Raw genomic sequence first — 57,671 nt, forward strand, 5'->3', positions numbered from 1 at the left:
GTTTAAAAGCTTTCACTTCTGGTCAAACTGGAATTAGTAGGATAAGGAGTGGAGAGGTGGGAAAGATGAAGAAGTTTATATTAGGTATGATGGTTGCTTTGCTGTTTATATCAAAGGCTGGGTTATTCAGGCTGTCTCTGGCAGTACCCCGGGAACCGGCGCCGGTGAATAATCAATTGATTCGCCTGCATGTGATTGCCAATAGCGATAGTCCGGCGGATCAAGCTTTGAAATATCGGGTCCGAGATGCGGTAATTGCCGAAATGGAACCAGTTTTTGCCCGGGCGTCGGGTATTGATGAGGTACGTCAATTGCTGGGCGAGAATCTACCGCGGATTGAGTCCCTTGCTGCCAGTACGGTGGCCAGGGCAGGGGAGAAATATCCCGTTTATACTTACTTCGGGTATTTTGACTTTCCAACAAAGTCATACGGACAGTTTACTTTACCAGCCGGCCGCTATGAAGCGGTCCGGATTGTGATTGGACAGGGCCAGGGGGCTAACTGGTGGTGTGTCCTGTTTCCCCCTTTATGTTTTGTTAATATTTCTAACGGGATTGCAGAAAATAGAGAGCGGGGAGTTAATCCGGAGCCAGGGGTGGCTAAATTGCCACCACAGATTCGGTTTAAATCTCTGGAGTGGCTGCAGGTTCAGCGCGGACAACTGGCCAAGTTGATTAATTGGTAGAAAGCATTTTATTCAGGGAGGCTGTTGACAAAAAAGGATTTTAGCAGAAAATATTTAATATACTTATAAAATATCTTATATTATTTAAGAAAAGGGCTAAACATGTATGATTTAGTAATCTCTGCCCCAGCGAAAATCAATCTCACATTGGATGTTTTAGGCAAACGGCCTGATGGCTACCACGAAGTCGAGATGATCATGCAGAGCATTGACCTGCGGGATTACCTGATGTTTCGCCAGCTACCGGGCGGTTTTGAACTGAGTTGTAATCAGCCGGCATTACCAGTGGATGAGAGCAATCTGGTAACCAGGGCGGTTAAGCTCTTGCACCAGCGTCATCCGTGGACCGGTGGGGTGGCTATCCACCTGGAGAAGAACATTCCCCTGGCTGCCGGTCTGGGTGGGGGAAGCGCTGATGCGGCGGCTGCCCTTAAGGGAATAAATGAGCTTTTTGAATTAGGGCTGAGTTTAGAGGAATTAATCAGTATTGCGGCTGAGTTAGGGGCGGATATCCCGTTTTGCCTCCTTGAAGGGACGGCAGTTGCCCGCGGGAAAGGAGAGATACTCATGTCCTTAACCACGCCGAAACCAATATGGCTGGTTTTAGTCAAGCCTTCAGTTGCCGTATCGACGGCAAAAGTATACCAGGGATTTCGACCTGAACGGGTTAAACGGAGACCGCAGACCGCGGAAATGATCCAAGCCCTGCAAGCAGGTGATCTGGACCGGATTTGTGCTAATCTGGTCAATGTTTTGGAAACAGTAACCCTTGATTGGTACCCTGAAATAGGCCAGATCAAAGACGACCTGCTGGTAAGGGGAGCCCTGGGTGCCCTAATGTCTGGAAGTGGCCCAACCGTATTCGGGGTGGTAGCAGATCGGGCGCAGGCCGAGCACCTCGCCCGACAGTTTCAGTCTCGCTATGCGGAAGTGTTTGCTGTTGCTACCATTTAGCGATGGCATGACCATAATTTCTCGCCATTAATCACCATATTTAGCAGGGGGGGGACACCGGATGTCAGAGAGACGTTTAATCCCAGTCAAACTTGATAATTACAAACCATTGCGTGAGATTGTATTCGAGTCGTTGCGAGAGGCGATTATCAGCGGGATACTGAAGCCTGGGGAGCGACTGATGGAAGTGCAACTGGCAGAAGAGATGGGCGTCAGCCGGACCCCAGTTCGCGAAGCGATTCGTAAGTTGGAATTGGAAGGATTTGTTGTGATGATCCCCCGTAAAGGTGCTTACGTGGCGGGGATTTCCATGAAGGACGTGGTCGATGTTTTTGAGATTCGTGCTGCTCTGGAGGCCCTGGCGGCTGGTCTGGCAGCCGAGCGGATTACAGAAGAAGAAATGGAACAGATGGAGCGCAACCTGGTGCGCAAAGCTGAGGCTATTGAAGCCAATGATTTGGATACCCTGGTGGAGACTGATGTGGAATTTCATGATTTGATCTATAGGGCCAGCCGGAACGAGCGGTTGATGACAATTATCAACAACCTGCGCGAACAGATTCACCGGTTTCGAACAGTCTCACTCTCTAATCCCGGCCGGATGCGGGAGTCCTTGGAGGAACACAAGAAGCTAGCCGAGGCGATCTCGGATCGTAATATTTCCCAGGCACAGGCACTAGCCCAGGAGCATATCGAGAACGCGGAAAACAGTATGATTGAAGCAATTCGCCGAGGTGGGTTGATTTTGAAGTAGATGTTCCCGGTGAAGGGGGAATAAACCTATGAAAATTGATGCAGTAGTTTTAGCAGGTAGTTTAAATACTGGGCCACTGCGGGAATGCAGCCCGGCCAGAAATGAAGCGCTGATTCCCATTGGTGGCCACCCCATGGTGGAATATGTGGTAAAAGCCCTCCAGGACTTATCGCAAATCGACCGGGTGGTGATTGCTGGACCAGTGGCTGAGTTGCGTTTTCTCTATGGGAATAATCCAAGTGTTGGTTTAGCCGAGTCAGGAGCGACGGCCATCGAATCACTGCAAAATGCCTTGAAGACGTTAACCCAAATGAGTCACGGCCAGGTCAATGGTGATCCAGGAGTAAAGCAGGTTTTGGTGGCCACCTCGGACATTCCGCTGATTACCCCGGAGGCCATTGAGAATTTTCTTCAATTATGCGCACGACGGCCGGGAGATCTGCACTATCCGGTGGTGCCGCGGGAAGCCAATGAACGCAAATACCCGGGCGTCAAGCGAACTTATGTTAAGCTTAAAGACGGTACCTTTACGGGTGGTAATCTTTTTCTTGTTAATCCAGCAATTGTCGAGCGGTGTGCGGCCATAGCCCAAGAAATAGTGCGCCGGCGCAAGAACCCGGTAGCATTAAGCCGATTATTTGGCCTGGGATTTGTGTTGAAATTTTTATTCCGTCAGCTAACTTTAAAAGAAGCAGAAGAAAAAGTCTCTGAACTCCTGGGTATTCGCGGTATAGCCGTAATATCAACTTATCCAGAAGTCGGTGTGGATGTGGATAAGCCGAGTGACCTGCGCCTGGCCGAAAAAGTGCTCCTGACAAATTAGGTTTAAAATTAGAAAATTGACTTTCAATTGATGGTCAATTTTCTTTTTTGTCTATCAATAAGGCAGGGATTTACTACTTCCTGTAGAAAGTGGAATAATACAGGATTGTACCGGCAAAAATATTCGGATACAGGCTAACTTGGCCGGTGAAATGGAGGTATTGCCCCTGGATAAGCTCCGGAGAAGTGAACGCATCGTGATCATGACTAAGATCCTGCTCAACCAGCCCAGGACAATCTTTTCATTAAATTATTTTGCCCAGCAGTTTCAGGCAGCCAAATCGACTATCAGTGAAGACCTAGCGATCATCAGACAGACCTTTGACGAAAACCAGCTCGGACAGATTGAAACCATCCCAGGAGCAGCCGGAGGAGTACGGTATGTTCCGCGGCAGGATTCTGCCCGGACCGAGGAATGGTTACTGGAGTTAGTCCAAAAACTCAGCAAACCGGACCGGATCTTACCGGGAGGTTTTCTCTATATGACGGATATTATTTTTGATCCCCAGATTGCCGGCCAGTTGGGTGAGATTTTTGCCACCAGGTTTGCTGATCTTGACCCTGATTTTATTGTGACCATTGAAACCAAAGGGATACCTTTGGCTTTGATGACCGCCCGGGCCTTCAATGTTCCCTTGATCATTGTGCGGGCCGACAGCCGAGTGACAGAGGGCCCATCAGTCAGCATTAATTATGTTTCAGGTTCTTCCCGGCGAATTCAAAGTATGTCCTTACCCCGGCGGGCCATGCCGGCGGGAGCACGGGTTATTATCATCGATGATTTCATGAAGGCAGGGGGAACAGCCAGAGGGATGCAGGAACTGATGGATGAGTTTCGAGCGGAAGTTCTGGGGATGGGGTTTTTTATGGAAACCGCCTCACCGCCTGACAAACTGGTGGCCAACTACCTGGCCTTACTCCGTCTTGAAAAATTAGACGAGGTGAAACGAGAAATTTTAATTCGACCCGTCAAATAATTTTTTGTAAAAGCAGGGATATTTTAGGAAATGGAGAATATTAGTAATTGCCTAATTTCCTTTTTCAGCTAGAGCAGTTGTAGTGGGAGAAGGGTGGTGAACAGGATGAATATTACCGATGTCAGGATCAGGCGGATTAACCTCGAAGGCAAGATGAAGGCCATTGTGTCGGTGACTTTTGATGATGAATTTGTTGTCCATGATGTAAAGGTCGTTGAGGGACCAAACGGATTGTTTGTAGCGATGCCCAGCCGAAAAACCCCGGAGGGGGAATTTCGCGATATAGCGCATCCTATTTCGTCAGCGGCCCGGGAGGTACTTCAACGGGCGGTGTTGAAAGCTTACCAGGAAGCCATTTAACTTTGAATACCACAGACAATTTTTGCTAGCTTAATAGGTCGGATGATGGCAAGGAGCGGATTCGCTCCTTTGTTTTTTCCAATACTTACAGGAAAAATAGTGTTTGTGTAGAAAAAAATAAGCGTATGCTATGGATTCTGCATATCTTTCGTTAAGGCATGAAATGATTAGAATAGCGGTCATAAAAGGGGGAACAGCCATGCAGGGAGTCGTAGCAGTCATCCTGGCAGCTGGTAAGGGAACGAGAATGAAATCACGCCTGCCTAAAGTATTACACCAAGTAGCAGGGAAACCGATGGTTAGACACGTGCTGGAGGCTGTGCAGTCTTTAGGGATAAATCAGCAAATTCTGGTGATCGGGCACGAGGCAGAGCTGGTCAAGGCTGCTTTGGGTGAACAAGTCAGGTATGCTATTCAGGCTGAGCAATTAGGTACCGGCCATGCGGTCATGCAGGCGCAGCCGCTGATCGGGGAGGAAATTAAAACAGTGTTGGTTTTGTGCGGCGATACTCCACTCCTGCGAGCAGAGACATTGGCTATACTATTGGCTGAGCACCAGCAGACAGGGGCGGCGGCGACGGTATTAACGGCGAACCTGACCGACCCATCTGGTTATGGGCGGATTATCCGAGATGCGCAGGGCCTGGTGGAGCGAATTGTAGAGGAAAAAGATGCTTCGGCCGAAGAAAAGCGGGTGCAGGAGATCAATACCGGCACATACTGTTTCGATAAAGTGGCCTTGTTTAAGGCGCTTGGGGAGATTAGTCCCGCCAATGCCCAGGGTGAGTACTACCTGACGGATGTGCTGAGCGTGCTACGGGGAGCTGGCCAGAAGGTGGGAGCCGTAGTGGCGGCAGATCCCCGGGAGACCTACGGGATCAACAGTCGTGTTCAACTGGCAGAGGCCGAAAAGATCTTGCGTTACCGTAAACTGGTTAGGTTGATGGAGGCTGGCGTAACGATTATTGATCCGGCGACAACTTTTATTGATGATGAGGTGGAAATTGAGCCAGATACGATTATTTATCCCAACACCATTATTGAGAGGGGCACCCGGATTGGGTGCGAGTGCGTGATTGGGCCAGGGACCAGGATTGTTGAGTCGCGGATCGGTAACCGGGTGGAGATTCAAAATTCGGTTTTGTTGAAAAGCCTGGTGGGGGATGAGTGCACTATTGGTCCGTTTGCCTATTTGCGGCCAGGGACCGAACTGGCCGGCAAGAACCGGGTGGGGGATTTTGTGGAGATCAAGAATTCAAAGGTTGGCGAAGGAAGCAAGATTCCGCACCTGGCCTATGTAGGTGACGCAACCGTTGGTCGAAACGTGAACATCGGGTGCGGGACGATTACCTGTAATTACGATGGTGTACGTAAGTGGCCGACCAGAATCGGTGACGGAGCCTTCATAGGCAGTAACACCAATCTGGTTGCCCCGGTGGAGATTGGGGCTAACGCTGTTACCGGTGCTGGTTCAACCATCACTAAAGATGTTCCCGCGGATTCTCTGGCTGTCGAGCGCAGCCGACAGACGGTTATACGTGATTGGGTGAAAAAGAAAAGAACGGATCGCTCCGCGCAGCATGATTGATTCAGAAATGTTCTTGTCGAAAAAGAGGGAATTGGCCCTCGAGAGAGAATCATTCTGAGGTTAAGTTTTTATCCAGTAGGAGGGTGCACATGTCCGGGGCGAATATGAGATTGAAGTTATTTACCGGAAACGCCAATGTAGCCTTAGCCGAAGAAATTGCCGAATACCTTGGAGTGTACGTGGGAGCGGCCAAAGTTAGCCGTTTTTCTGATGGGGAAATCTGTGTCGCGATCGATGAAAGCGTCCGCGGGGTTGATGTCTTTGTGGTGCAACCGACTTGCCCCCCAACCAATGAACATCTCATGGAACTCTTGATTATGATTGACGCCATTCGGCGCGCATCGGCAGCCAGAATCAACGCGGTTATTCCTTACTACGGTTACGGCCGACAGGATCGAAAAACTAGAGCACGCGACCCGATCACGGCCAAGCTGGTGGCTAATTTGATCACCGGAGCGGGAGCCAACCGGGTGATCACGATGGACCTGCACGCGGGGCAGATTCAGGGGTTTTACGATATTCCTGTTGACCACCTACCCGGCGTACCAATTTTGGCCGAATACTTCCGCAATAAGAACTTGGAAGATGTGGTGGTTTTGTCGCCTGACGTGGGGGGAGTGACCAGAGCCCGCGACCTGGCGGAGCGGATCGAGGCCCCGATCGCGATCATTGACAAACGCCGTCCCGAGCCAAATGTCTCCGAAGTCATGAACGTAATCGGGACGGTCAAAGACAAGACGGTCATCATTATTGACGATATTATCGATACCGCGGGGACGATTACCCAGGGGGCGCAGGAAATGATGGAACGGGGAGCCAGGGAGGTCTATGCCTGCTGCACCCACGCTGTTCTCTCGGGTAAAGCGGTGGAAAGACTGGAGAAATCGGTCTTAAAAGAGGTTGTCATCACCAACACCATTCCCTTACCGCCAGAAAAACGGATTGATAAGATCAAGGTCCTCTCAATAGCGCCACTGTTGGGGGAAGCGATTATTCGCATCCATGAGGACCTGTCGGTGAGTAAGCTGTTTGATTGATAATAAAAACCCCTCGCCGCGGTAAATGGTTGACGAGGGGTTTTGTACTATTTCGGCAGTTCTTCTGTTTTAGATGACGTTGCTTCCTCCGCAGGAGTTTCATTTTCATTTGCGGGTGATTTACTATCGACGGTGGGTGGAGTAACTTGAATTACTTCCTGGGCCGGTGGCGGCCCAGGCGTGGTCAATTCCTCTGCCGGCAACTGTCCGGCTTGGTCACAAGCGGTTTTCCCTGCACGTTTCGGTAGCCATCCTTTGCTGATGGCCTCCCCCAGGTTTTTGCTCTTGCGCCGGGTTGCCTCCAGCAGATGTGAAGACCCTTCTTTCAGGCTTTTCCAAGTTTCGGGCAGGCCGGCTTCGACTCGAACCAACTTCGCTCCAGCTTCGGCTTTGGCAATGAGCACATCTTTACCGACAGTCTTTATTTCTTCGGCCGGTAAGTAGGCTTTCCCTTTGACCAGGCTATCCAGGAATTTACCCCCGATTTCGAAGGAAATGATCTTGCCATTGGTCGGTTCAACCAGATATTCTTCAACTACTCCCAGGGCAAGGCCAGTTTCATCGATGACTTTGGTCCCGACCAGTTCGATCTTGTCTTTGATCAACTGCATAATCTGTGGCAAATTAGCGGGCTTTTCTGCACTGCCGCTTTTTTCAATGATAATGGCGTCTTCGCCAATGCTTTTAACTCGTGTGTACGGGATTACCTTCTGCTCTTTAAACAAGCCTTTTGGTTCAACTAAAAGGGCTACCACTTCCAGGGTGGCTGCGTTGACGACCAGATTCTTAACATAGCCGATTTGCTGACCTTCTTCGACACTTACGATCGGCATGGAGAAAAATCTACGGCTTCGTTTGACGCTGCTCACTTCCTTTCCCTCCCTTTCCCAATTGTCCCAGTTTTCATACTCAATAATATTCACTTTTCAGGTTTGATATGCCAAATATTGCGGCTAGATAATTTCGGTCGCGTGCCACCAAGGATAAATGCTTGTGTAAATCAAAGGTACAGCGCTGGCTGTACTTTATTCATGCGCAAATCAATTTGAGCTTGTCACCTGGGGTTGATCAGACCTACAATATCATTGGGTATTGTTGAGATTATCAAGCGCTTGGGGGGAGCCAGCCGTGGATTTTGGATGGGCTAGGAGGTTGTTTGGAACAAATAAGAGCGGGCGGGAGCACAAATTAATCATTGGGCTGGGTAACCCCGGTGAAGAGTATAGCCGGACACGGCATAATTTAGGTTTTATGGCCATTGACCATCTGTCGTCCCAGTGGGGAATCCCAGTCCGGAAAAGTAAGTATCAGGCGTTATGGGGCGAGGGAAGAGTTGGGGTAGCCAAGGTTGTCTTGATCAAGCCCCAAACGTTTATGAACCTGAGCGGGCAGGCGGTCAAGGGGTTTGTTCAAGCCTATCAGTTGACCCCGCAGGACATCTTGGTGATCTACGATGATCTGGATTTGCCGGTTGGCCGAATTCGGCTCAGAGCCCGGGGCGGAGCCGGCGGACACCGGGGGCTCCAGTCAATTATTCAACTGCTTGGTACAGATCAATTCAGCCGGATCAGAATCGGTATCGGTCGACCACCGAGCAAAACAGAGACAGTTGACTACGTCCTGCACCCCTTTTTACCAGCGGAGCAGGAAGTCATTGATAATATTCTCAGCAATATACACGAGGTGGTTGAAACCTGGCTGGAGCAGGGGATTGAGGTAGCCATGAATCAATACAATGCTGAAGAGTAGTTATCGAAAACCTCGGTCATCCGAGGTTTTTGTTTGTATATCAGGCAGACCTTCAGTCGATACTATAGAGGCATCAGAAATTTGATGCGGGATCGGGATCTAAATTGGCTTTTCTGGAAGCCTCAACCCCTGAATACAGACAGGTTTTTGGTGGCGGCGGTTAATGAAGGGTTTACTGGCGGGGCTTTTGGCCGCGGGGATGGCCTGGGTCGTGAATAGTTGGGTTGCTAACCAAGGTAACCCGCGCCTGCTAATCATACTTCCTTTTGTGGAAGAACTGCTGAAGACGTATGTGGCTGTCTTGTTTGGCGGTTCAGTCTGGCTGAGCCACTTTACCTTTGGCAGCGTGGAAGCTGTTTATGATCTTGCCAAGCACGCTCGGGAAAATGTTTCTGCCTCGGTGATCAGCTTCCTCGGGCATGCCGGGTTTGGCTTCCTGACAGTTCTGGTTTATGTAGTAACCGGTGAGTGGCTTGTTGCCGTGCTTAGCTCGGCGATGGTGCATACGGCCTGGAATTACCTGGTTCTGCACGAGTTTGCTAGGCGTTAAACTAAGCCTGTGAAGGAGGACGCTTAGTTTGAAAATCTGCTACGTTTGCGAATGCTGCGAAGACGTTATGGGAGAGTTCGACGGTTCAACCTTTGACGAAGAAGGGCTTGGACTGACTGACTTGACGGAGGAAGAGCGACAAGATATAATTGAACTTGATTATGAACAGGGGCGAATGTTAGTCAAGACCCTTTGCGATGAGTGTATTTCCTCTTTGGGACTTGACTTTGATGAACGGTGGACCATTCACCATCCGTATTTCAGGCATTAGACATCGGCTTTAGCATTTCGCTAAAGCCGTTTCTTTAGCTTTAATGTTTTGTTTTATTGATTGAGGGGGTCCTTTTAGGGCGTCCGACTTTTGGCGTTGAGCCGAAAAGGGGGACAACAATGCAGGAAATACTCAATCGGCTGGGTGAGGTACCCGAATTTCAGCAACTCCTGGCCGGATGGCAGCAAGGGAAGTCTCCTCAACTGATTTGTGGAGCCAGTGGTTCGCAAAGAAATTTGCTCGTGGCCGGTTTGCAACGGAAGGCCAAAAACCTCCTGGTGGTGACTGCCCACATTGATGGGGCTCAGAAGGTGGTGACTGACCTCAGCACCTTCCTGCCTGATGAACAGGTGTTACTGTTCCCACCGGCAAACCCGCTGCCTTTTGGGGTGGTGGCCCAGAGTCCGGAAGTAGTTGGCCAGCGCTTGGCCGTACTGGAACATCTTTATTTGGGTAAACCGGGGATTGTGGTCACCCCGATTGAAAGCCTGGCCCAAAAGTTGGTTCCGCTCGATGTTTGGCAGCGGTCGTACCTCGCGCTGCGGCCAGGGATGCAGCTGGCTTTGCCTGAAGTCTCTTTACGGCTGGTTAGCCTGGGATACGAGCGAACCGATCTGGTTGAAGGGCCGGGGCAATTCAGCATCCGTGGCGGGATCCTTGATGTTTATACCCTCACCCACCGGCACCCCTTTCGCATCGAGATGTTTGACGATGAGATTGAGTCGATTCGTCAATTTGAGGTAACGACCCAGCGTTCAATAAGTCCTGTTGATCAGGTTATCATCGGTCCGGCTCGAGAACTTGTTGTGGATCGTGGGGCGATTCAACGGGCAATCGACCAACTAAGCGCTGAATTGCCAGTGGCCGTTAAGCACCTAAAAAAACGGGGGACAGCCGCCGCTGTTCGCCGTCTGACCGACAAGGGGCAGGTTTACCTGGAAAAACTGGGCAACTCGATCGTGGGCGAAGAATTTAGTGCTTTAAAGCATTTGTTTTTCCCTAAATTGGATACTTTGTTTGACTACCTGTCACCTCAGACGATCGTCTGTTTGGACGAACCGCTCCGGCTTGCCGAGACGATGGAGCACATAGAAAAAGAGATTTCCGATACCTGGCTGCACCTGGTTGAGGACGGGGCGACCCTTCCCAACCAGCAAGCTGTCTGGGCCAACTTTTCGGAGTTGATGGTCGGGACCAGCAGCTATTCGCTCGTCGCCTTCACGCTATTGCCGAAAAATATACCATTCTTAAAACCGCAAAATCTGATCAACGTGACGGGTAAACCGGTTCCCCGCTTCATAGGGCAGATACGGATGCTGGCCGATGAGATCCGTGGCTGGCAGCAGCACCAGCGAGCGGTTGTTTTGCTTGTTTCTAATGCCAGTCGGGCTGATTATCTGCAGCAAACCCTTTGGGAGTATGGGATTATCGCTACAGTAGGACAACTACGGGAGAATAAGCTTGAGCCCGGTCAGGTCTTAATTCGCGAAGGGTTATTGGAGAGCGGGTTTGCCTGGGACACCGCGAAGCTGGTGGTCCTCACTGAAAAAGAAATCTTTGGTGAGATCAAAAAGCCCCGCCGCCGGCAATCAGCGACGACAGCAGGGGCGAGGATTGAGACTTTTACGGATCTAAAGGTAGGGGATTACGTGGTTCACGTTCACCACGGGATCGGCCGCTACCAGGGTGTTGAGAAGGTTAACGTTGGCGGGGTTCAGAAGGATTATCTGCTGATCCAGTACCAGGGGGAGGATCGACTGTATGTGCCAACTGACCAGGTTGATCTAATCCAGAAATACATCGGCTCAGAAGGGGTGGCGCCGCGAATCAACCGGTTGGGTGGGACGGAATGGGCCCGGGCCAAGGCGAAGGTTAAAGAGTCCGTGCGCGAGATGGCCAAAGAACTGCTGGAGCTGTACGCGGCCCGAGAGGCTTTGCCCGGTTTTCAGTTTTCGCCGGACACTGTCTGGCAGCAAGAGTTTGAGGCTGCTTTTCCTTACGAGGAAACCCCCGACCAGCTGCAGTCGATTGAAGAAGTTAAACAGGATATGATGAAACCGCGGCCAATGGACCGCCTGCTGTGTGGAGACGTGGGTTACGGTAAGACCGAGGTAGCAATTCGGGCCGCCTTCAAGGCGGTGATGGACAGCAAGCAGGTGGCTGTCCTGGTGCCAACAACGGTACTGGCGCAGCAGCACCACCGGACTTTTTGTGACCGCTTTGCCGGCTACCCGGTAAATATTGAGGTGATTAGCCGCTTCAAGACGCCCAAAGAACAAAAGCAGATCGTCGAAAGGATTGCCGATGGTTCCGTGGACATCGTGATTGGCACGCATCGGCTGCTTTCGGATGACATCAAGTTTCACGACCTGGGCCTGCTGATCGTGGATGAGGAACAGCGGTTTGGGGTAGCTCACAAAGAAAAACTTAAGCGTTTAAAACAGAATGTCGATGTCTTAACCCTAACGGCGACCCCCATTCCCCGGACCCTGCACATGTCTCTGGTCGGGGTGCGTGACATGAGTATTATCGAGACGCCGCCGGAAGACCGTTTTCCCGTGCAGACGTTTGTGGTTGAATACAGTCCCGAATTGGTCCGTGAGGTGATCCGTCGGGAGTTGAGGCGGGGCGGACAAGTCTTTTTTGTGCATAATCGAATTACTGACCTTGACCGGTTCTACCGGGAACTGCGAATGCTGGTTCCAGAAGCCCGATTAGGTATGGCTCACGGCCAGATGCGGGAAGACCATTTGGAACGCGTCATGCTTGACTTTATCAACGGGGAGTACGATGTGCTGATCTGTACCTCGATCATTGAATCAGGTTTAGACATTCCCAATGTGAATACCCTGATCGTTAGTGAGGCCGACCACCTGGGCTTGTCTCAGCTTTATCAATTACGAGGGCGGGTGGGGCGCTCTAACCGGTTGGCTTATGCTTACTTTACTTACCGCAAAGATCGCGTGTTATCAGAGAGCGCAGAAAAACGGTTACAAGCTATCCGCGAGTTTACGGAGTTTGGTTCGGGCTTCAAGATTGCCCTCCGTGATCTGGAAATCCGGGGTGCCGGCAATATTCTGGGGGCGGAGCAGCACGGTCATATGGCAGCGGTTGGTTTTGACTTATACAACCGGCTTTTAGAAGAGGCGGTTCTGGAGCTAAAAGGGCAAAAGCCAGCCATGGAAAGGACAGCCCCGACGGTTGAACTGCCGGTGGATACTTATATTCCAGATGATTACATCCCCGACGCCCGGTTGAAGATGGAACTGTACAAGCGGATCATCTTGGTTAAGACACCAGCGGAGACAGACGAATTGTCCGCGGAACTACGGGATCGCTACGGACCGCTACCGCCTTCCCTGGAGAATCTGATCTGTGTTACCCGCATTAAAGCCCTGGCTCAGGAAGTAGCGGTAGCCAGCATCCAACAGGAAAAGGATGCTTTGCGGATCAGATTTACGCATACGCCAACAATTAATCCAGAGAAAATAGCTCGTTTAACCCAGAAATACCGCTGGCGTTTGGAGATCAGCCAGCGGACCCCGGAATTTATTGTCAGGACTCGAGGTTTAGAGCAACAAGAACTCCTGGGGCTGTTAGAAGGGATATTTTGGGAGGTTAAATCGCTTGCGGGCTAAATTCAGTTTCTGGTATAATGGGCCTGTTCTAAAAATAGGGAGGTTAATGTCTCATGTTTAAACGGATTTTCCCGCAAGTAGCCATTCTCGCTCTGATTTTATTGGTTGGGTTAGCCGGGTGCAGTACTACCAAGGAGACGGTTGGGCAAGTCAACGGTGAAGCGATTACAAAGAAAGAGTTCGAACAGCGTGTCAGTGATCTGCAGCGGATGTATGAACAGCAGTATGGCATTAAATTCGAGGACGAAAGTGGGCAGAAGCTCATGGACAGCCTGAAAGAAATGGTTCTGGACCAATTAGTGGCCGAGAAGCTTCTGCTTCAGGAAGCGAAAAAACAGGGGTTAAAGGTTAAGGATCAAGAAGTCAAAGACCGTCTCAACCAGGATAAGCAGATGGTTGGCGGAGAACAGGAGTTTCAAAAAATTCTCAAGGAAGAACTGAAAATCAGTGAACGTGAATACAAAAAGTATTTGGCCGACCAGCTCCTGATAGAGAAACTTTATGATCAGGTGATTGCTGACGTCAAGGTGGACGAATCCGAGGTCAAAAACTACTACGACCAAAACAAAGGTCTATTTGTAACTCCTGAGCAGTGGCATGTTCGTCACATCCTGCTACCTACCAAGGAGGAAGCTGAACAGGTAATCAAAGACCTCAAAGGCGGCGCGGATTTTGCCAAACTCGCCAGCGAGAAATCTACCGACCCGACAGCGAAGGAGAACCAGGGTGATTTGGGGTATATTGATGAAGACACTAACTTTGTGCCCGAATTTAAGCAAGCGGCCTTTGCTTTAAAGGCAGGAGAATTTACCATCCAGCCAGTAAAGACTGATTATGGTTTTCATGTAATCAAGGTGGAGGATCGTCGGCCAGCCAGACAGCAGACATATGAAGAAGCCAAGAATCAGATCGAGAGTGAATTAACCAGGCAAAAACAAACCGAGAAATTTCATCGTTTTGTCGAAGAACTTAAACAAAAGGCAAATATTGTCAAGTCAGGTGACTCCCAGCCAGCTCAGCCGGCTTCAGCTCCATCTGAAGGTCCCGGGGCGGAGGGACAAAAAAATTAAGGGTGAGAAAGCGTGCCGCAGGGCACGCTTTTTTGTGGAAAAAAATGAATAATTCATGTAACGGGGTTATATACTATCAGTGAAAGGTTACAGAGGATAGAACTGTATGAAAAGGAGGGATAGTTTGCGTTATGAAAGCCACCGGCATTGTGAGGCGGATCGATGACCTGGGACGGGTCGTTATCCCGAAGGAGATACGCCGGACCCTAAGAATTAGAGAAGGTGACCCGCTCGAAATATTTGTCGATCGTGAAGGAGAAGTTATTCTTAAAAAATATTCCCCTATCGGTGAACTGGGTGACTTTGCTAAGGAATATGCGGACTCCCTGCATGAAGCGATTGGTCATATTGCTTGCATTGCTGACCGCGACCACATTATCGCAGTAGCTGGTGCACCCAAGAAAGAATTTATGAATAAGCCACTTGATCCAGCGGTCGAGAGAGTTATGGAAGACCGTAAGCCGGTATTAATCAATCAAGCGGGAGAACATGCTTATTGTAAAGGTTGTCCGGCGATTGAGGATGACGAGGAGTGCAAGCTTTCGGCGAAAGTGGTTGCTCCGATCATTGCCGAGGGCGATCCCATCGGTGCCGTCATTTTGATGTCCAAGGATCCGAATGTCAAGATGGGTGACATGGAGCTGAAATTAGCGGAAACTGCTGCTGGTTTCCTGGCCAAACAGATGGAGCAATAGGCTGATAACCCCTTTCAGGTCTCATTATTCAAAAACCCCATAAGATTCGACTCGATTACAGAGGTGGCGAGGGTTACGCCGCCTTAAAATTTTTGGTTAACAGGGTGGTAGTGGACTGATGACCAGACAAAATTCATTTCTCTTTGGGGCGATGATCTTGACTGTAGCAGGTTTGCTCAGCCGGTTTTTCGGGGTCCTGTACCGAATTCCCTTTGCTCGTCTGGTGGGAGCAGAAGGAATTGGTCTCTACCAAATGGCTTATCCAATTTATACCACAGTGCTGGCCTTATCCACTGCCGGCTTACCAATCGCGATTTCCATTTTGGTGGCAGAAAAAAATGCGCGTGGTGATCGTTGGGGAGGTCGCCAGGTACTTTATCTGGCTTTAGTGCTTCTGGCCACTCTGGGTGCGGTGATGTCGTATGGACTGTATCATTGGGCGGATTGGCTGGCTTTTCAAGTGCTCCACGACCGACGGGCGATGTATTCGATCCTGGCGGTCTCACCGGCGGTTTTCTTTGGGGCAGTCATGTCGGCTTTCCGAGGATATTTTCAGGGATTGCAGTGGATGATGCCGACTGGCGTTTCCCAGGTCGTAGAGCAATTAGTGCGGGTTGGCACAGTTCTGACGGCTGCCTTGCTCTTGATGTCTTATGGTGTCGAGTTTGCGGCTGCCGGGGCTGCTTTTGGCGCAGTAGCCGGTGGTGCGGCCGGATTAATCACTCTCCTGCTATTTTATACCTGGTTTTGCATGCGCGACCATGCCGGGAATAAGGTCAAGTCAACGCCCCGTGAGGGGATGGTTGAGCTAACATATCGCTTACTGGTTCTGGCTGTGCCAGCTTCACTGGGAGCCTTGGTTATGCCGGTGGTGCAAACCCTAGATGCAGTGCTTGTGCCGCTACGTCTGCAGGTCGCTGGCTTCACCGTGGAAGAGGCGACCGGCCTTTATGGTGAATTATCAGGGATGGCGGGGACCCTGATCAATCTGCCGACGATTATCACGACAGCGATTACGACCAGTCTGGTGCCGGCTATTTCGGAGGCGGCAGCTCGAGGAAGAGTCAAGCAGGTTGGCGAACAGCTGTCCCTGGCGTTACGGGCCAGTCTCCTTTTATGTTTGCCTGCAGCGGTTGGCATGTGGCTCCTGGCGGAGGAAATTATGCATCTCCTTTACAATGTCCCAACGGCGGGTGTTCCACTCAAGGTCTTGGCCCCTTCAATTGTTTTTCTCGGAATGTATCAAGTCTCAGCCGGGGCCTTACAGGGTTTGGGCAGGACGATGCTACCCGTACGCAGTCTGATCATCGGTGCTGCTTTTAAAATTTTTCTTAATTATTATTTGACCGTCCTGCCGGGCTTGGGTATTAGAGGACCGGCCATTGGAACAAACGTAACTTTTCTCGTGGCGGCCACCCTTAATTTTTACAGTTTGTTTGGCTTGATTGGTTACACCCCCAATTGGGTGTCACTCTTGCTAAAACCTGGATTGGCTGTTACAATTATGGGGGCGTGCGTGATCTGGGCTAATCAGACTCTAACCTTGGCTTGGGCACTGCCAGAGCTGACTACCCTGGCGGTCATCGCGGTAGGGATGATTAGCTACGGTGTCAGTCTGCTACTTGTTGGTGGACTGACTACCAGGGAGTTGGGACTGATTCCCTGGATCGGGCCGCGGCTGGCGAATGTTTTTCAGGACTTAAGATGGATAAGGGGTTAGATATAATGGGTGAAATAGCGATTGTTGGCCTGGGTCCGGGGGCAATTGACAGTTTGTCGATTGGTTCCCTGGAGTTGCTACTAAGTGGACAACCCGTATTTTTACGGACGGAGCGCCATCCGGTTGTTGCAGAACTGGTGCGCCGGGGGATGACGTACCAATCTTTTGATCGTTTCTATGAGCAGTATGAAACTTTTGACCAGGTTTATCAGGCCATGGTGGATGCTCTCCTTGCAGAACTGGCAAAGAATACCGGGAGAGAAATTATTTTTGCTGTACCAGGGCACCCTCTGGTCGCGGAACAGGCTGTTCGTCAGTTGCTGGCGGTCGCGCCAGCGCAAGGGCACAGGGTACGGGTCCTGCCGGCAATGAGTTGTGTGGAAGCCATGTACAGCACGCTAAATATTGATCCTACTAACGGGGTTGCTATTCTGGATGCCTTGTCCCTTGACAAAACCGGGTTCAATCCGGCGATTGGCTTGATCATAACCCAGGTTTATGACCGTCTGGTGGCTGGTGAGGTCAAATTAACGCTGATGGACCATTACCCGGACGACTGGAGGATTACATTGGTTCGGGCGGCTGGGATCCCGGGAGAGGAAAAGGTGGCCGAAATTCCCCTTTATGAACTGGACCGGCTGGAATGGATTGATCACCTGACCAGTATTTATGTGCCGGCGCATCCGAAATTTGGTTGGGATGGGGTAAGCAGTTATCCCCTTGATCCCCTGGTTAAGGTGATGCAGACTCTACTGTCCCCAGGGGGCTGTCCCTGGGACCGGGAGCAAACTCACCAAACGTTAAAACCATATCTGCTCGAAGAAACTTACGAGGTGGTTGAAGCCCTAGAAGAGGAAGATATGCATAAATTATGTGAGGAATTGGGAGACTTATTATTACAAATTGTATTTCACGCTGAATTGGCTAGGCGAGCCGAAAGCTTTGACCTGAATGATGTAATTCGGCGGGTCACGGAGAAAATGATCCATCGGCACCCCCATGTGTTTGGCGCAGTCCGTGTGGCGGGAACCAAGGATGTCTTGATTAACTGGGAGCGCCTGAAAGAGGAGGAAAAAGCGGGAGAGAGGCCTCGCTTTTTCCTCGAGGATGTACCTAAGACCTTACCAGCTCTGTTACGGGCGGATAAGGTCCAAAGCAAGGCGGCCCGGGTTGGGTTTGATTGGCCAGATGTCGCCGGGGCCTGGAGTAAAGTTGAAGAAGAGCTGCGGGAACTACGGGCGGCCTGTGCTGGTCAGCGCCAGGAGAAAATCGAGGAAGAGCTGGGTGATCTCCTTTTCGCTGTGGTGAATGTCGCTCGGTTTTTAAAAATAAACCCGGAAACGGCCTTAAATAAAACTACGGCAAAGTTCGTCAAACGTTTTGCATATGTCGAACGAAAAGGGGCGAGAGAAGGCAAGGCCCTCCACGATTTGGATCTGCGGCAGATGGATATCTGGTGGGAAGAGGCTAAAGCTCAGGAATTTAAGGGGAAAATTTGATAAAAATTTTCCAGGCAGCAGGAAACTTAAGGGTTTTGGCGAATATGCTACAACAAACCTAATAAAAATACAGGAGGGGACGAAGTGTGAATAAGACGGAACTGGTGAGCAGCGTGGCCGAAAAAACCGATATTACCAAGAAAGAAGCCGAAAAAGTGGTGACTGCAGTATTTGAAAGTATCGAAGAAGCGCTTGGGCGCGGTGATAAAGTTCAATTGGTTGGTTTTGGAACATTTGAGGTTCGGACACGGGAAGCACGGAAAGGCCGTAATCCGCAAACCGGTGAAGAGATCGAAATTCCAGCGACCAAAGTTCCAGCTTTCAAGGCCGGTAAAGCGTTAAAAGACGCTGTTAACTAAGGTGCCTCTTAATTATTCAAACTCTCCTAAAAATCAGGTTCGATTTGAGCCTGATTTTTATTCATATTCTGGGCCCGGGATGGTGGTTATGCGACTGGATAAGTTCCTGAAAGTTTCCCGACTGATTAAGCGGCGGACCCTGGCCAAAGAGGTGTGTGATGCGGGTAAGGTGCAGATTAATACGCGACCGGCTAAGGCGGGGAGTGAGGTTAAGCCGGGGGATCTGTTGTTACTGGATTTTGGCCACAAAAAGGTTAAGATTGAGGTCCTTATGCTGCTGGAAAACCCGCGGGTGGAACAGGCCAAAGAACTCTATCGTATCCTTGAAGAAGAAAAAGTATAAGTGTGGATTACGGGTCGCCTTCAGTACAGGGAGGCGACCTTTTCGTACTAATTTTACATAGGAAAACATAAAAATGTAAGTAGTGGTGTTCCGGGCAGAAGTGGGTTGGTAAGAGGGAGGGATAGGCCGTGAGTGAAGGGCACGAGATCGTCTTGAGTAATCGGCAGAGACTGGTGCTGACCGGTGTGCTGCACGTGGAAAGCTTTGATGAAGATGAGATTATTCTGGAAACCAACATGGGCATGTTGGCCCTGAAGGGGCAGGGGCTTCACGTGTTGCAGCTTAATCTAGAAGACGGTAAATTAGCTGTGGAAGGGGCTATTAAAACCCTGGACTACCTTGACGAGCGAGCCGGTAAACATGGCAAGGGCAGGGGGAGAGGATTTTGGCAGCGTTTGCTTAAGTAGCCAAGTTAATGACCAGGTTTCTATTGATGGGAGTGAAAGCGATGGTGCCCTTATCGCAGCAGTTTTTATATATGGTGGTTACGGTGGGAACTGGTTTGGTGATGGGCATAGTCTTTGACTGCTACCGGGTCTGGCGTGGCTTGGTAAAACCGCACCGCTTGTTGACGCCTATAACCGATTTTTTGCTCTGGGTGTTTCTGACCGGGATCGCGTTCGGCCTGTTACTTTTTAGTAACTGGGGTGAGGTTAGGGCTTATGTCTTTATTGGTTTGGCCCTGGGATTCTTCTTGTATTGGCGATTTTGCAGCCATTTATTTATAAAAATGTGCCGGCGTTTATTTCAATGGCTGGCTAAACTGGTAAATATTCTGATACAGGTCGTAATTTTCCCTTTTTCTCTGGTGGCTCGTCTGGTGGTTATCCCGCTTGGTTTGATTAACATGGTTATACGCCAAGTGGCCAGCGCGACAAGAGCCGCATGGCGTGGCTTGAGCCGACCGCTCGTGAATTGGTGGGGAAAAAGGCACCCTCATAAATAAAAATAAATAGAGATTATTTAAATATTTTCCAGGGGAAGGATAATTTAGGTGGATGTAGAATAATTGTAATGATTATGTCCAAGATTTGTCCACAATATGTGGACAAATTGTGAATAAGTTGTGTTTGTCTAGATCGAGAATTAAGGACTGAGATTGTCATGAAAATTGAGATTAGAGGGGTAGAGAAGCTAAGTTTCCGGGAGCGCCAGGTGGTGGTGCTGAAAGAAATGGGCCGAACTACAGAACAAATTGCCAAGACCTTGCAGTTGAGTGCCAGCACGGTCGCTACTTTATATAATCGCGCTCGGACCAAAGGCTATGAGGTCGTGATTGTGATCCCCGGCCAGTCTTTGGGAATTTTCGAGGGGCTGGAGGAGGATAATAATGCGGATTAAGTTACCTGTTTTAAATCAAAGTGGAGGTAATTTGATCGATTTTCCTGACCCAACAACGCGAAGGAAGAAGGACGTGACGCGGCGCAGGAAAAGTAGCCGGATAAAACTGAAGCTTGGTTTTTGTTTGTCGATGGGGTTGTTGGTTCTGGCGGTTATTTTATGGGGACCGCAGTTCAAGCATATTCAGCAGATGAACGCCGAGCTAGCCGAGTTGCAAAAACAGAAACAACAGCTGCTGCAGATCAATGCCAAACTGCAGGAGGACATCCGACAACTCAACAGCGACACGACGGTGGAAAGAATTGCCAGGGAGAAGCTTGGGCTGGTTAAACCAGGAGAGAAGATATTGATTGAGGTTCAACCTCCCAGGAACAAATAGAGACGCCGTTTAATTTTTCGGTACAACCGCTTCATCTGTGGCTTGACATCTTGACAAATTTAATGGCTGTTGAGTAGAATTTAACTGTGAGTTAAGGATTAAGGAGGCTATTCTAGTTTATGACCATTGCCATGGGCAGCATTGTGGAGGGAGTTGTCACTGGAATTACGAGTTTTGGGGCGTTTGTTGAACTCCCAGGAGGTCTCGTTGGACTGGTCCACATTTCTGAGGTAGCTGATACCTATGTTCGGGATGTCAAAGACTACCTAAAACAGAATGATCGAGTAAAGGTAAAAGTCATCAACATTGATTCTAAGGGGAAAATTGGTTTATCGATAAAACAGGTTAATGCCAGACCAGAAGGTGCTGCCCGCGAACGGTATGCCCGACAGGAATCGAGAATTTCGTTTGAGGACAAGTTGGCCAAGTTCCTTAAGGAAAGTGATGAAAGGCAGCAGGCCATCAAAAGAAGCATGGATTCAAAACGTGGTGGACGGGGTTCTTCACGGTTTTAATGATGAAGGAATAATTCAAGCATTCCTATTTTGGGAATGCTTAATTTAATTTTTTCGTCACGAATGAGGTATCGGATAAATGGCACGGTATGCCGCGGTTGATATTGGGACAAACTCTGCCCGTTTGCTAATCGGGACAATTGAGCTGGACCAACTAAAGGTTGAACATTTTTCTCTGAACACCACCCGCCTTGGCGAAGGAATAGGAACTCAATCGGTTCTGCGGAGAGAAGCGATCCAACGAACAGTGACGGCGCTGCGCGGTTACCGGGAACTGCTGAAACAGTACCCGGTAGCCGGTATCCGTGTTGTTGCTACCAGTGCGGCTCGCGGGGCGGCCAATGCCGCCGAATTTGTCCAGACGGTGTGGAAGCAGACTGGTTGGCGAGTTGAAATTATTAGCGGAAAAGAAGAGGCTGAACTGTCTTATCTCGGAGCCTGCCGGGGGCTGAAGAACCTCGGCCAGCCAGTGGTATTGGATATTGGTGGGGGGAGTACCGAGTTCACCTGGGTGGTTCCCGGAACTGGAATAGTGAGCCGGAGTATTGAAATCGGCGCGGTGCGCCTTATGGAAAGAAGTCTTACGGCTGATGAGCTAAGAGAAGTCCTGGCCCCGGTTCTGGCCGAGATAAAGGCCGGTCGACCCCAGTGCTTGGTTGGCGTTGGCGGCACCGTGACCACCCTAGCGGCGATCGAGCAAAAGCTGGAATGCTACGATCCAGAACGTGTCCACGGGTATTACTTGACCAGGGTGGTTGTAGACAAATTGCTGACTACCTTGTCGGCGATGAAGTTAGAAGAACGGCGGCAGGTAGTCGGGCTGCAGCCGGCACGGGCCGATATTATTGTGGCTGGGGTTACTATTTTATCGACAATCCTGGCTGAGTTAGGTCTGGATGGCCTGGTTGTCAGTGAGAGTGACATTTTGCAGGGGATAATCTGGCGGCTGCATGAAAAGATGACCAGAGGATAATAAACCGTACTGTGGAAGTGCGGAGATTGAGATTATCAGCGGGCGTGAGCTGTATGTGGATTCATGTATGTGGATTCATATGAGGGCAAATAGAGGAGGTGGTAACCCACTACCTCTACTTGCTGCTCGCGGCTGCCCAGAGTCGCTTGGCCTCGGGGAAGGGGGCCAGAGCGCGTTCCAGGATGCCGTGTAAGTAAGCGATCAATACGCCGTAGTTGACGATAGGGACACCTGCAGCCTGAACCTGGCGAATGCGGTGTAACATCTCTCGGCGATTGATCATACATGCGCCACAGTGGATTACTAGTGAATACCGGTTTAAGTCTGCTGGGAAGTGGCTTCCCGTGGCCCAGGCAAATTCGAGCTCACTGACCCGTTGGCTTAACCAACGGGGTATTTTTATCCGTCCGATGTCTTCGCCGATTGGGTGGTGGGTGCAGGCTTCTGCAACTAAGATGCGGTCCCCTGGCTTTAAAGCAGCTACTTGCCGGGCCCCTTTGACTAAAGATAACAGGTCCCCTTTATAGCGGGCGAAGAGAATCGAGAATGAGGTGAGAGAGATCTCAGGTGGAACGATGGCGTTAACCTGATGGAAAGCCTGGGAGTCGGTTACTACCAGTTTTGGGGGCTGCCGCAGATTGTCCAGCACTGCGCTCAAGCCATCTTCTTTGACTACGACTGCCTGGGCGTTGTGGTCTAAAATATCCCGCAGAGTCTGCACCTGGGGCAAGATCAGGCGGCCTTTAGGGGCCTCAAGATCGATGGGGACAACCATGACCACGGTATCACCCGGCTGAATGAGATCACCGAGGATAGTTGGCGCCTGCCAGTCAGTTGGGGCCGTGTGAATGATGAGTTCTCTGAGTTCGTTAATCCCTTCTTTAGTTTGGGTGCTGATGCGGTGCAGTTTTAAATTAAGCCGTGTTTCCCAGTCTGGTTGGGCCTCCAGGGACTGAACAGTATCAACCTTATTTACTGCCCCGATTAAAGGAATTCCTTGAGCGCGAATTTGTTGGACCAGTTCCAGTTCAAAATCGTCTATGCCAACCTGGGGGTCGATCAGGAGAATGGCGAGATCCGTTTTGTGTAAGACCTCCATGGTTCGCTGAACGCGAAGTTCCCCCAGACTTCCGACGTCATCAATCCCAGCGGTATCGATCAACACCACCGGCCCCAAGGGCAGCATTTCCATGGATTTGTAAACCGGGTCGGTCGTTGTCCCAGGGATATCTGAGACTAGAGCGATGGGTTGGTTGGTCAAGGCATTAATCAGACTGGATTTGCCCGCATTGCGCCGGCCAAAAATGGCGATGTGCATGCGGTCGCTCCGTGGCGTTTCTTGCATGTGTTTTTACCTCCTAGAAGTACAAATCACGTTTCCCCGCTTCTATCTCGGCGAGCCGCTCGATCGTCTTCTGCCGAATGGCTGGATGTGGTATCTCGTTCAGGTGGGCCTGAATTAGCTTCTCGCCTATTTCGCGAGTGGTTGGTGAGGCGTAGTCCAGTAAGTATTCCTTAAAAGTCAAGATGGCGTTGGGCTGACAGACGTTCTGGATTTGTCCCGATTTGGCGAGAGCCATAAAACGATCCCCAGTCCGACCCTGGCGGTAGCAGGCAGTGCAGTAGCTGGGAATATAACCATCCTGGCACAGGCTGCGGATCACCTCGTCAGGACTGCGGTTGTCGTCAACCTTGAATTGGGCCGTTTGGTCCAGGTCGTCTGCCTCGGGGTGATCCAGTTCACGCCGGTATCCCCCGACCCCGGTGCAGGAACCCGCGCTGAGCTGAGAGATCCCTACCTTAAGGAGCTCGTGCCGAAAAGCTGCCCTTTCTCTGGTGGACAGAATCATACCAGTGTACGGGACAGCCAGGCGGATAATCGCCACAATTTTCTTGAAATCATCGTCTGAGACTAGGTAGGGGAAGGTTTCCAGGTTAACCCCTGGTGCCGGCCGTAAACGGGGAACGGAAATCGTATGTGGCCCGACGCCAATTTCCTGGTCCAGGTGCTGGGCATGCATCAGAAGGCCCATTACCTCAAACTTGTAGTCGTATAACCCGAAGAGAACACCCAGACCGACGTCGTCAATTCCCCCCTCCATGGCTCGATCCATGGCAGTGGTGTGCCAATCGTAGTCGGCTTTTGGCCCGGATGGGTGCATTTTTTTATAAGTCTCCCGGTGATAAGTTTCCTGGAATAAAACGTAGGTCCCGATTTTGGCTTCGTGCAGCAGGCGGAATTCTTCAACAGTGGTGGCGGCGATATTGACATTTATCCGCCGAATATTGCCGTTTTTCCGTTTAACCTGGTAAATGGTCTGGATAGCCTCCAACACGTAGTCGATCGGACATTCAGTTGGGTGTTCACCGCACTCGAGGGCAAGCCGTTTGTGCCCCATATCCTCGAGGATTTGGACTTCGTCGGCGATCTCGGCCATAGTTAACTTGCGCCGTTCCATCTGGTTGTGCCGCCGATAACCACAGTAGACGCAGTTGTTGATGCAGTAATTGCTGATGTAGAGGGGAGCGAACAGAACCAAACGTTTGCCATAGATTTTTTCTTTCACCATTCTAGCTGCAGTGTACATCCGTTCTAATAATTCCGGATCGTCAACGTGGAGAAGGATAGCCGCTTCTTTTAACGCTAGACCGGTAGCGGTGGCGGCCTTGTCAATAATCTCGTTAACTTCTTCTCGACGGGCCTGCTTCCCCTGGTCGAGAAGCTCCCAAATCATGTCTTCCTTGATAAAATCAGCCTTGGCGATGGCCAATTTCGTTCACCTCCATATATTCTATTCTATATTATTATATTATTATATTCTCAGGGGGAATAACCTTGGCCTTCTGAAGTGTATGTCTGGACACAGTTACTTCTGTTTTTGATTACTATGAGTTACTTAACGCAAAGCAGATCTACTTAACCTGGTTAACAGGTCCTTTGGTGGCCAGCGCGGACTTAACCTGGACGCCTTTCAGGTTTCCCAGTTTTCCAGTTAGGGCGCCGATTTCGTCGGTAGTTCCGTCGACAATCAGCGAAATGACCGAAACATTCCGTTCCCGGTAGGGAATGCCCATCCGGCCGACGATAATTTCGGCGTGCTGTGCCAGAATTTCATTGATTCTGGGTGCGACCTCACGATTAGTGACCACAATGCCGACTACCCCAATTCTTTCTTCCACGGATTTATCACCTCGTTGCGCGCGGGTTAATTGGACATAAATAAAGGCCTACCCCTTCGGTTTATATAATACCAACAGAGTAAGCCCAAACAGCAACACAATATTCCACCTCCCCTTGTGACCGGCAACCCTTTCTCTCAGGGACAGTTAATGATGAACCCTCCAGGCAAGAATTTTTCCCACCCGTCAGGTTGCTGATCAATTATATATACTAATTTGTATTTATTGTACTTCTAGAAGAGGGCCGAGTCAATGGGCCGTTAACCTACCAATGACTTAATCTTGTCGAAATTTAAACTATCGATAGTGACAATTATAATCAAGGGTGTTAGAATCGTACCAGATAGAGAAAAGTTTTACGGAGGATTGTAACAGCTTCAAGAAACCGTACTATAATTGACTGTACCTAACTATTTTGCTATCATAAAATTATGGAACTTTTATCCATAGGTGAAGCAGCAAAGAAGTTAGGTGTACACCCGAACAGGCTCCGAGCGTGGGAAAAGCAGGGATTGATCAAGCCCGTGCGCTTGCCCAGCGGCCAGCGGAGATACCCGGTGGAGGAGATAAATCGCATTTTGGGAACGGGAGGGATGAAGACAGAATCGGAAGCGGTTGTCCTCTATGCTCGGGTATCAACGAAGAAGCAGGCCGATGCGGGAAATCTGGAGCGTCAGATGGAAAGGTTGCGGGCATACGCACGGGAGAAAGGCTATCGCATAGTGGCGGAGTATTTGGATGTGGCTTCAGGTTTAAACCAGAACCGCCGTGGCCTGGAGCGGGTGCTCAAGAGCGCTGAACGAGGTGAGTTCAAGAAGCTCATTATCGAGTACCCGGATCGGCTAGCACGTTTCGGGTATGGTTATCTTGAACGCCATTTGAGATACTGCGGGGCAGAAATAGAGATCACTTCACAAAAAGAGTCTGAAGACGCATACACGGAGCTGTTGCAGGATTTGTTGTCCATAGTGACATCTTTTTCGGCCCGGCTGTACGGCGCTCGCGGTGGCAAAAAAGTTCGGCAAGGGTTTCGGGAACTGATACGGAAGTGGTGCGGGATGAAGAAGCGGAAAAAGGAATTGATTAATCCTAAAAGCGGCATGAAATACACCGTCTGCGGCGAGTTTTTCCCAGAAGTTTACCCGGCTTTCCGCGCCGAAAGATGGAGTCGAGGAGAAGAAACTCCACTTGACACCGAGATGCGGCTTTTTGGTGCCTGCATGCGGTGGGCCTTTAATCGCCTGCAGGAAGGGCATACGCGGGAAGAACTCAAAAAGCAGGGTCAAAAAACGTTTGGCCTGAACTCCCGCTTTGCCGACGATGCCATACTTAAAGCGAAAGAAATCATCATTTCTCAAAAAGAGCTTTTAAACCTGGAAATCAAAGAGGCAGAAGCAAAACTGACCCGCGCCAAGAAGAAGCTCGGCCGGGTGGAAAAAGACCTGGAGAGAGCTATCAGAGTAAATGATCCGGTTAGAATCGAAAAAGCCAAACTCACCATGCGCGGCCGCAGGGCCAGGGTAAAAAAGCTATCCGACAAACTGGAGAAACTAAAAAACTACCGGGACAGCAACGCCATGCCCAAAATAGTTTTCGGCGGCCGCACTTTGTGGAAACAGGTCTGTAAAGGCAGGGCTACAAGAGAAGAGTGGCAGAACGCCCGGCGAAACCGTCTCTACGCCAGAGGAGACAAGACCAAAGGCGGCAACCCGAACATTAAACTGAGCTGGCGAAACGGAGAGTTTTACCTTGCTGTAACCATCTCTCATCTGTCGGAGCAGAAAGAAGTGGACAGCGCAGGCAGGCCGCTGATGACAAGGGCGCCGAAGGTAAGTGGCAAGCTATGGCTGCTGGAGAAGCACAAGGTTAAAGTGCTGGAGCTGCTTCTTTCCGGGGCTCCCTATTCCGTAGAGCTGATTAAAGGCAGCGACAGCCGGTACAGAGTCCACGTTACATTTACCGCAGAATTGCCTCTAACCCAAACAAATCTCAACAGGGGTTATCTGGGAGTGGACACCAACCCGGACGGGGTGGCGTTGGCAAATGCAGGCTTCAACGGCCAGCCTGAGCCCTGGCTGGATGGATTTGTCGTACCATACCCGAAGGCCCTGCACAAATACGCTGGAGAGTTCCAGGTAACGATTCACCCTAATGGATTTCTCTACATCAAGATACCCGAACTTGCTTACGGCCGGGGATACCGGCGCGCCTACCTGATAGGGGCGCTTGTCAAGGTAGTGACGGACACCGCAAAAGCCTTGGGTAAGCCTATCGCATTAGAAAACCTCGAATTCGGCAAAGACCGGCTGGACACCAATAAGAAATTCAACCGAATGGCCGCCAACTTTCCCTACCGCAAAGTAACGGAAGCCATTATGCGAAGGGCTTTCAAGGAAGATATCGGCGTAAAGCCGGTCTGGCCGGCGCACACTTCTACTATCGGCTGGTGGAAGTACATGCGGCAGTACGGTATAACCGTTCACCACGCCGCAGCTTTGGTTATCGCTCGAAGGGCGAGCGGTTTTAAAGAATGCATTACCGGAGAGTTGAAGCAAAAAATTCAAGCTATTAGGGAAGAGCTGAATCAGAAGGTTAATTCCTTGCCTGGGGAAGGAAAAGGGATGAGCCGAAAGGTAAAGCGGCTTTTCAAGCGGCTGGAAGAGAAAATCTCCGTTCACAACGGGCTGACCCGTTTTAAGCAGGAATCTTTTTATTCCGTCTGGCATGACTTGAAAGAGTTGGTTTTGCTGAGTAGGTGACCCTGTTAGCCGGAGTTCAGACAAACCGGTAGGCCGTATCTAACAGATCGCGGGAGGCGTCTGGTGCTGAACACCAGGCCATGAAACAGACAATGCATAAAAAGCACCTGATTCATGCAGTTCTTTCGCCGGGTGGGACTCCCGGGGCCGAGGTCTCCCTGTCACCCCAGGAAATATTTCAAACGGAGGTGTAAAGCCTGGTCATGGGGAGGCCGCTTAACTGGATTAAAAACAGTTAAGTTTTTTGAACCAGGTGGCTCATGGTTAACCTGACTATTGATGGCCAGGCTATCCGAACCCGTAGAGGTATGACGATTCTGGAAGCGGCCAGGCAAGTGGGTATTGATATTCCTACCTTTTGTTATGACCCTGACTTGCGGCCGGTCGGCTCGTGCCGGATCTGCGTGGTGGAAGTGGATGGCTGGCGGACACTGGCAGCAGCCTGCGTGACACCGGTGACCGAGGGCATGGTTGTCAGAACGGATTCACCGGCCGTAATCGAGGCCCGTCAGGTTATCCTGGAACTAATGCTGGCCAATCATCCCCTGGACTGTTTGACCTGCGAGAAAGCAGGGGCCTGTAAATTGCAGGAATACTGTTACCGGTATGGAGTCAAAGACAGCCGGTTTAAAGGGGCTAAATACCACTATCCCGTTAATGATCCCAATCCCTTTATCGAGCGGGATTACAATAAATGTATCATGTGCACCCGTTGTGTTCGGGTGTGTGAAGATGTAGTCAATGTTGGTGCTGTCAACGTACAAAATCGTGGTCATCACGCCAAAATCGCCGCTGCTTTTGACAGCCACCTGGCCGATTCCCCGTGCGTTTTCTGCGGCAACTGTGTCATGGTCTGTCCGACCGGCGCGTTGACGAGCAAGGTTAGCGCTGGACGCGCGCGGACCTGGGACGTAGAGAAAAAGATCTTGACCACCTGTCCTTACTGTGGCACTGGCTGTACCCTTGAACTCAATGTCAAAGACAATAAAGTGGTTGGGGTTACCTCCAACCGTTCGCCAGGGAAGAGTCCGGTCAACCAGGGCTACCTCTGTGTCAAGGGGCGGTTTGGTTGGGATTTTATTAATTCGCCTGACCGCCTCACTGATCCGCTAATTAAGGAAGATGGGAAATTCCGCAAGGCGACTTGGAAGGAGGCCATCGACCTGATCGCGGCCAAATTTAAAGAACTGAAAACCAACTACGGCGGTGATGCCCTGGTAGGTTTAAGCTCCGCTCGGATCACTAACGAAGAGAACTACCTGATGCAGAAATTTGTCCGCGTGGTGCTGGGCACAAATAACGTCGACCATTGCGCCCGTCTCTGACACTCCGTTACCGTCGCTGGTCTAGCGGCAGCATTCGGGAGTGGGGCGATGACCAACTCCATCGGAGAACTCATTGATACCGACGCTATTTTTGTCATTGGCTCGAACACCACCGAAAACCACCCGGTGGTGGGCATGAAAATCAAACAGGCGGTTAAGCAGGGTGCGCAACTGATTGTCGCCGATGTCCGTAACACTGAACTGGCTGGCTTGGCCACTGTCTGGTTGCAGCACAAGCCCGGTACCGATGTCGCGCTGCTCAACGGCATGATGCACGTTATCCTGGCCGAAAACCTGCACGATCAGCAATTCATCGCTGAACGGACGGAAGGTTTTGCCGAACTGGCGGAAGTGTTACGTAAATACACCCCGGATTACGTGGCCGAGATCACCGGCGTACCAGCGGAAGAGATCAAAAAAGCCGCCCGCCTCTATGCCCGGGCTGACAAGGCTTCGATTGTCTACTGTATGGGTTTAACCCAGCACAGCTGTGGGACGGATAACGTCTTGTCCGTAGCCAACCTGGCCATGCTGACCGGCAACCTTGGCAAAGAAAGCACGGGTGTTAACCCCTTGCGTGGACAAAACAACGTTCAAGGTGCCTGCGACATGGGAGCGTTGCCCAACGTCTTAACTGGTTATCAACCAGTGACCAATGCTGACATCAGAAAGAAATTTGCTGCTGCCTGGGGGGTGGACAGCTTACCCGAAAAACCCGGGCTGACCCTTACCGAAGCGATGAACGCCGCGTATGAAGGTAAAATCAAAGGTATGTACATCATTGGGGAAAATCCGCTGGTCAGTGATCCCGATCTCCGCCATGTTAAGGAGGCCTTGGAGAAACTGGACTTCCTGGTTGTTCAGGACATTTTCCTGACGGAAACAGCTCAACTGGCTGATGTGGTTTTGCCAGCAGCTTCGTTTGCCGAAAAAGAGGGAACATTCACCAACACCGAACGACGTGTTCAGCGGGTACGGAAAGCCATTGAGCCGCTTGGTCGCGCTAAACCCGATGGAGAAATAATCTGTGCTCTGGCCACGAAGATGGGTTACCCAATGCGCTATGGTTCTGCCGCCGAAGTGATGGCCGAGATCGCTTCTCTCACCCCGTCGTATGCGGGAATTAACTATGAGAGGTTAGAAAAAGGCAGCCTGCAGTGGCCTTGTCCCGATGTTAATCACCCGGGAACGAAGTTCCTCCATCAAGATAAGTTTTCACGTGGAGGGGGGAAGTTCCATGCGGTGGAGTATCGACCGCCAGCCGAACAACCTGATGCCAAGTTCCCGCTTATTCTGACCACCGGTCGAAATCTATTCCATTACCATACTGGGACCATGACCCGGCGCTCAAAAGCCCTGAACGCGTTTGTTCCGGAGGCCTGGGTCGAGATTAACCCGGTTACAGCTCAGTTTTTAGGAATTAAAGATGGTGAATGGGTGCGCCTGAGCTCTCGACGGGGAACGATACAAGTGAAGGCAACGATAACCAGCAAGGTTAGGCAAGACGTTGTTTTTATGCCGTTCCATTTTGCTGAGGCGGCTGCTAATCACTTAACTATCGGTGCGCTAGACCCGGTGGCGAAAATCCCTGAGTACAAAGTCTGTGCTGTCCGGGTGGAAAAGATCGGCCCAGCAGCAGAATAAATGGAAAAAGTAAGATTAAGATATAGATAAATATTCCAGCAATGTACTTGCGAGTAAACGGCTGGGAAACTGATATATATATATCATAATCCTGGCTGTTTTTTCGTGATTGCTGTCGAATTCTTTTTTAGCCATGGTTTGGAAGAAGTGTAATTAACAGGAGGAATTTTTTTTTGTATGTAGAATACTTTTTTGAATGTAGATTGTATGTAGAATACTTCTTTGTTTCTATAGATCACTGCCCGTGATTTCCAATTGATCCGGTGTTCGTCCGGCTGATATAATAAACTGTTTTATTTGTACAGGTCAATAACTTGCTGAATGGTTGATTGTGGTAAGCCGTGTTTGAAGGAATATGCTGCTACAAAGTCGAATCAAGCAACAGATCTCCTTTTTCAATATTAGACAAGAATAAAGTGTTCAACGATTTATGAATGTTTTCTCAATCTCAATCTCAATCTAGGTTAATCCTGGTCTAAACCAGGATGCATCGCTCTTAGCTACATTTTAATTTCCAGACAAAGGAGGTGAAAATACAATGGAAAAGATTTCAGCAATCATCGCAAACTACAAAGAAGTACCGGGCGGTTTAATTGAAGCTTTTCATGCAATTCAAAAAGAGTACAGCTACATTCCAGAGGAAGCCTTAAAGGAAGCAGCCAAAGCATTTAATCTACCGCTCAGCAAGGTGTATGGCGTCGCGACCTTCTATTCTTATCTGTCCGTAAAGAACCGTGGTAAAAACATCATCCGTGTCTGCGCCAGTGCTCCCTGTCACATCAAAGGCGCGGCGGAAGTAGTCGCTGCTGTTGAAAAAGAACTTGGCATCAAATTAGGCGAAACAACGGCAGATGGCAAATTTGCCCTTGAAGCTACCGAGTGTGTGGGCGCCTGCCAAATGACCCCGGTGATCACCATCAATGGGAAACCGTTTGGTGACCTGACGCCGGAGAAAGTACCTGCGGTTTTGGCTCAATTCAAGTAAGCAACTGGCAAAAAACGAGCGCGAAAGAGATTGGAAGGAGGGTTAATCCCAAATGGCCGAAGAAATGCGCCTAGTTCTGCGTAACTATGGCAAGATTGACCCGGCGAACATTGATGACTACATCAAAGTCGGCGGCTATCAAGCCTTGGCCAAAGCCCGCAGCATGAGTCAGGCCGACGTTATCGAAGAAGTCAAAAAATCGGGCTTGCGGGGCCGCGGTGGAGCCGGGTTTAACTGTGGACTTAAATGGAACTTCGCGTACCAGGCCCAGGCCGACCAAAAGTACATCATCGCCAACGCCGACGAAGGGGAACCTGGTACTTATAAAGACCGCCTGATCATGGAAGGAGACCCGCACAGTCTGTTGGAAGGGATGGCGATCGCGGGCTATGCAGTAGGAGCCACCAAAGGCTATATTTATTGCCGCGGGGAATATCCCTACATCGTTGAACTGCTCCGGCAAGCTGTCGTCCAAGCAAAAGCTAAAGGCGTTTTAGGCGACTTCGACATCGAAGTCCGCATGGGCGCTGGCGCCTACGTCTGCGGCGAAGAGACCGCATTAATCGAATCGATCGAAGGCAACCGCGGTGAGCCTCGCTACAAACCACCGTTTCCCCCGACCGCAGGCCTGTGGGGCAAACCGACCATTGTTAACAACGTAGAAACCTTAGCCAGCATCCCGGTAATTATCGAAAAGGGAGCGGATTGGTATAAATCAATCGGGGCACCCAGCTACCCGGGCACTAAAATCTTTACCTTAACAGGCGACGTCGCCAACAAAACCTTCTGTGAAGTTCCGACCAATACCACCATACGGGAAATTATCTATGGTTTCGGGGGCGGAGTTGTCGGCGGTAAATTCAAAGCCGTCCAGATTGGCGGTACCTCAGGGGCCTTCATTCCTGAATCACTGCTCGACACCCCGGCTGACTTTGACTCCATGAGCGCAGTTGGAGCTACTTTAGGTTCTGGTGCTGTCTTCGTCCTTAACGATACCCGGGACATAGTGGACACCGTTAAATGCATCGCCAAATTCTTTGAACACGAATCCTGTGGTAAATGCACTCCATGCCGGGAAGGCACCATGCGGATGTACGAACTAATGAAGAAAATTAACGACGGAAAAGGGACAAAACAGGACCTGGCTCTCATGGAAAAACTGGCGGGAGTAATGTCCATTGCCTGTTTGTGTGGCTTGGGACAAGCAGCGCCGACTCCAGTAGTCACTACCCTAAAGCACTTTAGAGCAGATTACGACGCCAAGGTGAGCTAACCAAGAAAGTGAGATTGCCAAAAAAGGAGTGAAAAGCAGATGGTAACGCTGACCATCGACGGTATAAAAGTGCAGGTACCGAAGGGGGCGACCATCCTCGAGGCAGCGAAAGCGGCCGGCGTACATGTCCCAACCCTCTGCTACCATCCAGACCAGGCTGTTAAGGCCAACTGCCGCGTCTGTGTGGTAGAAGTCGAAGGGGTACGTCTACTCCAGGCCGCCTGTTCCCAGCCGGTCACTGAAGGAATGGTCGTCAAAACCGCTTCGCCCAAGGTACTCAACGCGCGGAAAACCATAGTCGAACTAATCCTGGCGCACCATCCCCAGGATTGCTTAAAATGTATCCGCAACCAGAACTGTGAACTGCAGACCCTGACTGCTGAACTCGGCATCCGGGAAATTCCCTTTGAACCCAAGGTACGGGGACTGAAGAAAGACACCTCCACCCCGTCCATCGTTCGTGACCCCGACAAATGCGTCCTGTGCCGGCGCTGTTTAGAGGCCTGCCACGTCACCCAGACCGTTGGGGCGCTGGGGCTGGAAAACCGGGGCTGTGAAGCCATCGTTATCCCGGCTTTAGGGAAAGACCTGGCCGAAACCGGCTGTGTCATGTGCGGCCAGTGCGTCCTGGCCTGTCCCGTTGGCGCTTTGGCCGAAAAAGAACAGATCGATGAATTCCTGGCGGCGGTGGCCGATCCGGACAAGATTGTCGTCACCCAAATTGCGCCGGCCATCCGGGTAGCGATCGCCGAAGAAGTGGGGATGAAGACCGGCGAACTCGATATGCTCAAATTTGTCGCTGGACTGCGGAAGATCGGCTTTGACCGGGTCTTCCACACCAACTTCACCGCAGACCTGACGATCCTGGAAGAAGGCAACGAACTCTTAGAGCGGCTGCAGCACGGTGGCAAACTCCCGATGATCACCTCCTGCAGTCCGGGGTGGATCAACTTCTGCGAAACCTTCTACCCGGACCTTCTGGACCACCTGTCCACCTGTAAGTCCCCGCAACAAATGTTCGGGGCGCTGGTGAAGACCTACTGGGCGCAGAAGATGGGAGTAGACCCGAAGAACATCTATTCCGTCTCAATCATGCCATGTACGGCCAAGAAATACGAAGCGCAGCGGCCGGAAATGAATGCCAGCGGCTATCGGGACGTTGACCTGGTTCTAACTACTCGCGAACTGGGCCGGCTGCTCCGGCGGGCGGGGATTGACTTCAGTAAACTGGAGCCTGACAAATTCGACTCCTGGATGGGCGAATACACTGGCGCGGGCGTTATCTTTGGCGCGACTGGCGGTGTCATGGAAGCCGCTCTGCGGACAGTTTACGAAGTGGTTACCAAAGAAACCTTGGCCAATGTTGACTTCATCCCCTGCCGTGGTTTAGAAGGTGTTAAAGAAGCCTCGGTCAACCTGGCGGGAACAGAGGTCAAGGTAGCGATCGCCCACGGGTTGGGGAACGCCCGGAAACTGTTAGATAAGATCCGGGCCGGTACTGCCGACTACCACTTTATCGAAATCATGTGCTGCCCAGGCGGCTGTATCGGTGGTGGTGGCCAACCGATCCCGACCACCATGGCGAAGCGGCAAGAACGGATCAACGCGATCTACGCGGAAGACGCTGGTCTGCCAAAGCGAAAATCGCATGAGAACGAAGAAGTCATGACCCTGTACAAGGAGTTCCTGGAGAAACCGCTTGGCCACAAGTCGCATGAGTTGTTGCATACCCACTACCATCCCCGGGAAGGCAAGCTCCTGTAGCCTGAAGCCCGGAACTTGATAGATCACTCTAACTGATCAAGGGCTACCCTGCTTTAGGGTAGCCCTTGATCTATGCCCTATTTGTTTGCAAACTGTCACTCTTCGACCAGACACAAGATTAAAAAATATCATGTCGAAATCTTTAGATTGTTCTTCTGCCAATCCTGACAAGGATTTAACCCGGACGTGTACTATAATTACGGTAATTAGTCGCGGTTTGAAAGGTAGGTGTGTTTACGCGTGTTAGAAAAAATCGATATTTACCCATACCGCCGTATTCCCGTTCAGCGTTCCCATAGCAAGCCTCAGCTTCAGCGGCCCAGTAAGACTGACTTACGCTTGAACAAGATAAGAGAAACGGTATTAAAAGTCATAAACTGGCCGAACCTATTGCTGATGGGGATAGCTTTTATTCTAGCACGCGGCCTTATTTTAAATGAGTTATGGCCTTTTGGCAGTGCCTGGATGGCCGCCACTACAGTGGATGATAAAACCCGCTCGCTTGGCATATTCCTGGCTACAATGGCCGGTCTATGGACGGTTACCCAGGGCGCTGACTTCTGGTCATCAGCGGCGGTGCTAATTTTGCTGCTGATTGTGCTTCGGTCACTGGAGATTGATCTCTACCGCCGGTGGTTGACCATACCGATCTTGGTGCTGGTCACTAACCTAGTAACGAAGAGTTGTTTCCTGGTCGTCCAAACACCATCACTCTACCAGGAAATGGCCATCATTTTTGAAAGCTTGATGACGGCGATTTTAACCTTTGTTTTTATGGTCGTGATTGAATTAATACACAATCGAGACGGCGAAGAAGAATTCAGTTTAGAAGAAAAAGCTTGTTTTGTTCTCCTGGTGGTTAGCTTAATCATTGGGATTAACGACATCTACCTGAAAGGCTTTTCACTAGGTGGAATAGTCAGCCGACTCAGTATTCTCATTGGCGCTTATCTCTGGGGTGCAGGGATGGGTTCCGCGGTTGGGGTAGGCATGGGTGTACTCCCAAATCTGTCGCAAGCAATTAGCCCGTACACTATTGGCTTTTTAGGACTCTCAGGGTTATTGGCCGGGGCTTTTCGAACATTTGGTAAAATCGGCGTGGTTTTAGGGTTTATGCTGGGTAATCTGATGCTGTCTTTTTACTTAAAAGACGGCCCAACGGTGGTGACCAGTTTAGCTGAATCCAGCGTAGCTGCGGTGCTGCTGTTATTAGTGCCGAGTAGCTGGATATTTGTTTTAAGCTGGCCAGCTAGCCAGTCGGAAAAGGTTAAGGAAAGCGGGAGTAGTCAACCTTCGTGGTTCTCGTTTTTTAGCCATGACAAATTAAGGATTAAAACGGTGGCGGTTGAGGAACGGCCAGCGGATCCAGTGCTGCAGGCGTATACCGTAGCAAAACTTCAAGAGTTGGCCCAAATTTTCCAAGAACTGGCCCGGCCGTTTGATCAAATCGCCAGTACGGTGACGGAGGAAGACGGGGATAAATTAATGGGCCTCTTCAATAGTTTGGCTACTCGGGTTTGTAAAAACTGCCCTGTTTATCGTGTGTGTTGGGAAAATGAATTCTTTAAGACCTACAAAGCAATCCTGGGTCTTTTTTCTACTCTTGAAACTAAAGGAACTTTAACGGAAGACGAGATTTCGCCGGAGATTCGGCGGCGGTGTGTGAGGCTGAAGGAACTGGCGGCAACTATCAATCATCTATTTGATACGCAAAAGCTGAACCACTACTGGCAAAAGAAAGTGACCGAGAGTCGGGAGGTTGTTTCGGCTCAACTCAGGGGAGTAGCGGCAATCATGGCTGAATTGGCCACTTCCATCCGACAGCCGGCGGAACCCCAACCGGAGTTAGAAAAGCGGTTGAGGAAACAGATGAAGAAGCAAGGAGTTCATTACAGTTCTCTGACTGCCTACCAATTTTCCGACGGAAACCTGGAAATAAGGCTAAACCGTCGCGTCTGTCGAGAAGTCAATGAGTGCCGGGGACGGATTCTGGAAATGGTTTCTCAGAGCGTTGGGCAGCGGTTAGCGGTTCAGGAAGAGGAATGTTGCTGGCGTATGGGTGGCAATCAGTGCAGCTTCAAACTTGTGCCAGCCTGGACTTATGAAGTAACTACCGCGGTAGGACAGATCGCCAAGGAGAGAGAGGTTTCGGGTGACAGTGTTAGTTCAGTCGACCTGCCGGATGGAAAACATTTGCTGCTTCTGAGTGATGGGATGGGGGTGGGCGAACGGGCGGCGCACGAAAGTCAGGCCACCATCCAACTGTTGGAGCAGTTGCTCCAGGCTGGTTTTGACAAAAACCTGGCCATCAAGACAATTAACTCGATTCTGGTCCTGAGAAACGGCGAGGAGTTCTTTTCTACCATCGATCTGACCCTGATTGATCTAAACTCGGGGGTTGCTGATTTTATCAAGGTTGGAGCGGCCCCCAGTTTTGTTAAACGAGGGTCGAAATTAGCGGTCATTACCGCGAATTCCCTACCGGCGGGAATCTTACAGACGATTGAGGTTGAGTCCTTGCAGTGTAACCTTTTGCCAGGAGATATCCTGGTAATGGTTACAGACGGAGTACCAGACGCCCATCCCAATCTAGCCGAGAAGGACCAGTGGATTAAGAAACTTCTGGAAGAAATTAAGACGGAAGATCCACAGACAATTGCCGATGTCTTGTTGGAACAGGCCAGGAAATTGGCCGGAGGCCAAATCAAGGACGACATGACAGTACTTGTTGCTCGGATTGGGGCCGCGCCAGTGTAAGTCCACCTTCATAACACAATTAAGGAATGACTCGTATATTGTAGGTGTGATCTGGGAAAATTAACTAAAGAATGTATTTTCTTATTTTTCAGCAGGAAAATAGCCCTAGTTGTCGAAGGATACTACTTAGAAGCGCGAAAAGCGCCTTTTTTCATCATTGAAGGAGCTGCTGATGTTACAAAAGGTTCAGACAACCATTAACCGATACAAGTTGCTTTCATCTGGGGACAAGGTATTGGTAGGCGTGTCCGGAGGGCCTGACTCGGTAGCCCTCTTACATTGCTTGGTGACGCTTGCCCCAGTTTATGGTTTCCAATTACAGGTCATTCATGTCAACCACATGTTTCGGGGAGAAGAAGCAGCGGCGGACGCTGCTTTTGTTAAAGATTTGTGCGAGCAGTGGAACATCCCGGTCTCAATTCAGGAGATTAATGTGCCGGCGCTGGTGGCGGAGACAAAGTCCTCGCCGCAAGCAGTCGGACGCGAGGTGCGTTTAGCCCTGTTTGAACAGGTAAGCCGGGAAATAGGGGCGAACAAAATTGCGCTTGGTCATCACGCAGATGACCAGGCGGAAACCGTATTAATGCATCTGCTCAGAGGGGCGGCAGCGGAAGGGCTCGGCGGTATGTACCCGCGGCGGGGGCAGATTATTCGACCATTGCTGGAGGTCCGGCGGGTTGAAATCGAACAGTATTGCCGTGAACACGGGTTGTCATACCGGATCGATTCATCAAATCAAAAAGCGATATACCTCCGCAACCGGGTGCGACTGCACTTAATTCCTCTGTTACAGGCAGAATATAACCCGAATATCGTGACCAGGTTGAATGAGATGGCTGAGCTACTGCGTGATGAGCAACAGGTATTGTTCGAACAGACTCGTTCTGCTTTTGCCCGGACAGTGACTCAGCAGGATGAACAGTGGATGGTTGATTTAGATGAGTTTTCACGTCTCCCTACGGCGCTGCAGCGCCGCATCACCAGAGAGATTTACGCGCGGTTAACCGGTAGCACGCATGGCTTAAAGTTTAAGGACACAGAAAAAGTGCTGGCGCTAGTCAGGACCGGGGTAGTAGGTAAAGTGGCTCAACTCCCCAGGAACGTCTGTTTTAGCCGAGGTTATGGGATGCTTATTGCCAGGCTGGGTCGGGTTGGTGCAGAGCTGAAGCGAGAAGAAGGAGAATACATGCTAACGGTACCCGGCTGTACTGTGCTGCCGACTCTAGGACTTAAGGTGACTGCTGCCTTGATGTCTTCGATCCCTCGAGAGGAGGAAACCGGGGAAAATAATTACCGGGCTTATTTGGATTGGGAAAAGGTTGACCTGCCCTTATACTTGCGTTTTCGCCGGCCAGGGGATGTCTTTCAACCTCTAGGGACACCCGGTCGGAAGAAGTTAAAAGAGTTTTTCATTGACGCGAAGATTCCTAGAGCATGGCGGGATCAGATTCCCCTTATCGCTTCCCGGGAGGCAATTTATTGGGTTGTCGGCTATCGATTGGATGAACGGTGTCGGGTTACTGCACAAACTCGACAGATTATGTGTATACAGGTGGAAAAAATCCAACCAAACCAGACACATTAGGTAATTGTATTTGATAAGGTGTCGTTGTTATGCTAAAATAACTTAGAATGAGGAGTTGACTGGCTCCAGGCAATATGAAATGAAAACAACTCAGGAGTATTCTTGGCTAAGATAAATTGGACAATCACCCTGAGGGGAAAGGAGGTACATGATTGAGCCGCATTTTTAAGAACCTGGCGATTTACCTATTAATTGTTTTGATTGCGGTATCGGCGATCAGGTGGACATCGCCTAGCGAACAGCCGGAAAAGCCGTTGACTTACACGCAATTTTACAAGGCGGTTCAACAGGATAAGGTTAAAGATGTAAAGATCGTTAGCGAACGGGACATCAACCGCATAAGCGGTACGTTTAAGAATGGCGAAAAGTTCAGTCTCCAGGGGCCGAAAGACGATTCGTTAGATCAGTTGCTGGTGGAGCACAACGTGGAATTAACAGTTGAACCGGCGCCGGAGCCTCCCTGGTGGACAGGATTGTTATCGACTTTCTTGCCGGTTTTGCTCCTGGTCGGGCTGGTATTTTTTATGATGCAGCAAACCCAAGGGGGCGGCAACCGGGTGATGCAGTTTGGCAAAAGCCGCGCCCGTTTGCATACTGACGAAAAGAAAAAAGTGACTTTCGCTGATGTTGCAGGAGCCGACGAAGCCAAAGAGGAGCTGCAGGAGGTTGTTGAGTTTTTAAAACAACCGAAAAAATTCATTGAACTGGGAGCACGGATTCCCAAGGGAGTCCTACTCTTCGGCCCGCCGGGTACTGGGAAAACCCTGTTGGCTCGGGCGGTGGCTGGAGAAGCCGGGGTGCCCTTTTTCAGTATTAGCGGTTCCGATTTTGTTGAAATGTTTGTCGGGGTTGGTGCCTCCCGTGTCCGCGACCTGTTTGACCAAGCGAAGAAGAACGCGCCTTGCATTGTATTTATCGACGAGATCGATGCTGTTGGCCGTCAGCGGGGGGCTGGCCTGGGTGGTGGCCACGATGAGCGGGAGCAGACCTTGAACCAGTTGTTGGTGGAAATGGACGGGTTTAGTGCCAATGAAGGCATCATCATCATTGCCGCTACCAACCGACCAGATATCCTTGATCCCGCTTTGTTACGTCCAGGGCGTTTTGACCGGCACATTACGGTCGACCGGCCGGATGTGAACGGGCGGAAAGAAATCTTGCAGGTCCACGCGAAGGATAAGCCGCTGGAAGATGGGGTTGATCTTGAGGTGCTGGCCCGCCGAACCCCGGGCTTTACCGGCGCGGATCTGGCTAACCTGATGAATGAAGCGGCCTTGCTGTCTGCCCGCCGGGATAAAAAGAAAATTGGCATGCAGGAACTCGAAGAATCAATTGAGCGAGTGATTGCTGGACCAGAGAAAAAGTCCAGCGTGATTAGCGAACGGGAAAAGCAACTGGTTGCCTATCATGAGGCCGGTCATGCCGTGGTCGGGGCTTTACTGCCGCATACTGACCCGGTGCATAAGATTTCGATTATTCCCCGGGGTCGGGCCGGCGGTTACACGTTACTGTTACCAACGGAAGACCGCTACTACATGACCCGTTCTCACTTGTTGGATGAGGTCACAACCCTGTTGGGGGGGAGGGTGGCCGAAGAGATTGTCCTCAAGGAGGTCAGCACCGGAGCCCAGAACGACCTGGAGCGGGCTACTGAAATTGTCCGAAAAATGATCACCGAATACGGCATGTCCGAAGAGCTTGGGCCACTGACTTTTGGCCGTAAGACCGAGCAAGTCTTCTTGGGACGGGACATTGCGCGTGACCGAAACTACAGTGAAGCGGTTGCTTTTTCCATCGATAAGGAAGCGCGGAAGATCATTGAATCTTGCTATGAGAAGGCAGAGGAAATTTTGCAGCAGAACCGGCATAAACTGGAATTAGTTGCGCGAACGCTGATGGAGAAAGAAACCATCGAGCGGGAAGAGTTCGAGGCATTGATGAAGCGGCATCCCGACGATCCGGGGCCTAACTCGACCGAACTGGCATCGACTTCGCCCGCGGTGAGCGGAGCACCGGAGGGCAACGTTATTCCGCGAGTGACCGCGAATCCCGAAACTTGTTAATATGGGTGTAAAACGTTCTAGAAAGGAGCAGTAGTCTCATGGAACGAACATTTGTTATGGTCAAGCCCGATGGAGTCCAACGCGGGCTGGTGGGGGAAATTATCAGTCGCCTGGAAAAGAAAGGCTTTCAACTGGTAGGTATGAAACTCTTGCAGATGAGTCGGGATCTGGCAGGTCAGCATTACGCTGAGCACCAGGGGAAGCCTTTTTTTGAGGGACTGGTTGATTTTATTACTTCCGGTCCGGTGGTGGCTATGGTTTGGGAAGGGAAAAACGTGGTCAGGATTGTCCGTGAAATGATGGGGGCGACCAACCCTGTTGAAGCTGCCCCAGGGACCATCCGGGGACAATTTGCTGTAGATATCGCGCGCAATGTCATTCACGGTTCCGATTCTGCAAGCAGTGCCGAACGGGAAATCGCTTTCTACTTTAAACCTGAGGAATTAGTGACGTATAAGCGGACCATCGAATCCTGGTTATATGAATAAAACTGTGCCACTGAAGGCAGGTACCGGTTTTTCGGAACCTGCTTTTTTATCGTCTATTGATCTGCGTCTCCGCTTTTCTTGGCAAAAAAGATTATGATATAATGGACGCAATGATATATTTGCCCAGTAAATCAGGAACAGGCTGATTAAGGCAAACCTAAAATTAAGTAAAACAAAAGGAGGGACACAGTTGGATTTTAATCTGAGACCTGGCTTGACTGGGGAAAAAAGAGAAGCGGTGACCGAAAACAATACCGCGCTCCAGTATGGTAGTGGTGGAGTAGCCGTTTACGCCACACCGGCGATGATTGGCTTGATGGAAGGGGCATCGATCGCCGCGGTTGATCACCTGCTCCCACCTGGGTACAGTACGGTGGGGATCAGCCTCAATGTTCAACACACGGCGGCAACTCCAGTGGGCTTGAACGTGATTGCCCGGTCGGAGTTAATTGAGGTTGATGGAAGACGGTTGGTCTTTAAAGTGGAAGCCTTTGATGACCGGGAACAAGTCGGTAGGGGAACCCACGAACGGTTTATTATCCAAATGGACAAGTTTCTAAAAAAGGCTGAGTTAAAGGCAAGTAAATAATATTTTATCAAGTAAATAATATTTTATTATAGTAAGGAATGATAGCAGTGAAAAGTGACATTGAAATTGCTCAAGCAGCGCAATTGAAACCAATCATCGAAATCGCCGAAACCCTTGGCTTATCAGAAGACGATTTGGAATTGTACGGACGGTATAAAGCAAAAATTTCCCTTAAGGTACTAGACCAGCTGAAGGATCGACCGAATGGCAAATTGATCCTGACCACTGCGATCAATCCAACACCGGCCGGTGAGGGGAAAACCACCACCACGGTTGGTCTGGGACAAGCCCTGTCTCGCCTGGGTAAAAAAGCCGCGATTGCTTTACGGGAACCGTCGCTGGGTCCCAGTTTTGGGATTAAAGGAGGAGCGGCGGGCGGTGGCTATTCTCAGGTGGTGCCGATGGAAGACATTAATCTTCACTTTACTGGGGATATCCACGCCGTAACAGCTGCCCATAATCTTCTGGCGGCCCTTTTGGACAACAGCCTCCACCACGGCAATCCACTGAACATCGACCCGCGCCAGGTGGTCTGGCGACGGGTGATGGATTTAAATGAACGGGCCCTGCGGAATGTGATCATCGGACTAGGTGGGAGGCTGGATGGTGTACCACGTGAATCTGGTTTTGATATCTCGGTGGCTTCTGAGATCATGGCCTGCCTGTGTCTAGCCAGTAATTTGATGGATCTTAAGGAGCGGTTCAAACGGATCGTTGTTGCCTATACATACGATGGCCGGCCGGTCACCGCCGGTGATCTTCAGGCCCAGGGATCAATGGCGGTATTGATGAAAGATGCCATTAAACCCAACCTGGTGCAAACCCTGGAGAACACTCCAGCGTTCGTGCACGGAGGCCCGTTTGCTAACATTGCTCATGGCTGTAACAGCGTGGTGGCCACGCAAATGGGGTTAAAACTAAGTGATTATCTGGTGACAGAGGCCGGTTTCGGTGCTGACCTGGGAGCGGAAAAGTTCTTGAATCTGAAGTGTCGTTTTGCCGGGTTGCGTCCTAACGCTGTGGTGCTGGTCGCCTCTGTTCGGGCCTTGAAACATCACGGTGGAGTAGCGCCAGGCCAATTGAGCGAGATCAATCTAGCGGCGTTGGAGAAGGGTGCGGCCAACCTGGAAAAACACCTGGAAAACCTGAACAAGTTTGGCTTACCGGTTGTGGTGGCCATCAACCGGTTCCCCACGGATTCTGCTGATGAACTGCGGCTGGTTAAAGAAAAATGTGAGGCGCTGGGAGCAGAAGTGGCTCTGTCTGAGGTCTGGGCCAAAGGTGGCGAAGGCGGTCTGGAGTTGGCGGAAAAAGTCGTTGCTGCCTGTGATAAACCCAACAACTTTAAATTCTTGTATGATACGCAGCGGCCAATCAAAGAAAAAATTGAGATAATCAGTCGAGAAATTTACGGGGCCGAGCAGGTGATCTATACAAAAGAGGCGGATAACGCCATTGACCGCTTCACCGAGATGGGCTATGGAGATTTGCCGGTCTGTATGGCCAAAACCCAATATTCTCTGTCTGATGACCAGGCGCTAAGGGGGCGGCCGACTGGTTTTGCTATCACGGTCAGAGAGGTCAGGCTGTCGGCCGGTGCCGGGTTTATTGTCCCGATCACGGGGGCGGTTATGACTATGCCGGGGTTGCCCAAGCGGCCAGCGGCGGTTGATATCGACATCGACCGGGATGGACGGATTACCGGCTTGTTCTAATAAAGTAAAGTTCCAGAGGGGATTAGGTTATGCAGACCATCACGGTCAGAACGATCAAGGTGGATAACCTGCGAGAAGCAAATGCTCTGCTGCGCCGGGTCGGCGCCGATCCGCGGGGTGTCGCGATCATGGCGCCCAAGGCGGTGTCTCGGGTGCTGTATCTGAACAGCGTCCCGGTTCATGTAGCGCACATCCTCAAACAGGAAATGCTGGCCAGTGGGGGTGACGCGGCTGTTCACCGGGGAGTGATTACCGGTGAGGTGGAACAGACGGATGTTGTTCTTCTGGGTACGTTGAAACAGTTACAGCAGTTGGTCATTAAACTCAAAACACAGCCCTATTTTCGCTTACCCCAACTTGCGGAACAGATTGACACCGTCCTGACTGTGGTTGAGTCCAGTCCGAAAGGGGGATTAAACTGCCGGGGTAAGTGGCTGCCGCTTGGGCGGCGGACTTTGGTCATGGGCATCCTGAATTTGACTCCTGATTCTTTTTCGGATGGCGGTAAGTTTAATCACCCTGAGGCTGCGTTGGTTCAAGCCAGGCGGCTGGTTGAAGATGGCGCGGATATTCTGGATGTAGGGGCGGAATCAACTCGTCCCAACGCCACGCCGGTGCCGGCGGAGGAAGAGTTAAGACGGATCAAGCCGGTCTTGTCGCAACTGCTTGCGGAGATCGATGTCCCGATTTCCGTTGATACTTATAAGGCAAAAGTCGCCCATGAGGTTTTAGCCATGGGGGTTCAGATGATCAATGATGTTGGCGGTTTAAAGTTTGATCCTGAACTGGCGCGGGTGGTGGCTGATTACCGGGTTCCGGTGGTGATCATGCACAACCGAGCCCGCGCTGAATATCAGGACCTCATGAGTGAATTAGTCGCAGACCTGCGCCAGAGCTTAGAACTAGCCAGTCGGGCGGGAATCGCTGAGGAGCAGATTATTCTCGATCCCGGCATTGGTTTTGGGAAAACTCAGCAGCACAACCTGGAGATCCTCCGGCGTTTAGGTGAGTTACGGGTGCTGGGAAAACCCTTACTCCTGGGCACTTCTCGAAAATCGTTTATTGGAGCCACGCTTAACTTGCCAGTAACCGAACGAATGGAAGGGACGGCGGCGACGGTTGCGCTGGGGATTGCTAACGGTGTGGATATTGTCCGGGTTCATGATGTTAAGGAGATGGTCCGGGTTGCTCGGATGACTGATGCCATTGTGCGAGGCGACGGTGATGACTGACCGTATTATCTTAAAGGGCATGCGTTTTTTCGGTTATCACGGGGTGTTGCCGGTGGAAAAAAGCAATGGGCAGGAGTTTGTGGTTGACGCTGAATTATTCCTGCCGCTGCAGCCGGCCGGGGAGAGCGATAATCTTAATTTAACGGTTAATTATGCAGCCGTGTACCAGGATATTCGGGCCCTGGTCGAGGAACGGCGGTTTGATTTGATCGAAGCGCTGGCTGAGGCTATTGCCAGCCGCCTGCTCGACGTATATCCCCCAGTCCAAAAAGTGGTCGTGCGGGTCAAAAAACCGCGAGTACCTCTGCCAGGCCCGCTTGAGTACGCCGGTGTGGAGATTGAGCGGGGTCGGGAGTAATGGCCGAGACAGCATTTATTGGGTTGGGGTCTAACCTTGGGGATAAAGCGGCGTATCTCAATTCTGCCCTGGAAAAATTGCGACAGGTGCCAGGAATTTCTGTTATCCAGGTTTCATCGTTTTACGAGACACCCCCGTGGGGTTACCAGGAGCAGGATTGGTTCTTAAACGCGGTCGTCGAGATCCAGACTGAACTTAAACCTGAGGAACTGCTTATCAAGCTGCAGGAGATCGAAACTTCCATGGGGCGGATGCGCTCGATCCGCTGGGGACCGCGGACCATAGATCTGGATATCCTTCTTTACGATCAACTGGTCATTGAGCGCCAGGATCTGAAGATCCCCCATCCTGGACTGGCGGAGAGGGAGTTTGCCCTTGTTCCTCTGGCGGAGATAGCGCCAGCATTCAGACTGCCTGATGGACGAACTGTGGCTGAATTAGTGGAACAATCGGGAATTTGTATGAAAAAAATTATTGTCCCCAAAATGATGACGTGATAAAATAAAGGCGCAATCGAAAGTCGAATTTTTTTTTAGAGTAACTGCATAGGAAAAAAATCCGCTTGTAGCCATTAAGGACCGAGACGGAAGGTATGATGACAATGACGGCGTGGAAGCCTTCTGGAGTTAGTGTGTCCAGAAGGCTTTGTTTATCCGATGCAATTTGGGGAACCTGTTCACACGGAAGAGGGTTTGCGTTGAGGAGGAAGGGATACCATGGATAAAAAGAAGATCGCTATTATCGGCGCAGGAGTTGTCGGTTCGGCGGTTGGGATTATTCTTAAAGATCATGGTTACCCGATTGTGGGGGTGGCGAGTCGTTCCCCTGCATCTGCTGAGCGGTTAGCTAACCGTTTGCATACTACGGCTTACTTATCTTATGCTCGAGCGGCTAAACTGGCTGACCTGGTTTTTGTGACCACTACGGACAGTGCTATCGTCACGGTGGTCGAGGAGGTGGCGGCCGTTCAGGCCTTTCATCCTGGACAGATTGTCGTGCACATGAGTGGAGCGTTGAGTTCGGCGGTGTTAGCGCCGGCGGCTCGATTGGGGGCGATCGTTTTATCGATTCATCCCCTCCAATCATTCGCCAGTGTGGAACAAGCCATCCAGAATTTGCCTGGCTCCATTTTTAGTATTGAAGGAGACCCGCAGGGTTTCACCACGGCGGAGGAACTGGTTCGTAACCTGGGCGGGGAGTTTTTTTTCATCGATCAGAGGACCAAGCCTCTCTACCATGCCGGAGCATGTGTTGTATCCAACTATCTAGTCACGCTGGTTGACCTGGGAGCCAGGTTGCTCGAATCTGCCGGCCTCCCGCGGCAATCAGCTATAAAGGCTCTGCTGCCGCTGCTCGAGGGGACACTGCGCAATATCCGGAACGTAGGGATTCCCCAAGCCTTAACCGGCCCGATTGCCCGGGGAGACGTGGGTACTATTCGGAAACACCTATCAATTATGCAGGAGGTGGAGCCAGAACTCGTTGATCTGTACCAACGGTTAGGTTACCACACAGCGGAGGTAGCTGGACGTAAGGGCACGATCAACCGGGAACAAATCGAAGAACTGCAAACCATCTTATCAAACACATTCACAATTAAGGAGTGATGCTGGATGGCACGTGTGACTACGGTATCCCTGAAAGAGAAAAAGAGACGGGGCGAAAAAATCACCATGCTCACGGCCTACGATTATCCGACGGCCAAAATGGTTGATGAAGCGGGAATTGACACCATTCTGGTCGGGGATTCTCTGGGGCAGGTGGTGCTGGGGTATGAAAACACCCTGTTCGTAACGATGGACGAGATGATCCACCACACCCGAGCGGTTAGCCGGGCAGTGAAAAACGCGCTAGTGATCGGAGATATGCCTTTCTTATCCTACCACATCTCGATCGAGGAGAGCCTGCGCAATGCGGGGCGGTTCATCCAGGAAGGTGGCGCGCAGGCAGTTAAGCTTGAAGGCGGTCAGGAGCGAGTTGAGACGATCAAGGCCCTGATCGCGGCAGGGATACCGGTGGTCGGGCATATTGGCCTGACCCCACAAGCGGTACATCAGTTCGGTGGCTTTAAGGTTCAAGGGAAGGACCTGGAGACTGCGCGGAAATTGATCGCGGATGCCAAAGCTCTGGAAGAGGCGGGTGTGTTTGCCCTGGTCCTGGAATGTGTCCCGGCTCCGCTGGGTAAGAAAATTACTGAAGAAATAAGTATCCCGACAATCGGGATCGGGGCTGGACCTGATTGTGATGGTCAAGTGCTGGTAATTCACGACCTGCTTGGTCTGTATGGCGGACACGTCGCCAGATTTGTCAAACAGTATGCTCAGTTAAACGGGTTGATTTTGAATGCCCTGCGGCAGTACAAAACTGAGGTGGAAAACGGGACATTCCCCGACCCGGAACACTCATACGGATTGAAGGACGACACCCTGAGCAAACTGTATTAACCCAAGTAAACCATGGTTCGGTTAAATGGCACGTGAAAACTGATTGTTAAAACGCAGTGAAGGAAGCGTGGCGGGGTTATGACCCTGCGAGTGGGGATAACCCGCCACCGCTTTAAAAAGGTAAGCTTGAGTCCTGGCGAAAAGGCCAGACAGGGAGGCAAATAGATGCAAATATTTCAGACAATTCCTGAGATCCGCAAATTTGTTCAAACTCAGCGGGAATGCGGAAAAAAGATTGGGTTAGTGCCAACAATGGGTTATCTGCATGAGGGTCATCTGAGTCTGGTCCGCCGTGCTGCTGAGGATGGCCACACGGTGGTGGTTAGTATTTTTGTTAATCCCTTACAATTTGGCGTCGGTGAAGATTATGAAGAATATCCCCGTGACTTGACGAGAGATGTTGAACTCCTGGAGCAAACAGGCCTGGAAGTCGTCTTGTTTGCCCCCGCAGTCAAAGAAATGTATCCCCAGGGTTATGCCACCTTTGTGGAGGTGGAAAGGCTCACCAGCGGCCTGTGCGGTCGTTCGCGTCCAGGGCATTTCCGCGGCGTAACGACGGTAGTGACGAAATTGTTTAACATTGTCCAACCCGACAAAGCTTATTTTGGGCAGAAGGATGCCCAGCAGGCGATCGTCATTAAACGTATGGTTGCTGACCTTAACCAACCGCTGGAAATAGTCGTTGCTCCGATTGTACGGGAAGCTGATGGATTGGCGATGAGCTCGCGAAACGTTTATTTAAACCCGGAAGAAAGGCGGCAGGCGGTAGTTCTCTTCCAGTCTTTGCAGCTGGCCCGCGAAATGATTGAACAGGGTTGTCGGGATGTGGCGGAAATAAAAGAAGCAATTATACGCAAGCTTCAATCGGCCCCATTAGCGTCGATTGATTACGTGGAAATTGTCGATGGGGTAAACCTGGAGGAAATCACTACCCTGGCCGGTCCTGTTCTGATTGCACTGGCAGTTCGCTTTGGTAAGACGCGTTTGATAGATAATATCATGCTGGAGGTGTCATAGGTGTTTCGGATGATGCTCAAATCAAAAATTCACCGGGCCGTTGTCACAGAGGCAGATTTAAACTACATGGGCAGTATCACAATTGATGAGGCTCTGATGGAAGCAGCAGACATCTTACCTAACGAGAAGGTGCAAATTGTTAATAACAATAATGGAGCACGGTTTGAAACCTATGTAATTACCGGTCAACGCGGTTCAGGCACAATTTGTTTAAATGGAGCGGCGGCACGTTTGGTTCAGCCGGGGGACATTATCATTATTATTTCGTACATGATGGTTGAGGACCGGCAGGCCAGAGATTATCATCCGACAGTCGTCTTCGTCGACGGGCAGAACCGCATCACTCAGATAGCTGACCGAGAAGAACAGTAAGGAAAAAATGATTAACCTTCCTTGGTCAGGGAGGAAATTACTGATTTACCCAGAAAAGATCAAATCAGATGATCTATCGTAATTTTGCCAAGAGGGCTCCCGCCTCTTAGCGCAGCATAGGCGGGAGAGGCTTCACCGACTACTTGTGAAGGAGTAGCAAAAGGTATGGGCGTTGAAACTAACATTGCCTTAGTTGAGGCAATTAAAGAGTGGAAACTGAAAAGAAAGGCAGTCATTCTTGCTCATTTTTATCAGCGACCCGAGGTCCAAGATATAGCAGATTTTATTGGTGATTCTCTGCAGTTATCCCAACAGGCGGCCAGAACAGACGCCGAGGTGATTGTTTTCTGTGGCGTACATTTCATGGCGGAGAGCGCCGCCATACTTTCACCCGACAAAGTAGTTCTATTACCCGAAGAACAGGCGGGTTGTCCGATGGCCGACATGATTGAGCCAGAGAAGCTAAAAAGACGCAGAGCTGAGTTAGGGGATCGGGTGACAGTGGTTTGCTACGTCAACTCGTCTGCGGCGGTTAAGGCTGAAAGCGATATCTGTTGTACCTCGTCGAACGCGGTGAAGGTAGTGGAGTCTCTCCCGCCCGAGGAGCGGATCCAGTTTGTCCCTGATCAAAACTTGGGAGAGTATGTAGCCTGGCGAACCGGCCGTTCATTGTTGCAGTGGGAAGGTTACTGCCCAACGCATCACTGGGTAACCGTTGATGATGTGTTGGCAGCGAAAAATGAGCACCCGGCGGCGATGGTACTCGTTCATCCTGAATGTCGTCCAGAAGTAGTAGCCCTGGCGGATGGCGTGGCCAGTACGTCGGGGATAATTGAGCTGGCGAAAAAGCTCCCTGCTCACGAGTTTATCATTGGTACTGAAGAAGGACTGTTACATCAACTGTGGAAACAGTGCCCAGATAAAAAATTCTATCTGGCTTCACCGAGACTAATCTGTCCCAACATGAAAGCGACAAACCTGGAGAAGGTCCTGGCTGCCCTGATTAGTTTAGAGCCGCGGATTACTGTACCGAAAGAAATTCGGGAACGAGCCGTTCATTCACTGAAGCGGATGTTGGCCATTACCTGATCGGCCAGGATGAAAAATGGCTTGACATTGGAGGATGTTTATGCGGCCAACACGATATTTAATTCAATTTGACCCTAGGCGTATTCATTTCGAACAGACAGACTTCTTGGTGATCGGCAGCGGGATTGCCGGTCTGTTCACGGCCTTGAAGGCCCAAAATTATGGCCAGGTAACTTGCCTGACCAAAAAGGGCATTACCGATACCAACACGGAGAGGGCGCAAGGAGGTATCGCCGTCGCGATCGATGAAAGCGATTCTCCCATTCTGCATCTGGAGGACACCTTGAAGGCCGGGGCCGGATTGTGCGACCAGGCAGCGGTAGAGGTGCTGGTAACAGAAGGACCAGCGCGGGTACATGATTTAATTCGTTTGGGCGCCCAATTTGATCACCATGGCGACACGATCGTTTTAACCAGAGAAGCGGCCCACAGCCGACCCAGAGTTGTGCACGCGCGCGATTTCACCGGCGATGAGATTCAACGGACCTTAGTCCGCAACTGCCGGGAGGCGGCCGATATTGTTATCAAAGAGAACCATTTTGTGCTTGATTTGTTGACCAACCGGGCTGGCCGGTGTCTGGGTGCGCTGGCTTATGATACCGAAAAACGCGAACTTGTTGCCTACATAGGACCAATCACGGTTGTGGCTACCGGAGGACTCGGACAATTATACCGGAACACCACCAATCCGGCTATTGCCACTGGAGATGGTTTAGCGGCTGGGTACCGGGCTGGTGCTGAACTTATGGATATGGAATTTATGCAGTTCCATCCTACTGCTCTGGCGGTACCACATGCTCCTCGATTTCTGATCAGTGAGGCGGTCAGGGGAGAGGGCGGCATTTTGCGAAATTCCCAGGGGAAACGGTTTATGCCGGATTATCATCCCGCGGCGGAACTCGCGCCGCGCGATGTAGTGGCCCGGGCGATCTGGCGTGAGCTCGCGGACACGGGGCAGGAATGTGTGTTCATGGACGTAACCCATCTCGAGCGGGAGTGGCTAAAAAAGCGTTTCCCCACGATTTTCAACACGTGTGCCTTTTATGGTCTGGACATGGGAACGGATCTGATTCCGGTCGCCCCGGCCGCTCACTATATGATGGGTGGAATTCGGACCAATCTAGATGGAGCGACCAATTTACCAGGATTGTATGCCTGTGGTGAAGCGGCCTGTAATGGTGTCCACGGAGCGAACAGATTAGCCAGCAATTCGCTTTTAGACGGGCTAGTATTTGGGCACCGGATAGTCGAAGCGGTTAAAAATGAAATTGGTAAAACTGTCCCGTGGTCAAGGGAAGATTTAATTGATGCCGCTGAGAGTGGTTACCCGGTCCGGAACGAGCCTTCTTTTGATCCGAAAGAACTGACGAACCAGATTAAAGACCTTGCCTGGGAGTACGCTGGTTTGATCCGCTCGGCGCAAGGGCTGGCCATTGCCAGGCAGAAGTTGGCCGCGCTGGCGTCGGAAATAACGGGTCTGGTTCTAGAACCAGATTGTTTGGAAGCGGTCAATTTGCTTTTGTCAGCCAGGCTGATGGTCGAGGCGGCGGCCCGACGCACCGAAAGTAGAGGTGCCCATTTCCGCCATGATTACCCTGAACGTGATGACGTTAACTGGTTGAAACATATTATTCTTCACAACTGCTTGTGTAGTGCTTGCTAAAATCATTAATGAGTGGTAAGATAATGTTAACAAGATAGGGGCGAATGGGTTAACGATCGCCCTATTTTCACGTAAATTGTGTTAACTTTAACAAAGAAAATAGTTAACAAAAATTGATTAAAGGGGGCAAGAAAACAGGCATATTAACCGCAGAAAGTAATAAAGTAATATAACATGATCAGACTAATTATTTCTCGTAAAGTTTTTAAAGATGAGAGGAGGATTACGCCTGTGAAATTATCGACCCGAGAAATGGTTCGAGTCGCATTATTTACTGGTCTGACCTGTATTGTGGCTCTGATTCTCAAGTGGGGAGGAGAGATCCTTGTCCCGTTTAGCTTTTTGCCCATGATGGCTATGCTGGCCGGTGCCTTGCTTGGTAGTCGATTGGGCGCGATGAGCATGGTGGTTTACGTCGTGATGGGGCTGGTAGGGATACCGGTTTTTGCTAAGCCGCCCTATGGTGGACTTGCTTACGTGCTGCAGCCTACTTTTGGCTTTATACTAGGTTTTATTGCGGCGGCTGTTGTGGTTGGGAAGATTTTGCAGGGGAATACGCGGTTTAGCGTTGTTCGTTATGCTGTGGCGATGGTTGCCGGTATTACAATCATTTATTTATTTGGCTTGCCGTATATGTACGCTATTCTAAATTTCTACCTGGGCAAATCAATATCAATGATGCGGGTGATTCAAGTTGGCTTCCTACCGTTTATCGGACTTGATCTGGTCAAAGGGGTTATTGCCGCCGGGATCGCGAAAGTGGTCAAGGAACGGGTAGCCTTCTTGGCAGAACGGGCCGCTTAAGGCGGCTCATTTTTTTCATTTCGTCTGGGCGTTTTTGATCCGGCGAGACCAAAAGGCGTAAAGAATTATACCAACTAAAGCGACGAGTCCGACGCCGATTAAGATATTGACGATGTTCATGGTTTTTGTGTCCATGATCAAACCAAACATTTATTTTCATCTCCTGGCTTAAGATTTGTAATGACTGACCAAAGGTCTCTACCCTTATAGCGCGTAATGAAATGACTTTCTTTACAATTATTATTCGCTGGTTGAGGGATACTATACATCTGATTTGTAAGTTTACAAAACCCCGTGGCAATGGTTAAAATAAAAGGGGGTGGCGGTAATGTATGGGCATCTGACCGATGTACCAGGAGTAGAGGTCGGACAGGCGACAGACCCGATAGGACTGACGGGCTGCACAGTGATCTTGACCAAAAATGGTGCCGTGGCTGGAGTTGATGTCCGGGGAGCGGCGCCGGGCACACGGGAAACAGACTTGCTGCGACCGATGCACTTGATCGAAAAAACACATGCTATCGTGCTCACCGGTGGGAGTGCCTTTGGTTTGGACGCCGCGAGCGGTGTCATGCAGTTTCTGGAAGAGCAGGGTGTTGGGCACGATGTGGGTGTTACTCGCGTACCGATTGTCCCGGCAGCGGTGTTGTTTGACCTCGGAGTGGGTGATCACCGGGCAAGGCCTGACCGAATGATGGGCTATCAGGCTTGCCTGAGCGCAGGGCAGGGGCCGATTGTGGAAGGTAACGTTGGCGCCGGTACGGGGGCGACCATAGGCAAGCTGCTGGGATATGCACATTGTACGAAAAGTGGAGTAGGCACATTTTCTCTTAGTCTGGATAATGGTTTAATCGTGGGAGCTCTAGTTGCCGTCAATGCGTTTGGTGATGTGGTTGACCCGCAGACCGGCCAAGTTGTGGCCGGCTTGCGCAGTCCCGAGGACGGCCGGTTCATTAGCACCGTTGAATGGCTGAAAACTCGTGGCTTCGGGCAGGCAATCAGCCCAGGGACCAATACCACGATCGGCGTAGTCGCTACCAATGCCAGTCTAAATAAAGAGCAAGTAAACAAAGTGGCGCAGCTGGCCCACAACGGGCTGGTGAAAACGATTGCGCCTGTCCACACTATGTTTGACGGAGACACTATTTTTGCCCTGGCCACCGGCCAGGTTCCAGGTGATGTCAATGTGGTCGGCGTATTAGCGGTTGAGGTCGTGGCTCAGGCGGTGCTCAGGGCAGTGAAAGCGGCCACCACGGTGAATGGAATTAAGGCTTGGTCAGACGTCAGCAAAATATAGAGGGGTGGAAAAATGATTCTGGTGTTCGACGTCGGAAACAGTAACATTGTGATGGGTGTGTACGACGAGGACAAACTGTTAACGCACTGGCGAATCTCGACTGACCGGCAGAAAACAGCTGATGAATACGCGATGCTGATTAAAAACCTGTTCGACTACCACGGGCTGCAGATGAAAGAGATTAAAGCCCTGGTTATTTCCTCTGTAGTCCCCCCTTTGATGGCGCCATTAGTTGATATGTCCCAACGATACTTTGGGGTAGAGCCTCTGGTGGTTGGCCCAGGCATCAAAACAGGTATTTCTTTACGCTACGAAAATCCCCGGGAGATTGGAGCGGACCGTGTAGTTAACGCGATTGCCGCCTACGAGAAATATGGTGGGCCGGTGATCGTAGTTGATTTTGGGACGGCGACCACTTTTTGTGCGATTGCCAGGAATGGCGACTACCTGGGCGGTGCAATTGCCCCGGGGATTGGTATTTCCACGGAAGCCTTGTTCCAGCGGGCGGCCAAGCTGCCGAGAATTGAGCTGATTAAGCCCAAGTCCGTGATAGGGCGAAACACGGTGGCCTCGATGCAGGCAGGGATTATTTATGGCTTCATCGGTCAAGTTGATGGCATCGTGGAAAGAATGAAAGCCGAGTTAGGTGGTGATGCTTTTGTGGTAGCTACCGGCGGACTAGCCGAATTAATTGCTCAGGATTCACACACCATTGATAAGGTTGATCCCTTGCTAACCCTGGAGGGTCTGCGGTTAATATACGAGCGCAATAACCCCTGACGGAGAGGTCAGGGGTTATTATAATCACGGTAAAAAAGCAACAAAATAGACAATGGTGGATGACAGAAGGAGCGAAATGAACCAGTGCAAATCGGTAGCGTGATGATCGCCAACCGCGTGTTTGCGGCACCAATGGCCGGTGTCACAGACAAAGCTTTCAGGATACTGGCCAGGGAGGCCGGGTGCGGCCTGGTCTACACGGAGATGGTCAGTGATCAAGCGCTCTTACACCACAACCAGCGGACGTTGGATATTCTGGACATCTCGGGTGAAGCTCAGCCAATCGCGGTCCAAATTTTTGGCTCAGACCCGGACAAAATGGCGGCAGCCGCCAGGTTAGTGGTTAAAGCCGGGGCGAGTATTGTGGACATCAACATGGGTTGCCCAACACCGAAAATTGTCCGCAACGGAGAGGGAGCGGCTTTAATGCGTGACCTTCCTCGGGCCACGGAGATTATTTCCCGGGTGGTCCAGGTAGTGCCAGTGCCAGTAACGGTTAAAATGCGTAAAGGCTGGGATGATACTGAGGTTAATGCGGTTGAATTAGCTATCCGGGCTGAAAAAGCCGGGGCGGCGGCGGTGGCTGTTCATGGTCGGACTCGAGCCCAGTTGTACAGCGGAAAAGCGGACTGGGGGATTATTCGCGAGGTCAAACAGGCGGTTAAGGTGCCAGTTATTGGTAACGGTGATATTTGGCGGCCGGAAGACGCCTTACGAATGATGGCGGAAACCAACTGTGACGCGGTTATGATTGGCCGGGGTGCTCTGGGCAACCCCTGGCTGTTTAGCCGAACTATTGCTTTGGTCGAACAGGGTTTATTGCTCCCCGAGCCATCTCCCGCTGAAAAGATTAAGATGGCAATTCGCCATTTGAACTTGACCATCAACCTCAAGGGGGAGCATGTTGGGGTGCGGGAAATGCGCAAACATCTGGCCTGGTATCTTAAGGGTTTACGTGGAGCGGCTAGAATACGTGAAGTAATCAACCATTTAGAAAACCCCCAGGCAGTGGTAGAAGTCCTTGATGAGTTTGCTGCCCAGTTAAATTGACTTAAAAGGCAGCTTTGATAACATTGTTATTACAGTAACTTGCTAATTGTAACATATTTTGCTAAGATAAATATGTACACATAATTGTGTACATATTTTTTCATAATTTGCGTTAAATTTTAGATGACAAGTTTATATTTTATATATCAAGGTGAGAAAAAGATGGAATTTATTCGGATCGGGGAAAAGATTATCAGTCGGGAAAAGATTATTCGGGTAATCGACCGTTTGTTGGAATTACGGAAACAAGGTTTATCTCAACAGGAAGTGGCCAACCGTCTTAATCTGGAGAGAACATTTATCTCTCGGTTGGAAGGGATCGGTGAGGTCCGCAAAGGTGAACGAATCGCGGTGGTAGGTTTTCCGATTAAGAATAAGGAAGAAATCGTAAATTTGCTGCGAGAGCTAGGGGTGGACTATTTTTTAATTATGACCGAGACTGAGCGGTGGCAGTTTGTTAAAGAAAAAACAGGGGTGCAACTGCTGAATGAGATAATGGATATAATTGCTACCATTCGTACTTATGATACGGTGGTACTGATTGGTTCCAACATGCGAATTAAGCTGGGCCAGGCTTTGCTGGATAAAGAGGTGATTGGCTTGGAAATTGGTGAGTCACCGATTGAAGAGGACAGGTATGTTGAACCTTCTGTTATTCGGAAGATTATTGAATCCTGCCAGGCATAAGGCTTTGCCAAATATGCTGATTAAATGTCCATCAGAATTATGCATGGCAAAATTTCAAACAACCTTAGGAGGGAAACCAGTTGAAACGGGTTGTTAGTGTCAGTCTAGGTTCGTCAAAACGAAATCACGCGGTGGAAACAGAGTTTTTAGGCGAGAAGTTCAGGATTGAACGGATCGGGACAGATGGAGACATGGACAAGGCCATCGCTTTGATCAGGGAGCTTGATGGCAAGGTAGATGCTTTTGGTATGGGGGGCATCGATCTCTATATTTATTCAGGTGAGAAGCGGTATGTGTTGCGGGATGCCCGAAGGATTGCCCAGGCTGCTAGGTTAACGCCGATTGTTGATGGGAGTGGCCTGAAGAATACCCTGGAACAAAAGGTGATCGAATATCTGGTGGCAAATGAGATCATTCCCTTAAAAGATCGCAAAGTGTTAATGGTCTGTGGCGTGGATCGACCGGGGATGG

Annotated in this window: 54 protein-coding genes (1 of these 54 running past the window's edge); 50 read left to right on the forward strand and 4 right to left on the reverse strand. The window is 50.6% G+C overall.

All coding sequences use genetic code 11. The annotated features are described in order from the left end of the window. Positions 1 to 65 precede the first annotated feature (65 nt). From spoIIR to HPY81_05500, 8 genes are all read left to right on the forward strand, one after another. On the forward strand, positions 66 to 686 hold the full coding sequence (spoIIR, locus tag HPY81_05465; GenBank protein NPV26901.1) for a stage II sporulation protein R: 621 nt from the start codon (positions 66 to 68) through the stop codon (positions 684 to 686). Between the two features lie 102 nt (positions 687 to 788). After that, positions 789 to 1,640, forward strand: a complete 852-nt coding sequence (locus HPY81_05470; protein ID NPV26902.1) for a 4-(cytidine 5'-diphospho)-2-C-methyl-D-erythritol kinase — start codon at positions 789 to 791, stop codon at positions 1,638 to 1,640. Between the two features lie 61 nt (positions 1,641 to 1,701). Beyond that, positions 1,702 to 2,394, forward strand: a complete 693-nt coding sequence (locus HPY81_05475) for a GntR family transcriptional regulator (GenBank protein NPV26903.1) — start codon at positions 1,702 to 1,704, stop codon at positions 2,392 to 2,394. A 28-nt stretch (positions 2,395 to 2,422) separates the two neighbouring features. Continuing rightward, positions 2,423 to 3,217, forward strand: coding sequence for an NTP transferase domain-containing protein (locus tag HPY81_05480; protein ID NPV26904.1), 795 nt, complete (start codon positions 2,423 to 2,425; stop codon positions 3,215 to 3,217). A 166-nt stretch (positions 3,218 to 3,383) separates the two neighbouring features. After that, positions 3,384 to 4,193: a pur operon repressor gene (gene purR, locus HPY81_05485; protein ID NPV26905.1), complete on the forward strand. Its 810-nt coding sequence runs from the start codon at positions 3,384 to 3,386 to the stop codon at positions 4,191 to 4,193. A gap of 105 nt (positions 4,194 to 4,298) precedes the next feature. Then, positions 4,299 to 4,553 carry a septation regulator SpoVG gene (spoVG, locus tag HPY81_05490; protein ID NPV26906.1) on the forward strand — a complete coding sequence of 85 codons (255 nt, stop codon included), beginning with the start codon at positions 4,299 to 4,301 and terminating at the stop codon, positions 4,551 to 4,553. A gap of 199 nt (positions 4,554 to 4,752) precedes the next feature. After that, positions 4,753 to 6,141 carry a bifunctional UDP-N-acetylglucosamine diphosphorylase/glucosamine-1-phosphate N-acetyltransferase GlmU gene (glmU, locus tag HPY81_05495; GenBank protein ID NPV26907.1) on the forward strand — a complete coding sequence of 463 codons (1,389 nt, stop codon included), beginning with the start codon at positions 4,753 to 4,755 and terminating at the stop codon, positions 6,139 to 6,141. An 89-nt stretch (positions 6,142 to 6,230) separates the two neighbouring features. After that, positions 6,231 to 7,178, forward strand: coding sequence for a ribose-phosphate pyrophosphokinase (locus tag HPY81_05500; protein ID NPV26908.1), 948 nt, complete (start codon positions 6,231 to 6,233; stop codon positions 7,176 to 7,178). Positions 7,179 to 7,225: 47 nt separating this feature from the next. Here the strand turns inward: HPY81_05500 and HPY81_05505 are convergent, their stop codons facing one another. After that, a complete protein-coding gene (locus HPY81_05505) occupies positions 7,226 to 8,047 on the reverse strand; it encodes a photosystem reaction center subunit H (protein ID NPV26909.1) in 822 nt (273 codons plus the stop codon). A 283-nt stretch (positions 8,048 to 8,330) separates the two neighbouring features. On the opposite strand from HPY81_05505, the gene HPY81_05510 reads away from it, so the two are divergent. From HPY81_05510 to HPY81_05585, 16 genes are all read left to right on the forward strand, one after another. Continuing rightward, positions 8,331 to 8,927, forward strand: coding sequence for an aminoacyl-tRNA hydrolase (locus HPY81_05510; protein NPV26910.1), 597 nt, complete (start codon positions 8,331 to 8,333; stop codon positions 8,925 to 8,927). A gap of 163 nt (positions 8,928 to 9,090) precedes the next feature. Then, positions 9,091 to 9,477 (forward strand): hypothetical protein, encoded by a 387-nt coding sequence (locus tag HPY81_05515; protein ID NPV26911.1) that lies wholly within the window; start codon positions 9,091 to 9,093, stop codon positions 9,475 to 9,477. Positions 9,478 to 9,544: 67 nt separating this feature from the next. Next, complete coding sequence (locus HPY81_05520; GenBank protein NPV26912.1) at positions 9,545 to 9,748, forward strand: DUF2757 family protein; 204 nt, start codon at positions 9,545 to 9,547, stop codon at positions 9,746 to 9,748. Positions 9,749 to 9,867: 119 nt separating this feature from the next. Further along, a complete protein-coding gene (gene mfd / locus HPY81_05525; protein ID NPV26913.1) occupies positions 9,868 to 13,386 on the forward strand; it encodes a transcription-repair coupling factor in 3,519 nt (1,172 codons plus the stop codon). A 53-nt stretch (positions 13,387 to 13,439) separates the two neighbouring features. Then, entirely contained in the window at positions 13,440 to 14,456 is a 1,017-nt protein-coding gene (locus HPY81_05530; protein NPV26914.1) for a hypothetical protein, read from the forward strand. A gap of 131 nt (positions 14,457 to 14,587) precedes the next feature. Next, positions 14,588 to 15,151 (forward strand): stage V sporulation protein T, encoded by a 564-nt coding sequence (spoVT, locus tag HPY81_05535; GenBank protein NPV26915.1) that lies wholly within the window; start codon positions 14,588 to 14,590, stop codon positions 15,149 to 15,151. Positions 15,152 to 15,269: 118 nt separating this feature from the next. Continuing rightward, the gene (locus HPY81_05540; protein ID NPV26916.1) at positions 15,270 to 16,871 is read left to right on the forward strand and encodes a polysaccharide biosynthesis protein; all 1,602 of its coding nucleotides are present in this window, start codon (positions 15,270 to 15,272) and stop codon (positions 16,869 to 16,871) included. Positions 16,872 to 16,876: 5 nt separating this feature from the next. Beyond that, positions 16,877 to 18,370: a nucleoside triphosphate pyrophosphohydrolase gene (gene mazG / locus HPY81_05545; GenBank protein NPV26917.1), complete on the forward strand. Its 1,494-nt coding sequence runs from the start codon at positions 16,877 to 16,879 to the stop codon at positions 18,368 to 18,370. A gap of 86 nt (positions 18,371 to 18,456) precedes the next feature. After that, complete coding sequence (locus HPY81_05550; protein ID NPV26918.1) at positions 18,457 to 18,729, forward strand: HU family DNA-binding protein; 273 nt, start codon at positions 18,457 to 18,459, stop codon at positions 18,727 to 18,729. 88 nt (positions 18,730 to 18,817) lie between these two features. Then, positions 18,818 to 19,072, forward strand: a complete 255-nt coding sequence (locus tag HPY81_05555) for an RNA-binding S4 domain-containing protein (GenBank protein ID NPV26919.1) — start codon at positions 18,818 to 18,820, stop codon at positions 19,070 to 19,072. Positions 19,073 to 19,200: 128 nt separating this feature from the next. Beyond that, positions 19,201 to 19,479 carry a sporulation protein YabP gene (yabP, locus tag HPY81_05560; protein NPV26920.1) on the forward strand — a complete coding sequence of 93 codons (279 nt, stop codon included), beginning with the start codon at positions 19,201 to 19,203 and terminating at the stop codon, positions 19,477 to 19,479. An 8-nt stretch (positions 19,480 to 19,487) separates the two neighbouring features. Further along, positions 19,488 to 20,018, forward strand: a complete 531-nt coding sequence (gene yabQ, locus HPY81_05565) for a spore cortex biosynthesis protein YabQ (protein NPV26921.1) — start codon at positions 19,488 to 19,490, stop codon at positions 20,016 to 20,018. A gap of 158 nt (positions 20,019 to 20,176) precedes the next feature. Beyond that, positions 20,177 to 20,413, forward strand: a complete 237-nt coding sequence (locus tag HPY81_05570; protein ID NPV26922.1) for a sigma-70 region 4 domain-containing protein — start codon at positions 20,177 to 20,179, stop codon at positions 20,411 to 20,413. Next, on the forward strand, positions 20,403 to 20,792 hold the full coding sequence (locus HPY81_05575) for a septum formation initiator family protein (protein ID NPV26923.1): 390 nt from the start codon (positions 20,403 to 20,405) through the stop codon (positions 20,790 to 20,792). The genes HPY81_05570 and HPY81_05575 overlap by 11 nt, the downstream gene beginning before the upstream one ends. Before the next feature lie 119 nt (positions 20,793 to 20,911). Next, on the forward strand, positions 20,912 to 21,307 hold the full coding sequence (locus tag HPY81_05580; GenBank protein ID NPV26924.1) for a S1 RNA-binding domain-containing protein: 396 nt from the start codon (positions 20,912 to 20,914) through the stop codon (positions 21,305 to 21,307). A 79-nt stretch (positions 21,308 to 21,386) separates the two neighbouring features. Then, a complete protein-coding gene (locus HPY81_05585) occupies positions 21,387 to 22,280 on the forward strand; it encodes a Ppx/GppA family phosphatase (protein NPV26925.1) in 894 nt (297 codons plus the stop codon). Positions 22,281 to 22,395: 115 nt separating this feature from the next. Here HPY81_05585 and hydF read toward each other — a convergent pair whose 3' ends face one another. From hydF to HPY81_05600, 3 genes are all read right to left on the reverse strand, one after another. Further along, on the reverse strand, positions 22,396 to 23,625 hold the full coding sequence (hydF, locus tag HPY81_05590) for a [FeFe] hydrogenase H-cluster maturation GTPase HydF (protein NPV26926.1): 1,230 nt from the start codon (positions 23,623 to 23,625) through the stop codon (positions 22,396 to 22,398). 13 nt (positions 23,626 to 23,638) lie between these two features. Continuing rightward, positions 23,639 to 25,051, reverse strand: a complete 1,413-nt coding sequence (hydG, locus tag HPY81_05595; GenBank protein NPV26927.1) for a [FeFe] hydrogenase H-cluster radical SAM maturase HydG — start codon at positions 25,049 to 25,051, stop codon at positions 23,639 to 23,641. A 142-nt stretch (positions 25,052 to 25,193) separates the two neighbouring features. After that, positions 25,194 to 25,460: a CopG family transcriptional regulator gene (locus HPY81_05600; protein NPV26928.1), complete on the reverse strand. Its 267-nt coding sequence runs from the start codon at positions 25,458 to 25,460 to the stop codon at positions 25,194 to 25,196. Positions 25,461 to 25,891: 431 nt separating this feature from the next. Between HPY81_05600 and HPY81_05605 the strand changes: the two genes are divergently transcribed. The 26 genes from HPY81_05605 to HPY81_05730 form a co-directional block, all read left to right on the forward strand. Further along, positions 25,892 to 28,219, forward strand: coding sequence for an IS607 family transposase (locus HPY81_05605; GenBank protein ID NPV26929.1), 2,328 nt, complete (start codon positions 25,892 to 25,894; stop codon positions 28,217 to 28,219). A 260-nt stretch (positions 28,220 to 28,479) separates the two neighbouring features. Then, positions 28,480 to 31,188, forward strand: coding sequence for a formate dehydrogenase subunit alpha (fdhF, locus tag HPY81_05610; protein NPV26930.1), 2,709 nt, complete (start codon positions 28,480 to 28,482; stop codon positions 31,186 to 31,188). 538 nt (positions 31,189 to 31,726) lie between these two features. Next, entirely contained in the window at positions 31,727 to 32,173 is a 447-nt protein-coding gene (gene nuoE, locus HPY81_05615) for an NADH-quinone oxidoreductase subunit NuoE (GenBank protein NPV26931.1), read from the forward strand. A 52-nt stretch (positions 32,174 to 32,225) separates the two neighbouring features. Continuing rightward, complete coding sequence (nuoF, locus tag HPY81_05620; GenBank protein ID NPV26932.1) at positions 32,226 to 33,446, forward strand: NADH-quinone oxidoreductase subunit NuoF; 1,221 nt, start codon at positions 32,226 to 32,228, stop codon at positions 33,444 to 33,446. Between the two features lie 39 nt (positions 33,447 to 33,485). Further along, the gene (locus HPY81_05625) at positions 33,486 to 35,210 is read left to right on the forward strand and encodes a 4Fe-4S binding protein (protein NPV26933.1); all 1,725 of its coding nucleotides are present in this window, start codon (positions 33,486 to 33,488) and stop codon (positions 35,208 to 35,210) included. Positions 35,211 to 35,450: 240 nt separating this feature from the next. Beyond that, positions 35,451 to 37,967 (forward strand): SpoIIE family protein phosphatase, encoded by a 2,517-nt coding sequence (locus tag HPY81_05630; protein NPV26934.1) that lies wholly within the window; start codon positions 35,451 to 35,453, stop codon positions 37,965 to 37,967. Between the two features lie 172 nt (positions 37,968 to 38,139). Then, positions 38,140 to 39,552: a tRNA lysidine(34) synthetase TilS gene (gene tilS, locus HPY81_05635; protein NPV26935.1), complete on the forward strand. Its 1,413-nt coding sequence runs from the start codon at positions 38,140 to 38,142 to the stop codon at positions 39,550 to 39,552. A 152-nt stretch (positions 39,553 to 39,704) separates the two neighbouring features. Beyond that, positions 39,705 to 41,615 carry an ATP-dependent metallopeptidase FtsH/Yme1/Tma family protein gene (locus HPY81_05640; protein ID NPV26936.1) on the forward strand — a complete coding sequence of 637 codons (1,911 nt, stop codon included), beginning with the start codon at positions 39,705 to 39,707 and terminating at the stop codon, positions 41,613 to 41,615. A gap of 38 nt (positions 41,616 to 41,653) precedes the next feature. Further along, complete coding sequence (gene ndk / locus HPY81_05645) at positions 41,654 to 42,103, forward strand: nucleoside-diphosphate kinase (protein ID NPV26937.1); 450 nt, start codon at positions 41,654 to 41,656, stop codon at positions 42,101 to 42,103. 304 nt (positions 42,104 to 42,407) lie between these two features. Then, the gene (locus tag HPY81_05650; GenBank protein ID NPV26938.1) at positions 42,408 to 42,692 is read left to right on the forward strand and encodes a thioesterase; all 285 of its coding nucleotides are present in this window, start codon (positions 42,408 to 42,410) and stop codon (positions 42,690 to 42,692) included. A gap of 47 nt (positions 42,693 to 42,739) precedes the next feature. After that, positions 42,740 to 44,407, forward strand: a complete 1,668-nt coding sequence (locus tag HPY81_05655; protein ID NPV26939.1) for a formate--tetrahydrofolate ligase — start codon at positions 42,740 to 42,742, stop codon at positions 44,405 to 44,407. 29 nt (positions 44,408 to 44,436) lie between these two features. Continuing rightward, positions 44,437 to 45,639 carry a dihydropteroate synthase gene (folP, locus tag HPY81_05660; protein ID NPV26940.1) on the forward strand — a complete coding sequence of 401 codons (1,203 nt, stop codon included), beginning with the start codon at positions 44,437 to 44,439 and terminating at the stop codon, positions 45,637 to 45,639. Then, a complete protein-coding gene (gene folB / locus HPY81_05665; GenBank protein NPV26941.1) occupies positions 45,632 to 45,997 on the forward strand; it encodes a dihydroneopterin aldolase in 366 nt (121 codons plus the stop codon). The genes folP and folB overlap by 8 nt, the downstream gene beginning before the upstream one ends. Then, complete coding sequence (folK, locus tag HPY81_05670) at positions 45,997 to 46,494, forward strand: 2-amino-4-hydroxy-6-hydroxymethyldihydropteridine diphosphokinase (GenBank protein ID NPV26942.1); 498 nt, start codon at positions 45,997 to 45,999, stop codon at positions 46,492 to 46,494. Before folB ends, folK begins: the two co-directional genes overlap by 1 nt. 219 nt (positions 46,495 to 46,713) lie before the next feature. Continuing rightward, complete coding sequence (locus tag HPY81_05675) at positions 46,714 to 47,604, forward strand: DUF2520 domain-containing protein (protein NPV26943.1); 891 nt, start codon at positions 46,714 to 46,716, stop codon at positions 47,602 to 47,604. 6 nt (positions 47,605 to 47,610) lie between these two features. After that, positions 47,611 to 48,441: a 3-methyl-2-oxobutanoate hydroxymethyltransferase gene (gene panB / locus HPY81_05680; GenBank protein NPV26944.1), complete on the forward strand. Its 831-nt coding sequence runs from the start codon at positions 47,611 to 47,613 to the stop codon at positions 48,439 to 48,441. A gap of 165 nt (positions 48,442 to 48,606) precedes the next feature. Next, positions 48,607 to 49,458 carry a pantoate--beta-alanine ligase gene (locus tag HPY81_05685; protein NPV26945.1) on the forward strand — a complete coding sequence of 284 codons (852 nt, stop codon included), beginning with the start codon at positions 48,607 to 48,609 and terminating at the stop codon, positions 49,456 to 49,458. Next, the gene (locus tag HPY81_05690; protein NPV26946.1) at positions 49,459 to 49,830 is read left to right on the forward strand and encodes an aspartate 1-decarboxylase; all 372 of its coding nucleotides are present in this window, start codon (positions 49,459 to 49,461) and stop codon (positions 49,828 to 49,830) included. It abuts the gene before it with no gap. Positions 49,831 to 49,995: 165 nt separating this feature from the next. Beyond that, entirely contained in the window at positions 49,996 to 50,919 is a 924-nt protein-coding gene (nadA, locus tag HPY81_05695; protein ID NPV26947.1) for a quinolinate synthase NadA, read from the forward strand. Positions 50,920 to 50,953: 34 nt separating this feature from the next. Beyond that, complete coding sequence (gene nadB, locus HPY81_05700) at positions 50,954 to 52,582, forward strand: L-aspartate oxidase (GenBank protein NPV26948.1); 1,629 nt, start codon at positions 50,954 to 50,956, stop codon at positions 52,580 to 52,582. Positions 52,583 to 52,834: 252 nt separating this feature from the next. Then, a complete protein-coding gene (locus tag HPY81_05705; GenBank protein ID NPV26949.1) occupies positions 52,835 to 53,386 on the forward strand; it encodes a biotin transporter BioY in 552 nt (183 codons plus the stop codon). Positions 53,387 to 53,714: 328 nt separating this feature from the next. After that, the gene (locus HPY81_05710) at positions 53,715 to 54,683 is read left to right on the forward strand and encodes a P1 family peptidase (protein NPV26950.1); all 969 of its coding nucleotides are present in this window, start codon (positions 53,715 to 53,717) and stop codon (positions 54,681 to 54,683) included. Positions 54,684 to 54,695: 12 nt separating this feature from the next. Then, the gene (locus tag HPY81_05715; GenBank protein ID NPV26951.1) at positions 54,696 to 55,463 is read left to right on the forward strand and encodes a type III pantothenate kinase; all 768 of its coding nucleotides are present in this window, start codon (positions 54,696 to 54,698) and stop codon (positions 55,461 to 55,463) included. Between the two features lie 84 nt (positions 55,464 to 55,547). After that, on the forward strand, positions 55,548 to 56,513 hold the full coding sequence (gene dusB, locus HPY81_05720) for a tRNA dihydrouridine synthase DusB (protein NPV26952.1): 966 nt from the start codon (positions 55,548 to 55,550) through the stop codon (positions 56,511 to 56,513). 162 nt (positions 56,514 to 56,675) lie between these two features. Then, the gene (locus tag HPY81_05725; protein NPV26953.1) at positions 56,676 to 57,200 is read left to right on the forward strand and encodes a helix-turn-helix domain-containing protein; all 525 of its coding nucleotides are present in this window, start codon (positions 56,676 to 56,678) and stop codon (positions 57,198 to 57,200) included. An 80-nt stretch (positions 57,201 to 57,280) separates the two neighbouring features. Continuing rightward, positions 57,281 to 57,671: the start of a quinate 5-dehydrogenase gene (locus tag HPY81_05730; protein ID NPV26954.1), read on the forward strand. Its footprint extends 512 nt past the window's final position; 391 of the gene's 903 nt are visible here — the first part of the coding sequence; the start codon lies at positions 57,281 to 57,283; its stop codon lies beyond the right edge, outside the window.

The sequence above is a fragment of the Bacillota bacterium genome (assembly GCA_013178045.1).
Lineage (GTDB): Bacteria > Bacillota > Ch66 > Ch66 > Ch66 > Ch66.

Bases quoted from the DNA above. Each gene is read 5' to 3' on its own strand.
- spoIIR (NPV26901.1), top strand. From the start codon at position 66: ATGAAGAAGTTTATATTAGGTATGATGGTTGCTTTGCTGTTTATATCA.
- HPY81_05470 (NPV26902.1), top strand. From the start codon at position 789: ATGTATGATTTAGTAATCTCTGCCCCAGCGAAAATCAATCTCACATTG.
- HPY81_05475 (NPV26903.1), top strand. From the start codon at position 1,702: ATGTCAGAGAGACGTTTAATCCCAGTCAAACTTGATAATTACAAACCA.
- HPY81_05480 (NPV26904.1), top strand. From the start codon at position 2,423: ATGAAAATTGATGCAGTAGTTTTAGCAGGTAGTTTAAATACTGGGCCA.
- spoVG (NPV26906.1), top strand. From the start codon at position 4,299: ATGAATATTACCGATGTCAGGATCAGGCGGATTAACCTCGAAGGCAAG.
- glmU (NPV26907.1), top strand. From the start codon at position 4,753: ATGCAGGGAGTCGTAGCAGTCATCCTGGCAGCTGGTAAGGGAACGAGA.
- HPY81_05500 (NPV26908.1), top strand. From the start codon at position 6,231: ATGTCCGGGGCGAATATGAGATTGAAGTTATTTACCGGAAACGCCAAT.
- HPY81_05515 (NPV26911.1), top strand. From the start codon at position 9,091: ATGAAGGGTTTACTGGCGGGGCTTTTGGCCGCGGGGATGGCCTGGGTC.
- HPY81_05520 (NPV26912.1), top strand. From the start codon at position 9,545: ATGGGAGAGTTCGACGGTTCAACCTTTGACGAAGAAGGGCTTGGACTG.
- mfd (NPV26913.1), top strand. From the start codon at position 9,868: ATGCAGGAAATACTCAATCGGCTGGGTGAGGTACCCGAATTTCAGCAA.
- HPY81_05530 (NPV26914.1), top strand. From the start codon at position 13,440: ATGTTTAAACGGATTTTCCCGCAAGTAGCCATTCTCGCTCTGATTTTA.
- spoVT (NPV26915.1), top strand. From the start codon at position 14,588: ATGAAAGCCACCGGCATTGTGAGGCGGATCGATGACCTGGGACGGGTC.
- HPY81_05540 (NPV26916.1), top strand. From the start codon at position 15,270: ATGACCAGACAAAATTCATTTCTCTTTGGGGCGATGATCTTGACTGTA.
- mazG (NPV26917.1), top strand. From the start codon at position 16,877: ATGGGTGAAATAGCGATTGTTGGCCTGGGTCCGGGGGCAATTGACAGT.
- HPY81_05555 (NPV26919.1), top strand. From the start codon at position 18,818: ATGCGACTGGATAAGTTCCTGAAAGTTTCCCGACTGATTAAGCGGCGG.
- yabQ (NPV26921.1), top strand. From the start codon at position 19,488: ATGACCAGGTTTCTATTGATGGGAGTGAAAGCGATGGTGCCCTTATCG.
- HPY81_05570 (NPV26922.1), top strand. From the start codon at position 20,177: ATGAAAATTGAGATTAGAGGGGTAGAGAAGCTAAGTTTCCGGGAGCGC.
- HPY81_05575 (NPV26923.1), top strand. From the start codon at position 20,403: ATGCGGATTAAGTTACCTGTTTTAAATCAAAGTGGAGGTAATTTGATC.
- HPY81_05580 (NPV26924.1), top strand. From the start codon at position 20,912: ATGACCATTGCCATGGGCAGCATTGTGGAGGGAGTTGTCACTGGAATT.
- HPY81_05585 (NPV26925.1), top strand. From the start codon at position 21,387: ATGGCACGGTATGCCGCGGTTGATATTGGGACAAACTCTGCCCGTTTG.
- hydF (NPV26926.1), bottom strand. From the start codon at position 23,625: ATGCAAGAAACGCCACGGAGCGACCGCATGCACATCGCCATTTTTGGC.
- HPY81_05605 (NPV26929.1), top strand. From the start codon at position 25,892: ATGGAACTTTTATCCATAGGTGAAGCAGCAAAGAAGTTAGGTGTACAC.
- nuoE (NPV26931.1), top strand. From the start codon at position 31,727: ATGGAAAAGATTTCAGCAATCATCGCAAACTACAAAGAAGTACCGGGC.
- nuoF (NPV26932.1), top strand. From the start codon at position 32,226: ATGGCCGAAGAAATGCGCCTAGTTCTGCGTAACTATGGCAAGATTGAC.
- HPY81_05625 (NPV26933.1), top strand. From the start codon at position 33,486: ATGGTAACGCTGACCATCGACGGTATAAAAGTGCAGGTACCGAAGGGG.
- tilS (NPV26935.1), top strand. From the start codon at position 38,140: ATGTTACAAAAGGTTCAGACAACCATTAACCGATACAAGTTGCTTTCA.
- ndk (NPV26937.1), top strand. From the start codon at position 41,654: ATGGAACGAACATTTGTTATGGTCAAGCCCGATGGAGTCCAACGCGGG.
- HPY81_05650 (NPV26938.1), top strand. From the start codon at position 42,408: ATGATTGGCTTGATGGAAGGGGCATCGATCGCCGCGGTTGATCACCTG.
- folP (NPV26940.1), top strand. From the start codon at position 44,437: ATGCAGACCATCACGGTCAGAACGATCAAGGTGGATAACCTGCGAGAA.
- folB (NPV26941.1), top strand. From the start codon at position 45,632: ATGACTGACCGTATTATCTTAAAGGGCATGCGTTTTTTCGGTTATCAC.
- folK (NPV26942.1), top strand. From the start codon at position 45,997: ATGGCCGAGACAGCATTTATTGGGTTGGGGTCTAACCTTGGGGATAAA.
- HPY81_05675 (NPV26943.1), top strand. From the start codon at position 46,714: ATGGATAAAAAGAAGATCGCTATTATCGGCGCAGGAGTTGTCGGTTCG.
- panB (NPV26944.1), top strand. From the start codon at position 47,611: ATGGCACGTGTGACTACGGTATCCCTGAAAGAGAAAAAGAGACGGGGC.
- HPY81_05685 (NPV26945.1), top strand. From the start codon at position 48,607: ATGCAAATATTTCAGACAATTCCTGAGATCCGCAAATTTGTTCAAACT.
- nadA (NPV26947.1), top strand. From the start codon at position 49,996: ATGGGCGTTGAAACTAACATTGCCTTAGTTGAGGCAATTAAAGAGTGG.
- nadB (NPV26948.1), top strand. From the start codon at position 50,954: ATGTTTATGCGGCCAACACGATATTTAATTCAATTTGACCCTAGGCGT.
- HPY81_05705 (NPV26949.1), top strand. From the start codon at position 52,835: ATGGTTCGAGTCGCATTATTTACTGGTCTGACCTGTATTGTGGCTCTG.
- HPY81_05710 (NPV26950.1), top strand. From the start codon at position 53,715: ATGTATGGGCATCTGACCGATGTACCAGGAGTAGAGGTCGGACAGGCG.
- HPY81_05715 (NPV26951.1), top strand. From the start codon at position 54,696: ATGATTCTGGTGTTCGACGTCGGAAACAGTAACATTGTGATGGGTGTG.
- HPY81_05725 (NPV26953.1), top strand. From the start codon at position 56,676: ATGGAATTTATTCGGATCGGGGAAAAGATTATCAGTCGGGAAAAGATT.